Raw genomic sequence first — 57,491 nt, 5'->3', positions numbered from 1 at the left:
AGCAGCGTGTGGCCATTGCGCGCGCGCTGTCCATGGACCCTATCGTCATGCTGTTTGACGAACCCACTTCCGCGCTGGACCCCGAAATGGTGGGCGAAGTGCTGGACGTGATGATGGGCCTGGCCCACGAAGGCATGACCATGATGTGCGTGACCCATGAAATGGGTTTTGCGCGCAAGGTGGCCAGCCGCGTGATCTTCATGGACGTGGGCGGCAAGATTCTGGAAGACTGCTCCAAGGACGAGTTCTTCGGCAAGCCCGAAGAGCGTCAACCGCGGACCAAGGAATTTCTCAACAAGATTCTGCAGCACTGATTGCTGCGGCATCGCCAGGCAAAAGCGCTCCTTAGGGAGCGCTTTTTTTATGTGTATTCATCAAAAAGATGAGCGAATTGCGCTTGATTTCAAATAATTTCAAATGAATATCGAGATGAAGTTAAATCTCTTCAACCAGTAGCAGCTCTGTTTTTTGTAGCATCCAAAGCGTGGAGTCGGCAGGGTGCTTGCTGCTCAGGGCGGGGTGAGTGCATCTTCGCCGGGCCGCATCAGAATGCTTTGGCCGAACAGGCTTTGCACCAGATCCACCACCAGCTCGGCGGTCTGGTTGTGCAAGTCCAGGGCCGGGTTGAGTTCCACGATATCCAGCGATGCCAGCCGGCCCGTGTCGGCAATCATCTCCATGCACAGCTGGGCTTCGCGGTAGTTGGGGCCGCCGCGCACCGGCGTGCCCGTGCCGGGGGCGATATCGGGGTCGAGAAAGTCCACGTCAAAGCTCAGATGCAGATGAATGTCTGTGCCCTCGGGGTCGGCCAAGCCCGCCAGCGCGCGGCGCATGACTTCGCGCATGCCCAGCTCGTCGATGGCGCGCATGTCGTAAACCTCCAGGCCCAGTTCGCGGATCATGTGTTTTTCGCTGGGGTCCACGCTGCGCAGCCCGACCTGGCAGAAGGCCGATGCCGGCACGGCGGGTGTGCTGCCCGACAGCGCGGCCAGCGCGGCTGGCCCCAGGCCGCAGAGGCTGGCCACGGGCATGCCGTGCAGATTGCCGCTGGGTGAATTGGCTGGCGTGTTGCAGTCCGAATGCGCGTCCAGCCACAGCACGCGCAAGCGTTTGCCGCTGGCGCGGCAGTGCCTGGCCACGGCGCTGATGGAGCCTATGGCCAGCGTGTGGTCGCCGCCGAGCAGGATGGGCAGCTGCTTTTGCTGCAGTGCCTGCCACACCGCATCGTGGGCGATCCGGCTCCAGGCCAGGCCTTCGCTCAGATTGCGCATGCCCTGGGCATCGCGTTCGCCCCGTGGATTGGCGGGGCCCGCCAGATTGCCCAGGTCGTGCACGGCCACGCCCAGCTTTTGCAGCGCCGGGCCGAGCTGGGCCACACGCAAGGCATCAGGCCCCATGGCTGCACCCAGGCGAGAGGCGCCGATGTCGGTAGGCAGGCCGAGCAGCGTGACGGATGTCTGGCCGCTGGCGGGCGAGTAGGGGGCTATGGTTTGCATGCTCATGCCGTCTTTCGCTCCATGAGGTGTAGCCGAGCTTCATCCTGGGCCTGAAGCACGGCGGAGAACAAGTCCTTGGGGTCGCTCAGCGAGGGAACCAGCTCGATTTGCGACAGCAGTCCTGCGCGCCGCGCCAGCAGCTGCATGGTGCGCAGGGCCGAGTAATCTTCGAGCGCAAAGCCCACGGAGTCGAACAAGGTGATCTGCTGCGGCGAGCTGCGTCCCGGCGCCAGGCCCTGGACGACGCGCCAGAGCTCGGTGACGGCAAAGTCGGCAGGCATTTGCTGCAGCTCGCCTTCCATGCGTGTCTGCGGCTCGTATTCAACAAAGACCTGTGCGCGGTGCAGCAAAGCGGCATCGAACTCCGTCTTGCCGGGGCAGTCACCGCCCACGGCATTGATGTGCATGCCGGCCTGAACCAGATGATCGGGCACGATGGTGGCGCGGGTCTTGTCGGCGGTGGCCGTGGTCACGATGTCCGCACCTTGCACGGCCTCCTGCACGCTGGCGGCAATGTGCGCCGTGGCAGCAAACTGCGGCAAAAAAGCCTGCAGATTGCGCACCAGCTTGTGCGATGCCGCAGAGTCGATATCAAACAGGCGCAGCTCGCGCACGCCCAGCATGGCCATGAAGGCCAGCGCCTGGAATTCGCTTTGCGAGCCATTGCCTATCAGCGCCATGCAGCGGCTGTTCGGCCGTGCCAGCCTGCGCGCCGCCATGGCCGAGGTGGCGGCGGTGCGCAGCGCCGTGGTCAGTGTCAGCTCGCTGACGAAGCGCGGCATGCCGGTAGCCACATCGGCCAGCGCCCCGAAGGCCATTACCGTGGGCAGGCCGCAGCGGGGGTTGCCGGGGTGACCGTTGACGTATTTGAAGGCGTAGTCATGGGCGTCGGCCACGGGCATTAGCTCGATCACGCCGCTGGCCGAGTGCGCGGCCGTGCGCGCGGATTTGTCGAAATCATTCCAGCGCCCGTAATCGGCTTCCACGGCATCGGTCATCAGCTGCAGCACTTGCGTGATGCCCACATGGGCCACCAGACGGGCAGCATCGCTGGCGCTCAGAAAATCGGTTCGCAGCGGCGTACGGGACAGGCTTTGAGGGGCAGGCATGCTTAGTCCTCCTTGTACGCATTCTCCCGGGCTTTTGCCAAGCGTGGCTAGAGGAGGAAAGCGCCTGTGGCTGTGGTTTTGACTGCGCAGCACAATGGGATGCTGGGGATAGCGCCTGAGGCCGACGTGCAAGATGGGACAATAGCGGCATGACCCAGACCCTCACGATCACCCGTCCCGATGACTGGCATCTGCATGTACGCGATGGCGAAGCCATGCGCTCCGTAGTGCCCCATACGGCCGCCCAGTTTGCGCGCGCCATCATCATGCCCAACCTGAAGCCCCCGGTCACCACGGCTGAGCAGGCACTGGAATACAAGGAGCGCATTCTGGCTGCGGTGCCTCAGGGCATGTCGTTCGAGCCTTTGATGACGCTCTACCTCACCGACAATCTGCCGCCCGAAGAGATCGTGCGCGCCAAGGCTGCCGGCGTCGTGGCCTGCAAGCTCTACCCCGCCGGTGCCACCACCAACAGCGATCATGGCGTGACCGATCTGCGCAAAATCTACCCCACCTTGGCCGCCATGCAGCGCGAAGGCCTGCTGCTGCTGGTGCACGGTGAAGTGACCAGCAGCGATATCGACCTGTTCGACCGCGAAGCGGCTTTCATTGACCAGCACCTGATTCCTCTGCGCCGTGATTTCCCCGAGCTGAAGATCGTTTTCGAACACATCACCACCCGCGAAGCCGCGCAGTATGTGAGCGAGGCAGACCGCTTTGTGGCCGCCACCATCACGCCCCAGCATCTGCTGTTCAACCGCAACGCCATCTTCACCGGCGGCATTCGCCCTCACTTCTACTGCCTGCCGGTGTTGAAGCGCGAAACCCACCGCCTGGCGCTGGTGGAAGCGGCCGTCAGCGGCTCCAGCAAATTCTTCCTGGGCACGGACAGCGCTCCGCATGCCGCGCATCTGAAGGAGCACGCCACCGGCTGCGCCGGCTGCTACAGCGCCCACGCTGCCATCGAGATGTATACCGAGGCCTTTGACAAGGCCGGTGCCCTGGACAAGCTGGAAGCCTTTGCCAGCTTCAACGGCCCTGACTTCTACAGCCTGCCGCGCAACAGCGACAAGATCACCTTGCGTCGCGAGGACTGGACGCCGCCTGACAGCTTTGCCTTTGGCGAAGCCCAGCTCAAGCCCCTGCGCGCAGGCGAGGTGCTGCCCTGGAAGCTGGTGTAAGCTGAATTGAATCCGGTGCGGCCCGGCTCTTGCCCGGCTGCACCGTCTGTTCAATGTCAGCGAAGGAGAGTTCATGGCCCAAGCCCAGAGTCAGCCCCGGATTGCCCTGTTGATTGATGCCGACAATGCGCCGGCCGAAAAAATCGACGAAATCCTCACCGAACTCTCCACCTTTGGCGTCATTGACATCCGCCGCGCCTATGGCAACTGGACCAAGCATGGGCTGATAGGCTGGCAGAACAAGCTGCTGGAATATGCGCTGCGGCCCATGCAGCAGTTTGACTATTCCAAGCACAAGAACGCCACCGACATGGCGATGACGGTGGATGCCATGGAGCTGCTCTATACCGAGCAGCCCGATGCCTTCGGCATTGTTTCCTCCGATGCGGATTTCACGCCCCTGGTCATGCATTTGCGTTCCAAGGGCGCTGCCGTCTACGGCTTCGGTGCGGCGCAGACACCCAAGCCGTTTGTGAATGCCTGCTCGCGCTTTCTGTACCTGGAAGCGCTGGGCGAGGAAGCCGTGATTGCTCCCGGAGCCGATGCCGCAGGGGCAGAGACCGCCAAGGCGGAATCCGCCCAGGCCAAGCCGGTGGCGGCGGTGGAGCAGCCGGCCACCTTCACCGGTTCGGCGGCCAGCATGGCGGCCGACGGCTGCCTGCGCATACCGAGTTCGCAATTGCGACAGGACAGCAGCCTGATGAGCCTGCTGCGCTCCGCTGTCAACGCGGTGCAGGATGAGGACGGCTGGGCCAAGGTCGGTGCCGTGGGCACGCAAATCGGCAACAAGGCCTCGTTTGATGCGCGCAACTATGGCTATGCCACGCTGAGCAAGTTGCTGAGTGCGACCCAGGCTTTCGAGCTGCGCGATGAAGGCACTTCGCGGGTGGCGGTGCGTGATAAGCGTGCGGCCAAGCAGGGACGCTCCGGCAATTGAGATCAGGCGACTGAACGGTGAAATGAATGAGGCGGCGAGCGTGGATAGTTTGATTGACTGGAGTGCCCCCTGGCTGGCCACGCTGCGCCACTGGGGCCAGCAAGCCGACGTGTTGCTGCGCTCCGGCAGCAGCGTGCACCAGGCCTTGCAGCAGGTGGCCGAGGCCAAGGGCGTGCTCCAGGGCTGGCGGTTTGTGGCCCAGGATCAATTGCCTGCAGCCCAGGCCTATGAGGCCTTCATCCGCGAGCAGCGCTGCATTCCCACCCGCGACAATTTGCATGATTTTTTCAACGGCCTGATCTGGTTGCACTGGCCCCAGCTCAAACAGCATCTGAACGCCCTGCAGGCGGCAGCGATTGCCGCCCAGGGCGTGGGTCAGCACCGGGGGCCGCTGCGCGATGCCATCACCGTGCTCGACGAAAACGGTGCCCTGCTGCTGGCGCCGCCGCTGTTGTGCGAGGCCTTGCGCGAGCGGCGCTGGCAGGATTTGTTTGTGCGCCATCGCGCGTTGTGGCAACAGGCCAGGTTGCTGCCCATAGGCCATGCTTTGCTGGAGAAGCTGATCAGCCCGCGCAAGCCTATTACTGCCCATGTGATTTGCCTGCCCTCCGATGCTGTGGGGCCTGGGGCCGATCACGACGGCTGGCTGGCGAGCAGTGACTGGCTTGAGGCTTGCAATCTGAGCCGCAAACCCTATCTGCCATTACCGGTATTGGGAATCCCGGGCTGGTGCTCAGAAAACCAGAACTTTTCCTTCTATGATGACTCTTTAGTATTCCGAGCCCCGCGTACCGTACAAACAGCATAACAACCGGTACTGCCAGAACGAGACTTGGCTTGATCAGCATTCGCCGCGCACAGGCGGTGCATCAAAGGACTTGGTCATTTTGTCCCTTGTGTGGAGTACAACCTCGATGAAACGTATTGCCTTATTTCTTTTGACCAATATCGCCGTGGTGGCGGTGCTGGGCATTGTCGCCAGCTTGCTGGGCGTCAATCGCTTTCTGACTGCCAACGGCCTCAATCTGGGCGCCCTGCTGGGTTTTGCCTTCATCATGGGCTTTGGCGGTGCCATTATTTCGCTGCTGATCTCCAAGCCCATGGCCAAGTGGACCTCGGGCGTGCACGTCATCAACGAGCCACGCAGCGCCGATGAGGCCTGGATCGTCAACACCGTGCGCGGCTTTGCTGAAAAAGCCGGGATCGGCATGCCCGAAGTCGGCATCTACGAAGGCGAACCCAATGCCTTTGCTACCGGTGCTTTCAAGAACTCGGCCCTGGTGGCGGTATCTACCGGTTTGCTCGAAGGCATGACCCGCGAGGAAGTCGAGGCCGTGATCGGTCACGAAGTGGCCCACATCGCCAACGGCGACATGGTGACCATGACGCTGATCCAGGGCGTGATGAACACGTTTGTGGTGTTTCTGTCGCGTGTCATCGGCTATGCGGTGGACAGCTTTCTGCGCAAGAACGACGAAAACAGCTCCGGCCCCGGCATTGGCTACTACGTGACCACCATCGTGCTGGACATTCTGCTGGGCTTTGTGGCCGCCATGATCGTGGCCTGGTTCTCGCGTCAGCGTGAATTCCGTGCCGACGCCGGCGCTGCCCAGCTCATGGGCAACCGCCAGCCCATGATGAACGCGCTGGCCCGCCTGGGTGGCATGCATCCGGGTGAGCTGCCCAAGAGCGTGGCGGCCATGGGCATTGCCGGCGGTATCGGCAAGCTGTTTTCGACTCACCCTCCGATCGAAGAACGCATTGCAGCTCTGCAAAATGCCCGCTGAGCGTACTCAGATGTAAGCAAAGCCCAGTCGTCTTTACTGAAGCTTCACAAGCCCCTGTCAACAACTGGCAGGGGCTTTTTCGTTGTAGTGGTAAGACTTGTAGGAGTTGCCATGCAATCCGTTTTCCGAATCCGCCCACCCCGCCTGCTGCCTGCTGTGGCGCTGGCAGCAGCCTGTGCCGCATTGACCGGCTGCGTGGTGGCACCCGCCTATCCTGCCTATGGAGGCGACTATGTCAGCGGCGATGTCTATGCACCCATGGCTCCGCCTCCTTTGCGCGCCGAGGTGATCCCGATCGCGCCTTCGCCCGCCTATGTGTGGATTGGCGGCTCCTGGGGTTATGGTGGCGGCCGCTATAACTGGAATCCCGGTCGCTGGGCCATGCCGCCACGCCCCGGCTACGGCTGGCATGGCGGCGGCTGGACCCACGGTCCCCGTGGCTGGCAGGGCGGCGGCGGTCATTGGGGTCGCCGTTAACACTTGCTGAACCGGCCGGCCCGTCCGCTTGGTGACAAGAGGGCGGGCTGCTTCTCTATGCGGCAGGCTTGCCGGTGGTTAGAGTCCTGTGCAGGAGGCCTGTCGTGAATTCTGCACTTATCGCCCGCCGTGAAGGCGCGGTTCTCATTCTTTCCAACAACAATCCATCGGCGCGCAATGCGCTTTCGCGGGAGTTTTACCTGGCCGTGATGGAAGGGCTGAGCGAAGCGGCTCGCAACCCCGAGATTGCCGCCGTGGTGCTGACCGGCGAAGGCGGGCATTTTTGTGCCGGCGGCGATTTGCGCCAGCTGGCCAAGCGCCGCGAACTGCCGGTTCAGGAGCGCCGCGAGCGGCTGGAGGATCTCAACCACATGATCCGCGCCATACGCGATTGCCCCAGGCCCGTGATTGCGGCGGTCGAGGGGGCGGCCGCCGGTGCGGGCCTGTCGCTGGCCATGGCTTGCGACATGCTGGTGGCGGCGAACAATGCGGTGTTTTCCGTGGCCTATGTGAAAGTGGGCCTGACGCCCGATGGCGGTGCCACGGCTTTTCTTTCCGAGTTCGTCTCGCGCCAGGTGTTGACTGAGCTGTGTCTGACGGGCGAGCGCGTCAGCGGCGAGCGCATGCACCAGCTGGGCTGCGTGAACCGTCTGACCCAAGCCGGCGAGGCGCTGGCGGCGGCGATAGCGCTGGCCCAGACCTTGTCCGCCGGCCCGGCCCATGCCATGGCCAGAATCAAGAGCCTGTGCCACTCGGCCCAGCACCAGTCGCTGGCTGAGCAGCTGGAGCAGGAAGCCGAGTACATGGTCGAAGCCCAGGGCAGCGAGGAATCGCGCGAAGGCATAGGCGCTTTTCTGGAAAAGCGCCCGGCAGACTTTGCCAAACTGCGCCGCTAGCGGCTAATCGGCTTGCTGCAGTGCGGCTTTCAGGCAGCGCCGCCTGAGCCGCGTGCGCCTGAGGATGGCACGACCAGACCCAAGATGTCGCAGGCCACGGCCTCGCCAACCTTGATGCCGTCCACGCCGGCCGACAGAATGCCGCCCGCATAGCTGGCGCCTTCACCGGCGGGATAGAGGCCGCGCGTGTTGTCGCTCTGGAAGTCCGCACCCCGGCCGATCTTGACGGGCGAGGAGGTGCGTGTTTCCACGCCGGTCAGCACGGCGTCTGCCATGTCGTAGCCGCGAATCTTCTTGCCGAAGGCGGGCAAGGCTTCGCGCATGGCTTCAATGGCATAGCCGGGCAGAGCCTGGTGCAGATCGGTCAGATGGATGCCGGGCTTGTAAGACGGCTCCACACTGCCCAGCTGTGCCGACTCCTTGCCGGCCACAAAGTCGCCCACCAGCTGGCCCGGAGCGCTGTAATCGCGCCCGCCCAGCACATAGGCCTTGGATTCGAGCTGGCGCTGGAAAACAATACCCGACAGCGGGTGGAACTGGCCCTGGGGCAGGTCTTCCACGCCATAGGTCTTGCCGTCGAAGGCCCAGGCAAAGCTCTGGGCATCGTGAGGGAAATCTTCGGGGCTGATGGCGCAGACCATGCCGGCATTGGCATTGCGCTCGGCACGCGAATACTGGCTCATGCCGTTGGTGACCACGCGCTCGGGCTCGCTGGTGGCTGCTACCACCGTGCCGCCCGGGCACATGCAAAAGCTGTAGACGGCGCGGCCGTTCTTGGCATGGTGCACCAGCTTGTAATCGGCAGCGCCCAGCAGCGGATGGCCTGCATGGCGGCCCCAGCGGGCGCGGTCGATCACGCTTTGCGGATGCTCGATACGGAAGCCCACCGAGAAGGGCTTGGCTTCCATGGCCACGCCGCGCTCGTAGAACATGGCAAAGGTATCGCGCGAGCTATGGCCAAGCGCCATCACGGCATGGCGGGTGGGCAGGCGGTAGCTCTCGCCGTCGGCCTGGTTGAGCACTTGCAGCGCGACCAGCTGGCGCTCTGCGCCCGAGGCATCAATCTCCACATCGGTGACGCGCTGCTCGAAGCGGATTTCGCCGCCCAGGCGGATGATTTCCTCGCGGATGCCTTCCACCACCTTGACCAGCTTGAAGGTGCCGATGTGGGGATGGGCGGCATAGAGAATCTCGGTGGGCGCGCCATGGGCCACGAACTCCGTCATGACCTTGCGGCCCAGATGGCGCGGGTCCTTTATCTGGCTGTAGAGCTTGCCGTCGGAGAAGGTGCCGGCACCGCCTTCGCCAAACTGTACGTTGGATTCGGGCGAGAGCTCGCGCTTGCGCCACAGATTCCAGGTGTCCTTGGTGCGCTGGCGCACTTCCTTGCCCCGCTCCAGCACGATGGGCTTGAAGCCCATTTGTGCCAGCACCAGCGCTGCAAAAATCCCGCAGGGGCCAAAGCCCACCACCACCGGGCGCTGCTCCATCTCGGCAGGGGCCTGGCCCACAGGCTTCCATGCCATATCGGGCGTGGGGTTGACATGGGGATGCTCGGCAAACTGCTCCAGCACAGCTGCTTCCTGGGCCGCGTCCGCCAGCGTGATGTCGACGATATAGACCGCCAGCAGCTCGCTCTTGCGGGCATCGAAGCTGCGCTTGTGCACATGGACGGCGGCGATGGCGCTCTCGGCCACGCCCAGCTGTCTGGCGGCCAGCGCCGTCAGCTTGTCCAGGGGCTGGAATTCGGTGAAGTTCTCGGGGTGGTATTCCACTGCCGAGAGAGGGAGTTTGAGTTCTGCGATGCGGATCATGGCTTGTACCTATCAAGCAAGGGCATGGATGGTAAGCCAAAGCCCGCAGCGCCGGGCAGCCGGCGTGACGTGGCCTTGATTCAGACTCGGAAAACCGGGCAATCGACTCCTGAGTTGATAGCTATATGTGCAATGCAGGTGAGCGCTTGATGCCGATTTTCTATAAATCAGCCTCAAGCGCCGGCCCCATCTCAGAGCACCAGTCGCGAGTAGCCAACGCCCGCGCATTTCTCCACCCGGATCTGGGCGGCAATGCGTTCCTTGAGCGCTTCCACATGGCTGATGATGCCAATCATCTTGCCGCTAGCGTTGAGCGCATCCAGTGCCGTGAGCGCCACTTCCAGCGCGTCGCCGTCCAGCGTGCCAAAGCCCTCGTCCAGGAACAGCGAGTCGATGGAGGTCTTGTTGCTCACCAGATCGGACAAGGCCAGGGCCAGGGCCAGACTGACCAGAAAGGCCTCGCCGCCCGAGAGCGTGCGCGTGTCGCGCGTCACATCGCCCTGCCAGCCGTCCACAATGTCCAGCTCCAGCTCGCCCGTGGGTTTGCGGCGCAGCAGATAGCGACCATGCAGGCGGTTGAGGTGGCGGTTGGCCAGATGCAGCAGATGATCCAGCGTCAGCCCCTGGGCAAATTTGCGGTATTTGTCGCCCTTGGCCGAACCGATCAGACCGTCCAGGCGCTGCCATAGATCGCTGTCTTTTTCCTGCTCGGCAATCTGGGCCAGCAGTGCCTGCTGGCCGGCGCGGCGCTGCGCGTCGTCGCTGAGGCGGGCGCGGTGCGCACCCAGTTGCTCGGCCTGCTGGGCGCGTTCGACTTCCAGCTGGGCGATCTGCCCGCTGATGGCCTCGGGCGCTTCATCGCTCAAGGCCTGGGCCTGCAGCTCGGCCAGCCGTTGGGTGGTATCGGCCAGCAAGGTGCTGGCGCGCTGCGCGGCGATCTGCAGCTGATCGCTGAGCGCCTGCAAGCGGCTGTGCTCGGCATCGGGCAGCAGGGCCATCAGGTATTGCGCCTCATCGGCAAACGGGCTGGACTGCAGCCCCTGCTGCCATGCCGCCAAGGCCTGATCCGCCGATTGCTGCCGCTGTGCCAGCGTGGTCTGGGCCTGGCTGATCTGGCCTTGCAGCGAGGCCAGCGTTTGCGCGCTGTGATCCAGCTGAGCGATGCAGTCTGTCAGCGTGGCGGCCGGGGCTGCCGCATAGGGTGGGGCATCGGCCGGCAGGGCGGGCAAAGCCTGGCTGCGCTGCTGCCAATGCTCGGCCTCCTGCGCAGCCTGTTCGCATATGCGTTGCTGCGCTTGCCTCTGCTGTGACAGCTCTTGGAGCAAGGCTTGCTGGCGCTGCCATTGCTGCCATTCCTGCTGGCGGGCGGCAAGCCAGTCGGCGCTGTCCGGCACGGCGGGCAGTGCATGACCAGCGGCTTGCATGGCGGTTTGCAGCTTGGCTTGCAGCTCGCTGGATTGCTGCAGCAAGGTTTGCAGCGACTCGCCGGCGCGCTGCTGCTGAGCGGTATTGCTTTGCAGCTCTTGTTGGGTGCTGGCCTGTGCATGGTCGGCGCGCTGCTGGTGTTGCAGCGCGGCCTGGTAGGCATCTTTGGCGGCTTGCCACAGGCGCTCGCCGGCATCGGCAGCGGCCAGGGTTTGCTCCAGCGCAGCAATCTGCTGGCTGGCCTTGTCGCAGGCTGCGCTCAAACTGTCTGGCTGCTGCCATGCCGTGTCAGCCACCGGCTCTGCCGCTTGCTCGCACAAGGTGCTCCAGCGTTCTTGCCACTGCGCAATCTGCGTGGCGATGGCATCGCGCTGATCTTGCTGATGCTGGTGCTGGCTTTGGCTGGTGGCCAGCCCGGCGTTCAGCAACTCGCCTTGCTGCTGTAGAGCCTCGCGCTCTTGTTGCGCCTGTTTCAGTGCCGCCTCGGTAGCGGAAATATCCAGGGCCGCGTATTCGCTGATCGCCGGGTGCTCCTGCGATCCGCACAGCGGGCAGGCCTCGCCCGGCTGCAGCGCCGCGCGGTGTGCCTGCAGGCTTTGAATGCGTTGCTCCTGCGCCAGCAGGGCCTGCTTGTCGCTGACTTTTTCCGTCAGCGCCTTGTATTGTTCGCGCAAGAGCTGGCGCTGGCCTAGCTGCTGCTGAATACGGGCTTCGCTGGCAGTCAACGCCTGTGCATTGGCTTGCTGCTGCTGCGCCAGCGGCTGGCGCAATAGGGCTTGGGCTTGCAGTTGCTGCCCGTGGTGCCACTGCTGCTGTGCGGCTTGCCAGTGGCTGCGCAACTGGGGCAGGCTGGCGTCATGGGCGGCCAGTCGTTGTAGCTGGGCTTGCTCTGCGGTCTGTTGCTGCTGCAGCGCCTGGGAAACTTGCTCTGCCGCCTGGGCGCTGTGCTGGGCTTGCTGGTCGGCTTGCAGCAGCAGCAGCGCTGCCGTTTTTTGCAGCTGCGCCTGCTGGTTTTCGATCTGCGCGGCTTGCTGTTGCAGTTGCTGGCGCTGCTGCAATTGCTCGCGCCAGCCGCTGAGATTTTCGCCCAGCAGGACGTGGCTGGCATGGCTTTGGTGCCATGCCGTCAATTCGGTCTGTTGCGCAATCGAGGCTTGCAGTTGCTGCTTTGATTTTTGTAGTGCGCTGGCGCTCAGTGCCTGGGCTTGCTGGTGCTGCTGCCATTGCGCTACCTGTGCTTGCAGCTGTTCTGCATGCAGGCGCTGCAATTGCTGCTGTTCTGCAGCCAGCTGGTCTTGGGACTGGCTCTTTTGCAGGTGCAGGGGGCGAAGCGTCCATGCGGGCGCGTGGGCCTGCAGGCGCTGCAAGTCAGGGGCGGCATCCGCCAGCGCTTGCCGGGCTGTGGCTTGCACGCTGCGTGCCTGCGCCACCTCAGCGCTGGTGCGCGCGCTCAGCGTTTGCCATTGCTGCACGCTTTGCAGCCGGGCTTGGCGCGCTTGCAAATCGGCCAATGTGGTTTGCCGCTGTGCGGCCTGTGCTTGCAGCTCGCTGCGCGTGGCCTCGTCCAGCAACTGCATGCCCTGGGCTTGCGCCTGTTGCTTCTCCAACGCCTGTCTGGCATCGCGGGCCTGCTCGAATACGGTTTGTGAAATCCGGCCGTAGATTTCGGTGCCGGTCAGCTCTTCCAGTAGTTCGGCGCGTTCATTGGCGCTGGCTTGCAAGAAGGCGGCAAAGCCGCCCTGGGCCAGCAGCATGGACTTGGTAAAGCGCTCGAAATCCAGCCCGGTGATGCGGGCCATGGCCTTGAGCTTGTCGTTGCTTTGGCTGCTCAGAATCTGGCCGTCGCCGACCAGGGCAAGCTCCACGCGCGGGGCTTGCAGCGCGCCGCTGGCCTTGTCGCGGGCGCGGCGCTGGCTCCAGAAGGCACGGTAGACCACGCCTTTGACCTCGAACTCCACCTCGGCCAGGCAGTCCGCCGTGTGGCGGGTCATCAAATCGTTGTTGCTGGCGCTGATGGTGGAGAGCCTTGGCGTCTGGTGATACAGAGCCAGGCAGATGGCATCGAGCAGCGTGGATTTGCCCGCCCCCGTGGGGCCGGTGATGGCGAACAAGCTGTTGTCGGCAAACTTGTCGCTGCTGAAATCGATGGACCATTCGCCCTTGAGCGAGTTGAGGTTTTTCAGACGCAGCTTGAGAATTTTCATGGCTGCTCTCCTGTCTGGCCGTTGAGCCGGCCCAGCACGCTGAGATAGCGCTCTTGCAGGGCGGTCTGCAGCGCGGGCTCCAGGTTCTCCTGCGCCAGCCGGCGCTCAAAGACATCGGCCGGCGTCAGATCGTCCAGCGATTCCCTGGCTTCGCTCATCAGCTGCGCCGCCGCCCCCAGGCGCTTGCGCTTGATGCGCAGCACCTGCAGCGGCAGGCCTTCGGCCAGGGCCTGAACACGGCCGGCCAGATCGGCCAGGTAATCGTCTTCTTCAATGGTTACTTCCACCCAGGCCGGGCAGGCTGCGCTTGCGCTGCTAGCTATCTCTTTGAAAGCGTTGGGCAGCTGCGCCAGGCTGCAGCTCACGGCGGCCATGGGCTGAAATACCGGCACAGCCAGCGGCGTGATGCGCTGCAGCCCGGCTTCGTTCAGCTCCACCAGCAGCATCTGCTTGGTTTGACGGGCTTCGTCAAAACCCAGAGCCAGCGGCGAGCCGCTGTAGCGTATGTGCTCCTGCCCGCCCACGGTCTGGGGCTTGTGGATATGGCCTAGCGCAATGTAGTCGGCGGGCGGAAAAGCATTGGACGGAAAGGCCTCCAGCGAGCCCACATAGATCTCGCGCACGGATTCGTTGCTGCTGGCGCCCACCGTGGTCAGATGGCCGGTGGCGATGATGGGCAGCTTGCGGCCCAGGGTTGAAGCCAGCTCGGCCTGGCGTGCCAGCGCTGCCGCATACACCTGTTGATAAGTATTCTGGATGGCGCTTTGCAGTGCCTGCTGCTTGTCTTGCGCGCTTTGCCCGGCCTGGCTTTGCAGCACATCGCGGGCGCGGATAAAGGGCAGGGCGCAGACGATGCAGCCGGGCTGGCGCTCGGTCTGCTCGTAGTCCTGACGCAGCGGCAAGGTGATCACATGCCGGGCCGCATCTGCGGTGGCGGCAATCACGCAGGTATTCAGATAGGCCAGCAAGGCCTGGCTTTCCTCCAGCACGCTGACGGAGTCATGGTTGCCGCCCAGCAGCAGCAAGGCCACGCCGGCGCTGTGCAGCCTGGCAATGAGCTGGTTGTACAGTTCGCGCGCATAGCTGGGCGGTGCGCCGGTGTCGAAGATATCGCCGGCAATCAGCACGGCATCGACCGCATGCGTGTTCACCTCGTTCAGCAGCCAGTCCAGCAGGGCCTGATGTTCGGGCTGGCGGCTCTGGCCCATGAAATGCTGGCCCAGATGCCAGTCGGAGGTATGAAGTATGCGCATGGGGCGATGTTACGGTGCTGCACTGCAGTAAAAAAGCCTGACCGGCAGCACCGGTCAGGCTTGGATGGGATGAATGGCCGCGCCAGATGCGCCGCAGCTTCAGCGCCGCGCCGGGCGCTTGGCCGTCCAGTAGGTGAACTCTTCCTTGCCCACCTCATAGTCCAGCTCCTGCAGACGGGCCTGCAGATTTTCCTGCACATCGGCCACGGCCTGGTTGTAGATGCTGGGCCCGATCTCGGCGAGAAAGAAATTGAGCAGGGCACCCGACTGCATATTGCCTATGGGCTCATCCATGTTCTCGCGGAAGTAGCGCTCTATCGAGGTGATGGCCTGTTGTTGCAGATGTTTGTTGAGTTCAATAGTCATAGCAGCTGACGCTTGTCCCTAGATCGGTTGATCGTGATTTCTTATATGGTGTTGCCGTTTTCAGCCAGAAAACCGCCGCTTTGGTGGGCCCAGAGCTTGGCGTAGATGCCGGCTTTTTGCAGCAGTTGCTGGTGCGTGCCTTCTTCCACGATATGACCCTGGTCCATGACGATGAGTCTGTCCATGGCGGCAATGGTCGAAAGGCGGTGGGCAATGGCGATCACGGTCTTGCCATGCATCAAACCGTCCAGGCTTTGCTGAATGGCGGCTTCGACTTCGCTGTCCAGCGCGCTGGTGGCTTCGTCCAGCAGCAGAATGGGCGCGTCCTTGAGCATCACGCGGGCAATCGCCACGCGCTGGCGCTGGCCGCCCGAGAGCTTGACGCCGCGCTCGCCCACCTGGGCGTCATAACCGCTGCGGCCCTTGAGGTCGGTCAGCGTTTCTATGAAGTCCGAAGCCTCGGCCTTGTGGGCGGCGGCGCGCATCTGCTCTTCGCTGGCATCCGGGCGACCGTAGAGAATGTTGTCGCGCATGGAGCGGTGCAGCAGCGAGGTGTCTTGCGTCACCATGCCGATGGCGCCGCGCAAGCTGTCCTGCGTGATGTGGCGCAGATCCTGGCCGTCAATGGTGATGCGCCCCTCCTGCACTTCGTGAAAGCGCAGCAGCAGATTGACCAGGGTGGACTTGCCGGCCCCCGAGCGGCCGATCAGACCTATGCGCTCGCCGGGACGGATGTGGAGGTTCAGGTGATCGATCACCTTCTTGCCGCCGTCCTTGTAGGCAAAGCTCACGTCCTCGAACCTGATCTCGCCTTGCGTGACCTGCAGCGGCTTGGCATCGGGTGCATCGACGATGGTGCGCGGCTTGGTCAGCGTCAGAATGCCGTCCTGAATCGTGCCCACGTTCTCGAACAGCCCCGTCATCTGCCACATCACCCAGTGGGAGTAGCCCATCAGGCGCAGCGCCATGGCCAGCACGGCGGCGACCACACCGGCCGTGGCCTGGCCTTGCGTCCACAGATACAGCGCCGTGCCGCCGCTGCCCAGCAGCAGCACGGAAATCATCAGGTGGTTGGTGATCTCGAACTGGCTCACCAGACGCATCTGCGCATAGCCCGTGCTTTTGAAAGCCTCCATGGCATTGCGCGCGTATTCGGCTTCGCGGCGGGTGTGGGCAAACAGCTTGACGGTGGCGATATTGGTATAGGCGTCCGTCACGCGGCCCGTCATCAGCGAGCGGGCATCGGCCTGATCCTTGCCTATCTTGCCCAAACGCGGCACAAAGTAAAAGCAGGCGCCGGTATACAGCGCAAACCACAGCGCAAACGGAATCATCAGCCGCCACTCGAAGCTGGCGGCCAGGATCAGAATGCCGATCATGTAAACGCCCACGCCGACCAGCACGTCCACCACCATGAACACCACTTCGCGCACCGACAGTGCGGTCTGCATGATCTTGGTGGTGATGCGGCCCGCGAACTCGTCCGCGTAAAACGACATGCTCTGGCCCAGCATCAACTTGTGAAACACCCAGCGCAGCCGCATGGGGAAGTTGATGGCCAGCACCTGGTGCATGACGGTGGTGTGCAGTGCCAGTAGCACCACGCTGCCCAGCAAGATGGCGGCAATACCGGCCAGCATGCCGCGTTGCTCGGCCCAGAAATCGGCGGGCGAGACTACGGCCAGCCAGTCCACCACGCGGCCCATGATGGCAAACAGCACGGCTTCATACACGGCCAGCAAGGCGGAGGTGCAGGTCATCAACCCGATCCAGCCGCGCATGCCCTGGGTGCAGGACCAGACAAAGGCAAAAAAGCCCTTGGGCGGCACGGACGGCTCCTGGGCTGGATAGGGTGGAACCTGTTTTTCAAAAAATCGGAACAAGATGGCAATACTCCCTTTGCGTGCTTGTGGCACTTCTGGGGACGATGGTAGGGGAGGTGGAAAACGGGATGCAAGCCCGGGCGGATGACCGCTTGCTCCATGGGCCATTCGGCAGCTATCGAGCGCAAATCCGAAATACGCCTATGCCGGTTCCTGCATCATCCCGCTCCCATGCAAGCCGCGCATGCTGCAAATGGAGGTGGTGTGTGGCGGTTTTTGCCCCCGATGTGTGAACATGCGCTTACGCCGTTTGGCGGCGCGGCTTCTTAAACTGGGCAATCCGTGCAGAAAGCGAGGCGTTTGTGAAGCAATCCATGCAGACAGGCAAGACCTTGCTGGCCATTACCCTGTGCGCAGCCGCTGCGGCGGCATACGCTCAAACGGCTGAAGAGACGCAAGCTGGAGCATCTGCGCTGCCTTTTGGCGAGCTCAAAGTGCTGCAATCGATTGAGCCCGGCCTGTGGCAGCTCAAGACCCGCTTCGAGCCGGTGCGCAAGCCACCAGCGCCTGAATCGGGTTGCATCACGCCGCAAGGCATTGCCGAGGATTTGCAGTCGTTTCTGAGTCAGGGCGATGACGGCATGAGCTGCACCGGCCGTGTGCAGGTCAATACCGAGGAGCTGGCGCAGCTGCAGGTCAGCTGCCCCATGCCGCCGCCCCAGCAACGCAAGGCGGGCAAAAGCGAGGCCAAGCAGGCCGAGATGTTCAAGGCACTGCCGTCCTTGATCGAGGTGCGGCGCTGGTCGCCTACGCATTTCACCGTGCTCACTAAGGCCAGGGCATTGAAGAGTCAGCCGGCCTTCACGCTGATTCAGGATTACGAGCGTCAGGAGGATTGTCCGCTGTGAACTGGGCAGCTTCCTGAATTGATAGCTGCTTGCGCTTTTATTTGTTGGGTCTTGGCCGGTTTTGAATCAAAAACACCGCATTTGGGTGCGGCGTTTTCTTGGGCTGACCGGATTGATCAGGCGTTGGGCAAAAAGCCTTCCACCGACAGATAGCGCTCGCCGGTGTCATAGGCAAAGCCCAGCACCTTGGCGCCTGCGGGTAGGTCGGGCAGCTTCTGGGCAATGGCTGCCAGCGTGGCGCCCGAGGAAATGCCCACCAGCAGACCTTCTTCACGCGCCATGCGGCGCGCGTATTCGCGGGCGGGTTCGGCTTCGACCTGGATCACGCCGTCCAGCAAGCTGGTATCGAGGTTCTTGGGCACAAAACCGGCGCCAATGCCCTGGATGGGGTGGGGTGCAGGCTGGCCGCCGGAGATCACGGGCGACGCGCTGGGCTCCACGGCAAACACTTTCAGATTCGGAAATTTGGCCTTGAGCACCTTGGCCACGCCCGTCAGGTGGCCGCCGGTGCCCACGCCGGTGATCAGCACATCCAGACCGTCGGGGAAATCGGCCAGCACTTCTTGCGCCGTGGTGGCTTCATGCACGGCCACGTTGGCGGGGTTCTCGAACTGCTGGGGAATCCAGGAGCCCGGCGTTTGCGCTGCCAGCTCCTGAGCGCGGGCGATGGCGCCCTTCATGCCTTTTTCCTTGGGCGTCAGGTCGAACGAAGCGCCATAGGCCAGCATCAGGCGGCGGCGCTCGACGGACATGCTGTCGGGCATGACCAGAACCAGCTTGTAGCCCTTGACGGCGGCCACCAGGGCCAGGCCCACGCCGGTGTTGCCGCTGGTCGGCTCGATGATGGTGCCGCCGGGCTGCAGCGCTCCCGATTTTTCTGCATCTTCCACCATGGACAGCGCAATGCGGTCCTTGATGGAGCCGCCGGGGTTGCCGCGTTCGGACTTGATCCACACATGGGGGGTGGCGCCGAACAGGCGGTTGATGCGGATGATGGGCGTGTTGCCAATGGTTTGCAGAACGTTGTCGAATTTCATGAAGCCTCCAGCAGGTGGGTGGATATCGGGAGAAATCGCAAACGCCCATTGTGGCGCAGTTGTTCTAGCTGGCAGGAATATCAATATGCCTGCGCGCTGCGGTGCCGGGTCGCGAGGCTTGATGAAAATCAAGGCTGCCGGCGCGGGGCGCCGTGACAATGAAAGCCGAAAACGGGACATCACTCAACAGAAAAGGGAGTGTCAGAATGAGCTTCATTCAAACCATGCTGGTGCTGGGCGTTTGCTGCGTCGCCCTGACGGTTGGCTATTCATGGAATGAAAAGCGCTGGGGCCCCTGGCTGATGCTGGCGGCGGTGATAGGTCTGCTGGCCCTGATGCTGCAGGGCATCATGAGCCTGATGGGCGCATAGCCACCCACACGTTCTCAGGGCGGCTCAGCGGCAGCAACAAAAGGCGAGCTGGCCTGGGTACGGGGCTGTATCGACAGGGGCTGGAAAGTTAATATCGCCCCATGAATCTACGTTTCCTGGAAACCTTTGTGCTGTTGGCCGAGCTGCGCAATTTCCGCATGACGGCCGAGCGCCTGTACACCACGCAGGCTGCTGTCTCCAGTCGTATCGCCACGCTGGAGCAGGAATTTGGCGTGCGCCTGTTCGACCGGGGCGTGCGCGAGGTCTCGTTGACGGCTGACGGCGCCAAAGCCTTGGTTCATGCAGAACGCATATTGCGCCTCATGCGCGAGATGCGCGAGGACATGCTGGACAAACAGGCCTATGCGGGCGTGATCCGCATCGGTGCCATCGAATCCATCGTGCACAGCTGGTTTCCCGATTTTCTGGCGCTGCTGCAGCAACGCTATCCGCGACTGCAGGTAGAGATCGCTTGCGACACCACGCTGCACATGTCCGAGCAGCTGATCAAAGGGCAGCTGGACCTGTCGCTGCAGGCCAAGCCTTTGAGCTCGGGCGCGGTCAGTTCTCTGTCCTTGGGCGAATTTCCCATGGCCTGGGTAGGCAGCCCCAAATTGGGCATAGGCGATGAGACGCTGAGCCTGGCCGAACTGGCGGCTTTTCCCATCATGTGTTTTGCGCGCGGCTCCGAGCCTTTTTCGGTGATTGAGCAGCTGTTCTCCACCGAGAGCAGCGCCTCGGTGCACCTCAATTGCATAGCTTCTGTGGCGACCATGATCCGTGTGGTCTGCGATGGCTTGGGCGTGGCCGCCGTGCCGCCGGCCATCATCCAGCGCGAGCTCGCAGATCAGCGTCTGCGCCTGCTGCGCGTGGACCGCGAGTTCCCGTCTCTGCCCCTGGTGGCCTGCTACCGCAATGACCACCAGAATCCCTTGACCGAAGTCGTGGCGCGCGCGGCCGAAGAGGCTGCGGCCGCCTTCGCGCTGAACCACGGCCAGGCCGTGGCGCGCCTGCCCCCGGTCGCCTGAATCAGGCCTCGGCCAACAGCTGTTCCACGGCCAGGGCCACGGACAGCAGGCGGCGGTCCTGGCCGCCTGTGCCGGCCAGGCTCAGGCCCACCGGTGCTTCGCCCGCGCGATGGCAGGGCAGGGAGATGGCGCAGCCGTCCAGGAAGTTGATCAGCGTGGGGTTGCGCAGGATCAGGCCGTTGGCGCGGAAGTAGGCCTCGTCGCTCTGGGACAAGTCGGCAATCTTGGGTGCGACCACGGGCACGGTGGGCAGGATGAGCAGGTCATGGTCGGCCATTTGTGCCTCGACCTGGGCGATCCATTGCTTGCGGCGTGCCAGCAGGTCAATGTAGTCGGCCGCGCTGATGTCCTTGCCGCGCAGAATGCGCGTGCCCACGCGGGGGTCGTACTCGTTCAGACGCGAGGCCAGATATTCCCGGTGCCAGGCCCAGGCCTCGGCCGCCGTGAAACCGCCCTTGGCATTGATCTCGGCCAGTTCGTTGAAAGGCGCAACCACGGCATGGCTGATGCGCACGCCGGCCTGGGACAGCAGAGACAGTGCGCGTTCCCAGGCAGCGGCCACGGTGGCATCCATGCCGTCCAGCACCACATTGCTGGGCGCCAGCAGGCGGAGACCCTGTAGCGGTGTGGCCTGCAAATCCCACTGAGGCTCATCCGAGAGAATGGCATCCAGCGTGGCGCAGCAGCGCACGCTGGGCGCCAGCGGGCCGATGGAGTCCAGATTGGCGGACAGTGGCAGCACGCCTTGCATGGACACGCGCCGCGCCGTGGGCTTGAAGCCCGTCAGGCCGCAAAAGGCGGAAGGAATGCGCACCGATCCGCCCGTGTCCGAGCCAATGCCGGCCATGGCCATGCCATCAGTGACGGAGATGGCAGCGCCCGAGGACGAGCCACCGGGAATGCGGCCGCCGTCTTCATCGCGCAGCCAGGGGTTGCGCGGCGTGCCGTAGTGCGGATTCAGACCCAGGCCCGAGTAGGCAAACTCGGTCATATTGGTCGTGCCCACGATGACGGCTCCAGCCCGGCGCAGGCGCTGCACCACCTCAGCCGTGCGCGTGGCCGCCGGCGCATCGGCCAGCAGGCGCGAGCCGCCCAGCGTGGGCAGGCCGGCGATATCGAACAAGTCCTTGACCGAGATCGGCAAGCCCTCGATGGGCGAGCGTGCCAGACCTGCGGCACGCAGGCCGTCGCTGGCCCGCGCTTCGGCCAGAGCCGATTCCTGAAAGACGCGTGCGAACACCTTGGTACCTTCTCCCTGCTGGGTGCGGGCCAGAGCCTGCTCGGTCAGTTGAACGGCTGTGGTGTCGCCCTGGTCCAGGCGTTGGGATGCCTGATCCAGGCGGGGGAGAGGGAAGGCTGGTGTCATCTGGGAGTCCTGTCTGTCTGAAAACGGCCGCAAGCGGGGCAAAGTGGCTCAGGCCACGATGTCGAGCAGCTCGCTGCGGTAGCGGTGACGGATGGTGCGCTGGCTGCGGGGATCGTACAGCTCCATGGCGAACAGCGTAGCGGGACGGATGCCGCCGATTGCGCCTACGGTGCCGCAGGTCATGCCGCAGCCCTCGGGCAGCAGGTCCTTGCCGCCGGTGTAGCCCTCGATCAGGTCCTGGGGCGTGCGCAGGCTGGCCAATGTGCCTTCCTGGTACAGCACCTCACGGCCCTCTTCTTCGATCCATGAGCGCACGATCAGTTCGTCCCAGTGGCCGGCCACATCGGCAAAGCGCCAGGTCTGGGTGGCCACGGGCTTGACGCAGGCCTGCTTGGAAAAAGCCACGCTATAGGCTTCGAGCTTGCGGTCCGTGTGGTCTGAGGCCAGGCTTACGAACATTTCGCCGTCGTGGGTGAACACAAACACCTCGACCTCGCCCGAGGAGTCCGGGCCCAGCACCTGCAGTGCGCTGCTTTGGCTCAGCTGGTTGCTGGAGATGCGGTAGTACAGGGGCACGGCGCTGGGGCGCGGGATGCCGATGGCGGCCAGCTCCTCGATATGGTGCTCGATGGCTTCGCGGTCGCGGCCAGCCCAGCCGGCGACGATGAGGGTGTGGAAATCGGGGGCGAGGGTCTGGCCCTCGGGGGTGGTGAACTGCAAATGCATGGCAGGGATTCCGAAGGAAAGGCGGGGCGTTCGGCCCCTGGGGAAAGGGGGGAAGGGCGTGCGCTGCCTGGGGAGGCAGGCGCGCCGGGCCGTCACTGCTTCTTGACGAAGACCACGACCAGGAAGGCGGCAGCGAATTCGAGTGCGGCCACGAAATACAGCCCGGAGGACAGCGATCCCGTGCGGGTCTTGAGCGCGCCAATCATGTAAGGCGCCACAAAGCCGGCCAGGTTGCCTATGGAGTTGATCAGGGCAATGCCGCCGGCAGCCGCCGTGCCGGCCAGGAAGGCGGAAGGGATGGACCAGAACACCGGGAAGGCGGCCAGGATGCCGATGGAAGCCAGCGTCAGCGCACACAGGGCGAGCACTGCGCTGTGCAGGAACAGGCCAGTCAGGATCAGGCCGGCCGCGGCGATCAGGGCGGCGATGGCGCAGTGCATGCGGCGCTCGCCGGTCTTGTCCGAATGCAGGCCGTTCCAGACCATGGCCAGCGTGCCGGCGAGAAAGGGAATGGCCGAGATCAGGCCGATCTGCAGAGTGTTCTGGATGCCGATTTCCTTGATGATGGATGGCGACCAGAAGGCGATGGTGGCGTTGCCGCTGACGATACAAAAGTACACGGCAGCGCACAGCCAGACGCGGTAGTCACGGCAGGCGGACAGCAGCGATACATGCTTGTGGCCTTGCTGGTTCTCGGCGGCCACGGCATGGCTCACGGCCTGTTGCTCGGCCTTTGTCAGCCAGCGGGCGTTCTCGGGTTTTTCGGGCAGGAACTTGAGTACAAAGAAGCCGGCGATCACCGAAGGGATGCCTTCGAGGATGAACAGCCACTGCCAGTTGGCCAGATGGCCCACGCCTTGCATGCCGTTCATGATGGCGCCCGCGATAGGGCCGCCCACGGCACCGGCGATGGCGAACGAGGTCATGAACAGACCGTTGACGCGTGCCCGGTGATGGGCCGGGAACCAGTAGGTCAGATACAGCACCACGCCGGGGAAGAAGCCAGCCTCGACTACGCCCAGAATGAAGCGCAGCACGTAGAACATGGTGGGTGTGGTCACATAGGCCATGGCCATGGACGCACCGCCCCACAGAATGGTGATGCGCGCCAACGTCTTGCGCGCGCCTATCTTCTCCAGCAGCAGGTTGCTGGGCACCTCGAACAGGAAGTAGCCGATGAAGAAGATGCCGGCGCCCAGACCGTAGATGGCCTCACTGAACTGCAGGTCCTGCAGCATCTGCAGCTTGGCGAAGCCGACGTTGACGCGGTCTATCCAGGCCAGGATGAACAGAAAGACCAGAAAGGGGATCAGGCGCCAGGCGATCTTGCGATAGGTGGCGTCCATATCGGGGTGCGCGGCACTGCCGGCATCGTGGGCGGGGGGGTGGGTGGCAGAAGCCGGGCTGCTCATATTTGTCTCCAGTTTCCGAAATTGCAGCGGGCACACGGGCTGTAGCCTGTGTGTCAGCGGAAAACCGGGTGCGGGAGACGGGGCAGAGGACTGCGCGGGTCACCGGCGCACCTCGGTGTTCCAGTGACGGCAGTATCGAAATCTGCGACTGGCCTGTCCAACAAGAAATTATGAGCATTGGCGAATGCAAATTCTTATGGGCAGCCTTGGTGCGGGGGCTGCACCGGCATGCAGCGTCTATGCACCACGAGGGGGAGGGCCTCTATGCCTGAGCGATGCTCGTGCGCGGTGCGCGCAGCGGTTGCTTCCACAGCTCGGCCAGCAGCAGGCCGCCCACCGTCATGACGCCGCCGATGGCGTGGTAGCCGGCCAGCGGTTCCTGGAGCACGCCATAGGCCATGATGGCCGTGAAGATGGGGATGAGGTTGAAGAACATGCTGGAGCGGCCCGGGCCTATGCTTTGCACGGCCTTCATCCACAGCAGCGGCGCGGCAATCGAGGCCATGATGCCGGCAAAGCCCACCAGCGGCAGATTGCTGGCGTTCAGCCCCGTCTTGGGCGAGATCAGATACAGCGGCAGCTGCACGGCCACGGCCACCAGTATTTGCAGATACAGCAGTTGCAGCGTTGACAGGCGCGGCATGGGCCAGCGCTTGAGCAAGATGTTGTAGACCGCGTAGGACAACATGGCCAGAAACATCATGGCATCGCCCAGATTCAGTCCTTCGGACAGCAGCTGCGCGGGCTTGCCGGAAGACACCACCAGGGCCACGCCGGCAATGGCTAGCAGCGAGCCCCAGATGGCGCCGCGGGTCAGTTGCTGACCCAGCATCACCGTGGCCAGAGCCAGCACCAGCATGGGTGTCAGTGAGCCGATGATGCCCATGTGCGTGGCCGTGGTGTAGTGGGCCGCGTAATAGGCCATGGTCTGGTAGATCACCATGCCCAGCACGCCCAGGGCGATGATTTTGGGCAGTTGCGGTTTGATATCGGCGCGCTGGCGCCAGATGGACGGCAGCAGAAACGGTGTGAACAACACTGCGGCCACCAGCCAGCGGAAAAAGCCGATCTCGGCGGCGCTGATGCTGTCGGCAGCCAGCTTGCTGACCACGGTGTTGATCGACCAGATCAGCACCGCGCCCAGCGGTAATGCATATGCACCCATGATGAAGACTCCTTGTGGAGGCTTATCATGCGCTTGACGGTTTTAAAGTGCATAACGCATTTGAGACAAACCATAACGCAAGCCGGACGAATGCCATGACTTCAGCGACTCATGCCGTGCAACGCCATACGGTGGCGATTCTGGATACGGAGAAGGTGGAAGGCAGCTACTACTTTCGCTACGACGAGTTCGGCGCCCATAGCGAAGCGCCGCCGCACAGCCATCGCTGGGGGCATCTGAACTACGCCTCCCATGGCAGCCTGAGCATGGAAGTGCCTTCGGGCCTGATTCTGTGCCCGCCGCAGCATGGGGTGTGGATTCCGCCCGGTGTGGTGCACAGCTGCTATCTGCAGCATGCCGTGCAGTACCGCTCGGTCTATCTGGCGCCCCAGCTGTGCGAGAGCCTGCCCAGCGCGGCGGGCTGCATGCGCATAGGGCCCATAGTCAAGGCCGTTCTGGCCGACTTCGGCCTGCGTGATGTGCAGATTCCAGTGGCCGAGGCCGATCTGCGGCTGGCCCAGGTGGTGCACGACCAACTGAAAGCCACGCCGCTGGAGCTGAGCTTTTTGCCCGTGGCCCGTCACCCGGCCCTGGTGCAGGTGCTCGATGCCATGCAGGCGCAGCCCGACGATCACCGCAGTCTGGCCGCCTGGGCGGCCACCGTGCACATGACGGAGCGCACGCTGGCGCGCCATTGCCAGAGCGAGCTGGGCATGAGTCTGGGGGAGTGGCGCCAGCGTATGCGCTATCTGCGCGCCATCGATGCGCTGGAGGCCGGCCACACGGTGCAAAGCATTGCTTATGACCTGGGTTACAGCACGCCTTCGGCCTTTATTGCCATGTTTCAGCGCGAGTCAGGCCTGCCGCCTGAGCAGTTTAGACGTGAGTTCTGTGCAGGCTCTTTGTGAACGGGAGATAATGCTCGCCGTGAAGTGCGCCAGACCGTCGCTGGTACAAGCCGTAAGGCCAACGCTTGCGTTGGGTCGAAAGACCGTACTGGAGGAACGTCCGGACTGCACAGGGCAGCGTAGCAGCTAACAGCTGTCCACCGTGAGGTGAGGATCAGAGCAACAGAGACGAGTCCCGGGGGAGTGCCGCAAGGTAGACCACCGGGGGTGAAACGGGCAATCTCTACGCGCAGCAATACCAAGTAGGCACACGTTGACGGGGCCCCCGGAGTGTGCGGGTAGGTAGCACCGAGCCGTCAGGCGACTGACGGCCCAGATTAATGGCGGTCACGCAGCGGGCAACCGCTGTGCACAGAATCCGGCTTATCGGCGCACTTCACACTTTGACAAGTTAAAAGAGCTGCTGGTGCTTATCTATCAAGCGCCAGCAGCTCTTTTTTTTATGAGTGAAAAGTTTAGAACTTTTCCCAGGGCATGAGGTAGCGCCACTGGCCCTCGGGCACCTTGGCCAGCGAGACCCGGCCTATGCGCAAGCGGCGCAGGCTGGTGACGGTCAGGCCCACGGCTGCACACATGGTTTCGATTTCCTCGGGCGCAATGCCTTTGAGGGCAAAGCGCAGATGGCTTTCGTTTTGCCAGCTGACATGGCAGGGTGGCATGCGGCGCTGGCCATTGCCGCCAGGAATGGGCAGACCTTGCTGCAGAAGCTCCAGGCCGCCTTCATCGATCTGGCCCTCAACGCCCACAATCAGTTCCTGCTCCAGCCAGGCACCTTCTTCCTTGAGCTTGCGCGCTATCCGCTTGTCCTGGGTGTAGACGATCAAGCCGCTGGCGGGCAGGGGAATGGTGAGAAAGGATTCCAGGTTCTTGAAGTGCTGGGGCAGCACCAGCAAGGGCATGGGCGTATCAATGGCGGCCAGCGTGGCTTCGCTGATCAGCGAATGCGCGCTGCGCACGCGGCCGTAGGCCATGCCCTGGGTGTAGCCCGCAGGCTTGTTCATCAGGATGGTGACCGGAGGAATTGCCTCGGGCTTGGCGCCGTGGCGCAGGGTGACCACCTGGTCGGCGTGCACGCGGGTCTCGGGCACCAGCACCAGTTTGCCGTCTACCTGGACGTTGCCCGCTTCAATATGGAGCTCGGCCTCGCGGCGTGAGCATTGTTCTTGCTCCGCCAGGCGCTTGGCCAGGCGGATGCTTTCTTTTTCAGGCAGGTTTTCAGACATGGCGAGAGCTTAATGCGCCAGCCATGTCCTAGTTGTCCACAGGTCTAGCTGGCCTAGCGACCCAGGCACATTTTCTGGATGCGCTCCACATGGGCCAGCAGCGAGCGCTCGGCCACCGGCCACAAGGCCTGGGGCGTATCGGCATAGGCCAGGGCCACCCAGTCGGCAATGCTGCCGTCGGGCTTGGCGCGCATGGCAGCGTGGACCTTGGCTTCGCGTGCCAGGCGGTGGGCCTTGAGCTTGGCAATCTGCTGGCGTGCAAAACCCAGCACATGGCCGTGGGCCGGCAGTATGTAGCGCACCGCGTGCTCGGCGCAGATCTCGTCGAGTTTGTCCAGCGAATCCAGATAGTCGATCATGTTGCCGTCCGGCGGGCCGATCACCGTGGTGCTGCCGTTGAGGATGTGATCGCCGCTGAAGAGCAAAGCGTCTTCGACCAGCAGAAAACACAGGTGGTTGGCCGCGTGGCCGGGCGTGAAGATGGCTTGCAGCGTATGGGTGATTTCGCCTTCAGGCCCATTGCCGGTGAGCGTGACCTGCTCTCCATCCTGTAGCGTGACCTCGGGCTTGAAGCGGCTGTAGGAGCGGGCTGTGGGCGCCGAGGGCAGGCCCATGATGGGCGGCCTGGCCCGGCCGGCTTGCTCCACCATGGCCTGCAGCGGTGCCGCACCCGGTGAGTGGTCGGGGTGGGAATGGGTGCAGACGATGAAGCGGATATCGCCGCCCGTGGTCTGCACCAGGCGCTGCAGATGGACGGTCTCATTCGGGCCGGGGTCGATGACGATATAGCCGGTGGCGGCATCGCCCACCAGATAGGTATTGGTGCCCGGGCCGGTCATGACGCCGGGGTTGGGTGCTGTCAGGCGCAGCAGGTTTTTGCGCAGCGGTACGGCAGTCTCGGATTGCCAGTCCAGATGGTGGCCGGCCTGGCCGTCGGGATGGACCATCTCCAGCTCGCCAAAAGCCATGTCGGTTTCCATGTGCCGCGTGTCCTGGCCCTGGATGAAACCCGTGCGCGGGCAGGATTTCCACAGCAGCTTCTCGCCTTGGAGCGCATCCAGCACGGCCTGGGTGCTGGCAAACGTCGCCAAGCGCTGCAGCGTGCGCTCGGTGGGAAAGACGATGAACAGGCTTTTTTCCGCAAAACGCTGCAGTGCTTCCTGCGGGCGAATCCAGGTGGGCTCGAACTGCTCGGTTTCGTCGGCCTCGGGTGTCTGGCCCTCGGGCATGCGGGCCACGAAAAACGGCACGTCAAAGCGTTTGGGCAGATCGCGGGCCGCCGTCCAGTGGGCCAGATACCAGAGCTGGTCCACCGCCAGCGTCCAGCCGTGCTCGCGACACTGGGCATAAAGCGAGGCGTGGCGATCAAGCTGTGCCACTTGCGCGGCCGAAACCGGCAGGCCTTGCGCGTCATAGGCCAGCAAGATGCCCAGCTCTTCAAAGGTTTCGCGTATGCCGGCCAGGGCCTGGGTGATGCGGGCCTCGCCGCTGGCCTCGACCATGGTGCTGCGCACGCGGGCCAGGTCATGGTTGGCGGGATCGCCGTCCTGCGCTTCTAAGCCGCCGCCCGGAAACACATAGGCGTTGGCGAAATTGCCCTGGTCGGCGCGTCTTGTCATCAGCACTTCATAGCCTTGGCCGTCGGCGCAGTCGCGCAGCAGCAAAACGGTGGAGGCATCACGGGTGGCGACGGGCATGCGCTGGGCATGCAAAAGCTGGCTGGGGCGAGTCATGCCTGCATTATGCGAAGCCGGCCGGCCGAAGGTTGTCAAACCGGGCTCTCATGGGGTCGGGACTGGGGAAATCACTAGGATTGGATTGGGGCAAATCTCATTGCATTTAATTATTTAATATAACAATAATGGTGAAAAGGAATGGTTATGTCTCATAAAGAAATTGCAGTCGATTTCGCTGGCGACGACCAGCAGGTGGCCATCATTCGCTTGCAGCGCGCAGCCAAGCGCAATGCTTTGTCGGATGGTCTGATTCTGGGTTTGCGCGATGTTTTTCAGAATTTGCCCGCCAGCGTGCGCGCGGCCGTGGTCGATGGCGACGGCCCGCATTTCTGCGCCGGGTTGGATCTGAGCGAGCTGAGCGAACGCGATGCCTCGCAAGGCGTGCTGCATTCGCGCATGTGGCATGACGCGCTGCAGCAGGTGCAGTTTGGCGCCGTGCCCGTGGTGGCGGCTCTGCATGGTGCCGTGGTGGGCGGCGGCCTGGAGCTGGCCAGTGCCTGCCATATCCGTGTGGCCGACAGCAGCACCTTCTTTGCCTTGCCCGAAGGCTCGCGCGGCATTTTCGTGGGCGGCGGCGGCTCGGTGCGCATTCCGCGCCTGATCGGCGCCTCGCGCATGGCCGACATGATGTTCACCGGTCGCGTCTACAACGCCGAAGACGGTGAGCGCATCGGTCTGGCCCAGTATGTGGTGCCCGAAGGCCAGGCCCTGGCCAAGGCCGTGGAGCTGGCGCTGCGCATTGCCGAGAACGCGCCCATGACCAATTACGCCCTCATGCATGCGCTGCCGCGCATTGCGGAGCAGCCTGCCGACCAAGGCTTGATGACCGAGGCGCTGATGGCCGCCGTGGCCCAGAGCGCGCCCGAGGCCAAGCATCGCCTGCAGGATTTCCTGGCCGGGCGGGCCGCCAAGGTCAGCAAGGGCTGAAGCCGCCATACACAAACATAAAAAAATGGAGACAACCGCTATGCAGCAGGCAGAGATCATTGCGCCGCCGCGCTACCGCCCCCTGGAGTTTGGCGTGCAAAGCATTCTGGTACAGGCGCAGCCCGATGGCAGCAGCCATGTGCGCGCCGAGCAGGATCTGGCGCCCTATGCCAGCCGCATGACGGACCGGCTGCTGCATTGGGCGAAGCACACGCCGGATCAGCCCTTCATCGCCCAGCGCGAGCGCCTGGCGGACGGCAGCACCGGCAACTGGCGTTCCATCAGCTTTGCGCAGACGCTGGAGCATGCGCGCCGCATAGGCCAGGCGCTGGTGGATCGCCGGCTCTCGGCCGAAAAGCCCGTCATCATCCTCAGCGAAAACGATCTGGACCACGCCATGCTGGCCATGGCCTGTCTGTATGCCGGCGTGCCGTATTGCTCGGTGTCCACACCGTATTCCCTGGTCAGCACCGACTACGCCAAGCTGCGCCATGTGGTCGAGACGCTGACCCCCGGCCTGATCTTTGCCAGCGATGCCGCGCGCTACGACAAGGCAGTGCGCGCCGTGGTGCCGGCAGATTGCGAGGTGGTGTACCGCACGGCTTCTGACGGTGCCGCGCCGCATACGCGGTTTGCCGAGCTGCTGACCACCGAGGCCACGGCGGCGGTGGATGCCGCCATGCAGGCCACGGGGCCGGACACCATCACCAAGTTCTTGTTTACCTCGGGTTCGACCAAGCTGCCCAAGGCGGTGATCAACACCCACCGCATGTGGTGCGCCAACCAGCAGCAGATTGCCCAGACCATGCCCGATATGGTCAAAGGCCCGCCGGTGCTGGTGGACTGGCTGCCGTGGAACCACACCTTTGGCGGCAACAAGAACATAGGCCTGGCGCTCTACCACGGCGGCACGGTCTATATCGACGAAGGCAAGCCCACGCCGGCCGGCATTGCTGAGACGCTGCGCAATCTGCGCGAGATCTCGCCCACCGTGTACTTCAACGTGCCCACGGGCTTTGAATACATTGCCCGTGCCATGGAAAGCGATGGCCTGCTGCGCGCCAGCCTGCTCAAGCGGGTGAAGATGTTTTTCTATGCCGGTGCCTCGCTGGCCCAGCCGGTGTGGGACAGCCTGCACCGGGTGCAGGAGCAGGAGTTTGGCGAGCGCATTGTGATGAGCACCGGTCTGGGCATGACGGAGTCCTCGCCTTCGGCCCTGTTCATCAACCGGCCCGATGTGCGCTCCGGCGATCTGGGTGTGCCCGTGCCGGGGCTGGAACTCAAGTTGGCGCCTGTGGACGGCAAGCTGGAAGTGCGTTACCGCGGCCCCAATGTCACGCCCGGCTACTGGCGTGCACCCGAAGCCACGGCCGAGGCTTTCGACGATCAAGGCTTTTTTCGCACCGGCGATGCCGTGCAGTGGCGCGATCTGCAGGACCCCAACCAGGGTCTGCGTTTTGACGGCCGCATTGCTGAAGACTTCAAGCTGGCCACCGGCACTTTCGTCAATGTGGGGCCGCTGCGCGCTCGCATCATTCACGCGGGCGCACCTTTTATCCAGGATGTGGTGCTCACCGGGCTGGATCGCAAGGAGGTCGGCGCCATCGTCTTTGGCTCGCCGGCCTGCCTGGCCCTGAGCGGGCTGGAAGCGGGCGCCACGCTGGAACAGATCATGCACAGCACCGGCGTGCAGCAGCATCTGCAAGCCGTGCTGAACCAGCTGGCGCAGACGGCCACCGGCAGCGCCACCCGCATTGCACGGGCCGTGGCTTCCACCCGTGCGCCTTCGCTGGATCTGGGCGAGGTGACGGACAAAGGCTCCATCAACCAGCGTGCCGTGCTGACCCATAGGGCAGACGTGGTGCTGGGTTTGTATGAAGAGACGCTGGCTCATATCTTGAAGCCAAACCAGGCTTGAGCCTAATACCAATAAGCGCAAGCAGCTTCTAAAAGGATAGTGAAATGCAGATTCAGGATCAAATTGCCATCGTGACCGGCGGCGCCTCAGGCCTGGGCGAAGCGACGGCGCGGGCCTTGGCCGCGGCCGGTGCCCGCGTGGCCGTGCTGGACCGCCAGCTGGACAAGGCCAAAGCCGTGGCGGCCGATATCGGCGGGCTGGCATTGGCCTGCGATATCACGGACACGGCCAGCGTGACGGCGGCGCTGGACCAGATCCAGGCGCAGTGGGGTGAGGCCCGTATTCTCATGAACGTGGCCGGCATAGGCACGGCCAAGCGCGTGATCGGCCGCGACGGCCAGCCTGCGCCGCTGGACGATTTCGAGCGAGTGGTGCGCGTCAACCTGATCGGCAGCTACAACATGACGCGGCTGTTTGCGGCACGCTGCGCCCAGCTGAGCGCGCTGGAAGATGGGGCGCGTGGCGTCATCGTCTACACCGCTTCGGTGGCGGCTTTTGACGGGCAGGTGGGCCAGCAGGCCTATAGCGCCTCCAAGGGCGGGCTGGTGGGCATGACGCTGCCCATGGCGCGCGATCTGGCCCAGCATGGCATCCGTGTCTGTACCATCGCTCCCGGCCTGTTTGCCACGCCGTTGATGCAGGAGCTGCCCGAGCCCGTGCAGCAATCGCTGGCCGCCTCGATTCCCTTTCCCTCACGTCTGGGCAAGCCTTCGGAGTTTGCCGATCTGGCCTGCCATATCGTGAGCAACGGCCACCTGAACGGTGAAGTGATTCGCCTCGACGGGGCTTTGCGCATGGCGCCGCGCTGATTTTTTGATCCCCCTGAGGCGCTGAGCGCCTTCCCCAAAGGGGACGACACCCTCGCGGCGAGGCGGTGCGGCCGGCCTAGGCCCTTGCCCGGTGTCTCTGGCTTGGAGAGTGCTAGAGCCAGCGCAGAGCCAAAGATTGAGACAGATATTGATTTCACAGGACCGCAGAGTCCGTTTATTACTAGCAGGAGACAAACCATGCAAGATCGACGCAATTTCGTCAAAAGCCTGAGCGCCACGGCCGCGCTGGCGGCGCTGGGCCCTATGGCGGCCCGTGCCCAGGGCAGTGGGCCTATCGAGCAAGTCCGTATTCTTTACGGCTTTCCGGCCGGCAGCGCGGGTGACTCCGTGGCCCGCCGCGTGGGCGAGAAGATGGGGGGCAGCAGCTACACCAAGAATATGGGTGTGGTGGAAAACAAGCCCGGTGCCGGCGGCCGCATTGCGCTGGAGAGTCTGCGCAATGCCGTGGGCGATGGCTCGGTGATCGCCCTGTCCCAGGTCTCGGCTTTCTCGATTTACCCGCATATCTATAGCAAGCTAAGCTATCAGGCCAAGGACTTCGAGCCAATTTCCATTGGTGCCATCATGCACCACGGCCTGGCCATAGGTCCTGCCGTACCGGCCGAGGTCAAGACGCTCAAGGACTTTCTGGCCTGGTGCAAGAACAACCCCGACAAAGCCAGTTTCGGCAGCCCCGGTGCCGGCACGCAGCCGCATCTGATCGGTTCGCTGCTCAGCCTGCGCTCGGGCATCAAGATCAGCCATGTGCCTTATCGCGGCACGGCGCCCGCCGTGTCCGATCTGGCTGGCGGGCAGATTGCGGCGGTCATGGGCCCCAGCGGCGACTTCCTCAGCTATTACAAGGCCGGCAAGCTGCGCGTGCTGGCTACCAGCGGCCCGCAGCGCAATCCCTATCTGCCCAATGTGCCCACGTTTGCCGAGCAGGGCTTTGGCGATCTGACGGCCGAGGAATGGTTTGGCTTCTACGCCAATGCCAAGACCCCGGCCGATGTGCGCGCCCGCGCCCATGCGGCCATCATCGCAGCGCTCAAGAGCGATTCGCTCAAGGAAAGCCTGGGCGTGGTCGGCCTGATCGCCACCAGCTCCACGCCCGAAGAAATGGCCCGCTCCCAGCAGGCCGAGTTCGAGCGCTGGGGCCCGCTGGTCAAGCAGATTGGGTTTACGGCTGATACCTGATCGCACCCCCTGAGCCGCTTTGCGGCTTCCCCCTCTCTCGCTTTGCTTCGCAATGCGGGAGGGGGGCGATGCCCTCGCTGCGGGGCGGCGCGGCCAGCCTGGCCCTTGCTTGGCATCCCTGGCTTGGGCCGTGCTTTGGCGTGAATGGGCTGTTGTTTTGAGATTCCCATTTGCTGCTTGGCAGCTGCTTTCTTATGTCCTATTTGCCCGTCAGCGCCGATAACGCGTTTCTTCTTTTCGATGTGCTCAAGGCCGACGAGCAGTTGCAGCGCCTGCCGGCCCATGCGGCCACGGACCGGGCACTGATGCAGCAGGTGCTGGAGGAGGCGGGAAAGTGGGTGGGCGAGGTGGTGGCGCCGCTTTCGCGTGAGGGCGATGAGCTGGGCTGCCGTTTTGAGGTGGGCACTGTGACTACGCCGCCGGGTTTTGCCCAGGCTTATCAGGACTTCTGGCAGGCCGGCTGGCCCGCACTGGCTTGCGATCCCGAGGATGGCGGTCAGGGCCTACCCTGGGTGCTGGAGGGCGTGCTCTACGAGTGGCTGAGCGCCGCCAACCATGGCTGGACCATGGCGCCCGGTCTGTTGCACGGCGCTTATGAATGCCTCAAGCACCATGGCAGCGAGGCCCTCAAGGCGCAGTATCTGGGCAAGATCGCCAGCGGTGAATGGCTGGCCACCATGTGCTTGACGGAAGCCCACGCAGGCAGCGATCTGGGCCTGGTGCGCACGCAGGCCCAGCCGATTGGCGATACGGCTTTGGGAGCGAGCTATGCTATCAGCGGCACCAAGATTTTCATCTCCGGCGGCGAGCATGATCTGACGGACAACATCGTGCACCTGGTACTGGCCCGTCTGCCTGGTGCACCCGCCGGGCCCCGGGGCTTGTCCCTGTTTCTGGTGCCCAAGATCCAGCCTGAGGGCCAGCGCAATGCCGTGGTCTGCGAACGCATCGAAGAAAAAATGGGCCTGCACGGCAGCCCCACCTGCGTGATGCGCTTTGAAGCCGCCACTGGCTGGCTGATAGGCCGCGAAGGCGCGGGTCTGAACGCCATGTTTGTGATGATGAATGCCGCCCGTTTGCATGTGGCCTTGCAAGGCGTGGGCTTGCTGGATGCGGCCTGGCAAAAAGCCCGGGCCTATGCGCTGGAGCGCCGCCAGATGCGCGCTCCTGGCTCCGTTCCCGCGTCGCGCGGGTCTGGCGATGCAGCAGATCTCATCATTGAGCACCCGGCCATTGCCCGCACGCTCGATGTGCAGCGGGCCTGGGTGGATGGCGGCCGTGTGCTGGCCTACCAAACCGGTATCTATCTCGATCAGGCCCGCCATGCCGAGGCAGCCAAGGAGCGCGAACAGGCTCAGCAATGGTGCAGCCTGGTCACGCCCGTGCTCAAGGCGGCCTGGACGCAGCAGGCCTTTGACGGTGCCAGCGCCTGCTTGCAAGTCTTTGGCGGCCATGGCTATATGCGCGAATGGGGCGTGGAGCAAATCGTGCGAGATGCCCGCGTGGCCATGATTTACGAGGGTACCAACGAAATCCAGGCCATAGACCTGCTGGTGCGCAAGCTGCTGCCCGATGAGGGCCAGGCTTTCGGCCAATGGCTGCTGTTTTTGCGCAAAAGCCTGGATGCCTCGCGCGCGCTGGATGCCGAGGTGCTGCGCCGTCTGGCCGAACTGCGCTACTTCAGCACCTTGCTGGTACAGGGCTGCAAGGAAGATGAGACCCTGGCCAGGCGCGTGGCCGATGATTTTCTGCGCTGTGTGGCCGTGCTGCTCATGGGCTGGGCCTGGGCCCGCATTGCGGTCACGCCGGGCACCGAAGGCCAGCGCTGGCAAGGCCCGCTACAGGCCGTGACCCAGCGCGTGCTGCCCGAGATGGATTGGCGGCTGCAACTGATGAAAGCCCAGTGGCGCCAGACCTCGATGGTGCATGGGGTGCAGGCTGCAGCGCAGAGTGCCTAGAACGGCTTGGCCTGCACGGCGCTCCGGGCATCCCGCTGCAATTCGCAGCGGTCATGCCGCAAAACAGGCAAAATTTGGCGCATTGCGTCCGCCGCCCCCCGCTGATCTGCCAGAGACTGACTGACACCATGCCTGTAACCAAAACCGCCAACGCCACTTCCCGTTCGACCCGTGCGGGCCACGGCCAGCCGTCTGCCGCGCGTGGCAAGAAAAATGCGCTGCCGCTGGCGGCTGCAGCGCAGGTGGATGCCGTCGAGTCAGTGGCGGTGGACAGGGTGGATGCCGGTTTTCTGGAGTCCTTGGTCGGCTATAACGTGCGCCGCGCCTCGCTGTCGTTGGTGGGCGTGTTCATGGAATGCATGGTGCGCTTCGATCTCAAGATCGTGGAGTTTTCCGTGCTCTCGCTGGTGGGCGGCAATCCCGGCATCACCTCGCGCCAGCTATGTCAGCAGCTGGACATGCTACCGCCCAATATGGTGGGCATGATCGATGCGCTGTCCGCACGCGGTCTGCTGGAGCGCCGCCCGCATCCGCGTGATGGCCGTGCCACTGGCCTGTATCTCACGGTGCAGGGGCGCGAGCTGCTGGATGCGGCCGAGCCCGAACTCAAGTCCAGCGAGCAAAGCGCAGTCTCCCACCTGAGTGCGGCCGAGCAGATTCAGCTGCTGCAGCTGCTGCAAAAGCTTTACCGCTGAGGGCCTGTTGTTCGCGTAGGCGCAACGCTTGTCTCCTGTGCTGGCTGCAAACCGGCGCCCGGTAGGATAATGGGCGGCATCATGCAGATTCGCTTTACCAAGATGCAGGGTGCGGGCAACGATTTTGTCGTGCTCGACGAAACCCGGGGCCGCCTGGGCCTGACGCCGGCTCACTACCGCTATCTGGGCAACCGCCACTTTGGCGTGGGTGCCGACCAGATTCTCACCGTGCGCCCCTCGCCCGCCGAAGGCGTGGATTTCGAGTACGTCATCCATAACGCTGACGGCAGCGAAGTCGAGCAGTGCGGCAACGGTGCGCGCTGCTTTGCCCGCTATGTGCACGACAAGGGCTTGACGAACAAGCGCGTGATTAGCGTGCAGACGCTCTCTGGCGTGATCGCCCCCGAGCTGCATGCCGACGGCCGCGTGACCGTGGACATGGGCGCCCCTCAGCTGGACCCGGTCAAGGTGCCGTTCGACGGCGACGGTTTGCAGGTTCAAAAGTTGGGTTCTGCACAAAAATGGCCTCTATCCCTTGATGTATCTGCGAAAAATGCTACGGTTTGGATAGCACCAGTCTCCATGGGCAATCCGCATGCGGTGCAGCTGGTGGCCGATGTGGATGCGGCGCCCGTCGAAGTCCACGGCCCGCTGATCGAAAACCACAAACGCTTTCCGCAGCGGGTGAATGCCGGTTTCATGCAGATCGTCGACCGCAGCGCAGTGAAGCTGCGCGTGTACGAGCGCGGAGCGGGCGAGACCCTGGCCTGCGGCACCGGAGCCTGCGCGGCCGTGGTGGCCGGCATTGGCTGGGGCTTGCTGGACAGCCGGGTGGACGTGCATACCCGCGGTGGCCTGCTGACCATTGAATGGGCCGGTGGCGCCGAGGACCGCGTGCGCATGACCGGCCCCGCAGAGTTTGTGTTTGAAGGACAGATCGACATTCCCGAGACGCTATGAACAGCATGACCGACAACGCCGTGACCGAAGAAGCCATTGCCGACTATCTCCAGCAAACCCCGGAGTTCTTCGAGCGCCATGCCGAAATGCTGACCGGCGTGCAATTGATCAGCGGCCATGGCCCGCGTGCCGTGAGCCTGCAGGAGCGCCAGGCGCAGATGCTGCGCGAGAAGATCAAGGGGCTGGAGCACCGCATCATGGACATGGTGCGCCACGGCAGCGAGAACACCTCGATTGCCAACAAGATCCACCAGTGGACTTGCGCCATGTCCAAGGTGCAGGATTTGCGCGAGCTGCCCCATGTGGTGACCGCCAGCCTGCAGCACATCTTCGAGGTGCCTCAGGTGGCGCTGCGCCTGTGGAACGTGTCGGGTGCGCACAGCGGCAGCATCTACACCATGGGCGTGAGCGAGGATGCCAAGGCCTTTGCCGCCTCGCTGACCATGCCGTTCTGCGGTCCCAATATGGGGTTTGAGCCCGCCCACTGGTTGGCCCAGCCCGATGCCATTCAATCCATGGCCTTGCTGCCGCTGCACGATGGCGCCATGGAGAGTACTGCCAACGTCTTTGGCATGCTGGTGCTGGGCTCGCCCGATGCCGCGCGCTTTGATGCCACCATGGGGACGGAATTCCTGTCGCGCATCGCCCAGCTGGCCAGTGCTTCGCTATCGCGCATGCGTTTGTCGCCGTTGAGTCTGGCACGCGGCTGATTGCAGTCAAATAGGCAGAATGCCCAATAAAGATGTGCGCGAGATGCTCTCATTGGAGGAGCAAATTGCGCAGCTGCCGACCGTCGTTGTGGCTTATCTGGAGCATGTGCGGGTGCAAAAGCGCCTGGCCGAGCGCACCCATACGCTGTACAGCCTGGATTTGCTCAAGCTGCAGGATTTCGCCAGCGAGGCCGGCGTGTCGCTGTTGGCTTTGCAGCCGACCCATATCCGCCGCTTTGCTGCCCAAATGCATAGCGCCGGCCGCAGCGCGCGCGGTATTGCGCTGATTCTCTCGGGTTGGCGTAGTTTTTTCCGCTGGGCTGCCCGGCAGGAACTGGTGCCCTTCAATCCCGTGGAAGGCGTGCGCGGCCCCAAGGCGCCCAAGCCCTTGCCCAAAGCCCTGGGCGTGGATGACGCCGTGCAGCTGGCCAGCTTTCAAAACACCGAGGCCGATCCCTGGATAGAGGCGCGCGATGCCGCCATGACCGAGCTGCTTTACAGCTGCGGCCTGCGCGTGGGCGAACTGGTGGGGCTGGATGTCAAAGCCGATCAGCGCACCCAGGCCGAGGGTCGGGGCTGGATCGACCTGCAAGCGGGTGATGCCCATGTGCAGGGCAAAGGCAGCAAGCGTCGCATCGTGCCCGTGGGGGCCATGGCCACCAAGGCCTTGCAAGCCTGGTTGGCGCAGCGCACGGCGGGTCTGGCCGGTGCGGCACAGGCCAGAGCCCGGGATGAGGTGGCGCTCTTCATAGGCCGCCGGGGCGAGCGGCTGACGGGCCAATCCGTCTGGGCGCGTCTCAAGCAGCGCGGCCAGCAGGCCGGGTTGGCGGCCGGCGTGCATCCCCATGTGCTGCGCCATTCGTTTGCCAGCCATCTGCTGCAGTCCAGCGGTGATTTACGCGCCGTGCAGGAGCTGCTGGGGCATTCCAGTATTGCCACCACGCAAATCTATACGCGGCTGGATTTTCAGCATCTGGCCCAGGCCTATGAAAACGCCCATCCGCGTGCCAGACGCCAGGACGGGGCGGAGGGTAGGGTGGATCAGCCGCCGTCTGCTCGCAAGTCAGACCTGGAGTCTGATGATTGATCCATCCTGAATTGATAGCTTGTAGCTCTTGATGGATAAGCGCTTGCGTTCGATTTTTTCCTGATTTGGTGGCAGCCCTTGCGCCCGTGTGCGCTTGAAAGCACCGCTACACTCCCCAGCTGTTTACTCCCAAGGGCGGCTCTGTCAGAGCGGTCCTGCGTGTTTTTTGGCTGGCCGCGCAAGGTGGCTGGCTGCAGCAAGAGGTTCCAACGCATGTCTCTCATTCCTGTCACCATCCTCACGGGCTTTCTGGGTTCGGGCAAAACCACGCTGCTCAAGCGCGTGCTGCACGAGTCGCACGGCATGAAGATTGCCGTGATCGAGAACGAATTCGGTGAGGAAAACATCGACACCGACATTCTCAAGACCGAGTCCAAGGAGCAGATCCTGCAGATGAGCAATGGCTGCATCTGCTGCACCATTCGCGAAGACCTGCGCGAGGCCTTGCAGCTACTGGCCGCCAAGCGCCGCAAAGGCCTGGTGGACTTTGACCGCATCGTCATCGAGACCACCGGCTTGGCCGATCCCGGCCCCGTGGCCCAGACCTTCTTCATGGATGACGAGATCGCCGAGACCTATCTGATCGACTCCATCATCACCCTGGTCGATGCCAAGCATGCCAACCAGCAGCTGGACGACCGCCAGGAAGCGCGCCGCCAGGTGGGCTTTGCCGATCAGATCTTCCTGTCCAAGACCGATCTGGTGAGCGAGGCCGACAAGGATGAGCTGACCCACCGCCTCAAGCACATGAACCCGCGCGCGCCCATCACGGCCGTGCATTTTGGCGAGGTGTCCCTCAAGGACGTGTTCGATCTGCGTGGCTTCAATCTCAATGCCAAGCTGGACATCGATCCCGACTTCCTCAAGGAAGACGATCACGACCATGGACATGACCACGATCACGGCCAGTGTGAGCATGAGCACGGCCATGTGCATGACGAGCACTGCGGCCACGACCACCATGATCACGAGCATGGTGAGCACTGCAATCACCCCCACCATCATCACCACGATGACGATGTGAAGAGCTTTGTCTTTCGTGCCGAGCGGGCGTTCGATCCTGCCAAGCTGGAAGACTTCCTGGGCGCCATCGTGAACATCTACGGCCCCAAGATGCTGCGCTACAAAGGCGTGCTGAACATGAACGGTACCGAGCGCAAGGTCATCTTCCAGGGCGTGCACCAGCTCATGGGCAGCGATCTGGGGCCGGAATGGGCGGCGGACGAAAAGCGCGAAAGCCGCATGGTCTTCATCGGCATTGATCTGCCGCAAGATATCTTCCGCCAGGGCCTGGATCAGTGTCTGGTATAAACCCTAGGTCTTATCTGGTGTAGGGTGTTTTCTGACACACTCTGACGGCCTGCCTTGCAGGCCGTTTTGTTTGGTGCACACTGCTGCGTCTTTTGAGCGCGTGTTTACGCTCTCCCATACCGCAGGTTTTGTGGGGATAGTGCAACGGATGGCTGACGAGGCGGCATGCGTCGATACAATGCCGCCCCTAAAGAGAGGGCTGGAGTGATCCGGCCCCGATGGATCAACGTGCTGTGAGGAGACAGGACGTGAACGCAGAAAAACGAAGTCTGTACAAGGCCTTCGCCGGCAAGGCGATGTCTGAGAGTCCAGTTCGCTTCAAGCCCGCAGTTTCGACGGGTTGGCGAGTCCTTGCGTCTGTCATGGTCGCCGCTGCATCACGGAACTCCTGGGTCCCTATTTTCCCCAACGCCCTGCCACGCCTTTGGCGCAGCAGCCCAGATTGACAGTACCATCCATGGCACCGGCGCTAATCGTCGGGCCAGACACCATGAGCGATACGAATACCATGCCCATCACAAAGCAAGCTGCGACAAAAAAAGATCCCAAGCTGGCCAATGCCTGGAAGACCAAATCGGTGGAAGAATTGACCGATGCCGACGTGTTGGCCATGAACGACGACGACTATATGAACGATGCCCAGATGGCATTTTTCCGTCGCAAGCTGGTGACTCTCAAGACCGACATGCATAACAACGCCGGTGAAACGGCTGAGAACCTGCGTGAAGACACGGCGGTCGTGCCCGATCCCGCAGACCGTGCCACCATCGAAGAAGAGCATGCGCTGGAGTTGCGCACTCGCGATCGCGAGCGCAAACTGCTCAAGAAGATCGATCAGTCCATTGCGCGCATCGACGCAGGCGATTACGGCTATTGCGACGAAACCGGTGAACCCATTGGTGTGGGCCGCCTGCTGGCCCGTCCCACGGCCACTTTGTCGCTGGAAGCCCAGCAGCGCCGTGAACTCAAGCAAAAAATGTACGGTGATTGATCCGGGTCAAATTCGACTCGGCTCTTGCGTACCAAAGTACGAATCATGGCTATAGATGAGACCAAGTTGAACGGATTGCTATCCAAGGTGGCGCGCTTTGTGCGCCACCCCACGGTCAATTGGTCCGATCTGGACAATCTGAACCAGGAAGAGCCGGAAAGCCAGTACAGCAAGCAGGCGCTCAAGGAAATGATTGAGCGCAAGCGCCAGAACGATTTTGTGCGCAAGCGTGAGTTCGAGCAGCTGCGCAAATTGCGGGCATCTCAACTGGCTCAGCAGGCCCAGGGCAACCAGCCAAAGCTGATGCCCTCGCTGGGCTCCACCATGCCTGGAGCACCCAGTTCGGTCTTGCAGACATTGAATAGCAATATGGGTGAGCGGGCGGTGACGCTCAAGAAGATCGACGAGATCGAGGCTCAGATGTCCCAGCAGTGGTGGCGCGGCAAACAAGCCTCGGATGCCACCACCATGCCCATGCCTTTGCCTGCAGGGGGCAATCCCACACCCGCCTCGTTCAGAGCGCCGCCGCCAGGGGCTACCGTGCCCTTGCTCAACAATGTGGTGCCCGGTGAGTTGCCTTTACCCGGTCAGGCCGGTAGCGGATTCGAGCCCACAAGACCCATGGATCTGGCAGCCTCTGCGCCGGCTTCCATTCTGGGTCGTGGTGCTTTGCTTGGCGAAACCGAATTCGCAGCGGGCTTTGCCCCGACCGAGGTCTCGGGCCCTGCACCGGATAATATGATTCCGCCTTCGTTTGTGCGCTTCGAGCACGACTGGGAGCTGGAAGAAGCTGCCATTGTCTTTGCCAATGGCGACGCGAAAATGGCCCAGGCCTTGTTGCAGGCCTTGCTGGACAGCCGCAGCGCCGATCTGCCCAGGCAGTTGCCGGTCTGGCTGGCGCTGCTGGATCTGTACCGTGCGGCAGGCTGGCAGGCCGAGTTTGACGAGAGCGCCGTGGATTTCGCCTCGCGCTTTGGTCGTTCGGCTCCGCAATGGTTTGCCATGCCGCAGGAGCATGGCGGTCTGAGCGCCGTGGCAGAGCTTGAGGGCGATGCGAATCCGGCAGCATCCGGCTTGAACTGGACGGCGCCTGCGCAACTGACGCTCTCCGGTCTGCAGGCCTTGCACGTGGCCAAATCCCGCAGTCCGGCCCCCTGGGCGCTGGACTGGAGTGCGCTGCAATCCCTGGATGCCGGTGTGATGCGGCCCATGCACGCCCTGGTGATGCAATGGGCCGATGAGGGCGGCGCGCTGGCGTTTACCGGCGTAGAACAGTTGCAGGCGGTGCTGCGGGCGCTGACGCCTTCCGGCGCGCGCGAGGTGGACACCGGCTGGTGGCATTTGCGTCTGGCCTTGTTGCGCCTCATGCACATGCAGGACGACTTCGAGCTGACCGCACTGGACTATTGCGTGACCTATGAAGTCTCGCCGCCGCCCTGGGTGGACCCGGTATGTGCTTTCTCGCATGACGGCGCGGTGCAGGATGTGTTCGCGCTGGACAGCCGCATGCTGATACCCGATACCTTGGTACCGCCGATGTTGGGGCGCGATCTGCCGCATCGATTTGCGCTGCAAGGCGTGATCGAGGGCGATGCCCTGCCGTGGCTGACTTCAATCCAGGAGCAGGCCCATCTGGGCGAGACCATTTCCATCAATTGCGCCCGTCTGGTGCGCATGGATTTTGCGGCCGCCGGTTCGGTGCTCAACTGGACCTCGTCCATGCAGGCGCTGGGCCATGTGCTGCAGTTCAGCCAGTTGCACCAGCTGGTGGCGGTGTTCTTCAACGTGGTCGGCATACAGGAGCACGCTCAGGTGCAGCCTCGCCACGACTGAAAAGAATTTTCCGGCAGCCTCTTGAGGCTCGCTACAGGCGCCCCCACTTGCTCTCACTATGGAACAGTTTCACGGCACCACCATTTTGAGCGTGCGCCGCCAGACCCCCGAAGGCGTGCAAGTCGCCATCGGTGGCGATGGTCAGGTCACATTGGGCAACATCGTCGTCAAGGGCACAGCGCGCAAGGTGCGCAAGCTCTACCACGGCAAGGTGCTGGCCGGCTTTGCCGGCGCCACCGCCGATGCCTTCACCCTGTTTGAGCGCTTTGAAGCCAAGCTGGAAAAGCACCAGGGCCATCTGACCCGCGCCGCCATCGAACTCACCAAGGACTGGCGTACCGACCGTGTGCTGCGCCGCCTCGAGGCCATGCTGGCCGTGGCCGATGCCACCACGTCTCTCATCATTACCGGCAATGGCGATGTGCTGGAGCCCGAGCAAGGCATTGTGTCCATAGGCTCCGGTGGTGCTTATGCGCACTCGGCCGCCAAGGCGCTGCTCAACAACACCGAGCTGTCGGCCGAGGACGTGGTGCGCAAATCGCTGGGCATTGCCGGCGAACTGTGCATCTACACCAATATGAATCACACCATAGAAACGCTGTAAGCGGACTTCTATTCCTGAATTGATAGCTGGTGGCGCTTTTCACATATGCGCTAGCGGCTTGTTTGACTGAGAATCCTCCATGTCTTCTGCCATGACTCCTCAGGAGATCGTCTCCGAGCTGGACAACCATATCGTGGGCCAGTCCGGCGCCAAGCGCGCCGTGGCGATTGCGTTGCGCAACCGCTGGCGTCGCCAGCAGGTCGCGGACGGCCTGCGCCAGGAAATCACGCCCAAGAACATTTTGATGATTGGCCCCACCGGCGTGGGCAAGACCGAGATTGCGCGCCGCCTGGCCAAGTTGGCCGATGCGCCTTTCATCAAGGTCGAAGCCACCAAGTTCACCGAGGTGGGCTATGTGGGCAAGGATGTGGACGCCATCATCCGTGATCTGGCCGAAATCGCCGTCAAGCAGACCCGCGAAGCGGACATGAAGAAAATGCGTGCCCGTGCCGAAGATGCGGCCGAGGATCGCATTCTCGATGTGCTGGTGCCCCAGGCGCGTACCGGCGAAGCGGCGGCAGACAATACGGCGCGTCAGGTGTTCCGCAAAAAGCTGCGCGAAGGCCAGCTGAGCGATAAGGAAATCGAGATCGACATTGCCGAGGCGCTGCCCCAGGTGCAGATCATGGGTCCGCAAGGCATGGACGAGATGGCCGAGCAGCTGCGCGGCATGTTCAGTCAGATGGGCCAGGAAAAGCGCAAGACGCGCAAGCTCAAGATTGCCGAGGCCCTGAAGCTTCTGACCGACGAAGAAGCAGCCAAGATGGTCAACGAGGAAGACGTCAAGACCCGTGCCATTGCGAACGCCGAGCAAAACGGCATTGTCTTCATCGACGAGATCGACAAGGTCGCCACCCGCCAGGAAAGCAGCGGCTCCGATGTTTCCCGCCAGGGCGTGCAGCGCGATCTGCTGCCGCTGGTGGAAGGCACCAGCGTCTCCACCAAGTACGGTGTAGTCAAGACCGATCACATCCTCTTCATCGCCTCGGGCGCGTTCCACCTGTCCAAGCCCAGCGATCTGATCCCCGAGCTGCAGGGCCGCTTTCCCATTCGCGTGGAATTGGATTCGCTGTCGGTCCAGGACTTCGAGGCCATCCTCATGCAAACTCACGCCTCCCTGGTCAAGCAGTACCAGGCGCTGCTGGCGACCGAAGGCGTGACGCTGGAGTTCAAGCCTGAGGCCATCACCCGCCTGGCGACGATTGCTTTCGACGTCAACGAGCGCACCGAGAACATCGGCGCGCGCCGTCTGGCCACCGTGATGGAGCGTCTGCTTGACGAAGTCAGCTTCGATGCCGTCAAGCTTTCCGGTCAGTCCGTGGTGATCGATGCGGCCTATGTGAATCAGCGCCTGCAAGTGCTGAGCCAGGACGAGGATTTGTCGCGTTTCATTTTGTAAGCCGTTTATCCAACTCAGAGCCATCTGCCCGCTTAGTCGGGCAGTTTGCATTTGTAGGAAGGAATCTCAACTCCACGCCTGTCGCGCGGAAGTGAATGGTTGCAATTGAGAGTTTCTATTGAGAGTCAACATGCACAGATTTTGCTAAGTGCTTGTAGTTGAATAACTTTTTGAAAAATCTCGGATACGTTTTATTTCTAAGTTATTGATTTCATTGAAAATAATTCTGTATGGCTGGTTGGTCTCACATCAAATAACTGCTACAGTGGAAAAAAGTGCAATTAAGTGGTGAAAACTGCCTTCATCGCCCTATTTGGCGGATATGAATGGCTAGACCAACCGAGGTAGCTCACCGTGTTTCAAGGGGCGTCTTCTCTGCATCTCGATGGAAAGGGGCGGCTTTCAGTGCCGACCCGGCATCGTGACGCCCTGATGTCCATGGCCGAAGGTCAGGTGACCTTCACCAAGCACCCCCACGGTTGCCTGATGTTGTTCCCCCGCCCTGAGTGGCTGGAGTTTCGCGAACGTATTGCCCAGATGCCCATGAACGCCCAGTGGTGGAAACGCATTTTTCTGGGCAATGCCATGGACGCTGAAATGGATGGAACCGGCCGTTTGCTGGTTTCGCCCGAATTGCGCCAGGCCGCAGGCCTGACCAAGGAAGTCGTGCTGCTGGGAATGGGCAACCATTTCGAGCTGTGGGACAAGGCCACTTATGAGGCACGTGAAGCGCAAGCCATGCAGGAAGAAATGCCTGCGGCTTTCCAGGATTTTGTTTTTTAGGAAGAGACGTGCTTGTGAATCAGCCGTTGCAACACATCACCGTTTTGCTCAATGAGGCCGTGGACGCAATGCTGGGTGGCGTGTCCGCGCAACCCGCAGGTCAGTGGGTGGATGCAACGTTCGGGCGCGGAGGCCATTCCCGCCTGCTCCTGCAGAGGTTGGGGCCGGACGCAAGACTGATTGCGTTCGACAAGGATTTGGACGCAATCGCTGAAGCGGCGCGCATCACCGATGCGCGTTTTTCGATTCGGCACGAAGGGTTCAAGCACCTGGGCGAGTTGCCAGAGGCCAGCGTGCAAGGCGTGCTGATGGACCTGGGGGTGAGCTCGCCCCAGATCGACAACCCGGACCGAGGCTTCAGCTTCCGTTTTGACGGACCACTGGATATGCGCATGGACACCACGCGTGGTCAGAGCGTGGCCGAGTGGCTCGAAGATGCGGAAGTGCAGCAGATTGCGGAGGTGATACGTGACTACGGTGAAGAACGGTTTGCTGGCCCCATTGCAAAGGCGATTGTTGCGAGGCGCGAGAGCCAGGGGGCACTTCGCACCACCGCCGAGCTTGCCCAGCTCGTGGCTGGCGCAGTCAAGACCCGCGAGGCTGGGCAAAATCCGGCAACACGCACCTTCCAGGCTCTTCGGATTTTCATCAATGCCGAGCTTCAGGAGCTCGAACAGGCACTAGAGGCCAGCCTGCGTGTGCTGGCTCCGGGCGGTCGACTGGTGGTCATCAGCTTTCACTCGCTGGAAGACCGCATCGTCAAGCAGTTCATCGCCAAGCATTCCAAAGAGGTGTACGACCGCCGCGCGCCCTTTGCCTTGCCTACGCCCATGCGCCTGAAGGCGCTGGACCGCATCAAGCCCAGCGTGGCTGAAGTCGACGGCAATCCGCGTTCACGCTCTGCCGTGATGCGCGTTGCCGAGCGCACAGAGGTGCCTGCATGACATATCAGTGGGCCCCCAAGCTCACACCACAGGAAGGGCTGCCATGCTGCGCCTGAACCTGTTGCTGCTCGTGACCGTGATGGCCAGCGCCATCTTTCTGGTGCAAACCCAGTATGAGTCGCGCAAGCTGTTCACCGAGCTGGACCGTGCCGAAGCCGAGGCGCGCCGCCTGGCCACGGACCAGCTGCGCCTGCAGGTGGAAAAGCGTGCCCAGGCCACGCCTCAGCGTATAGAGACGCTGGCGCGCGAGAAGCTGCAGATGAAGCCCGCTTCGCCGGGCATCTCGCAATACGTGAAGGATGGTCTGGCCAGTGCGGGAGCGGTGCGATGACACGCAGCGTGCTCTACACCACCAGCCCTTTGCTGGCGTCCAAGACGCCGCTTTGGCGCAGCAAGATGATTGTGGCCATGCTTGCCCTGGGCTTTGTGGGCCTGGGCGCTCGCGCGGCCTATGTGCAGGTGTTTGGCAATGACTTCTTCAAGCGCCAGGGCCTGGTGCGCTTTGCGCGCACGCTGGAGCTGCCCGCCAATCGCGGCCGCCTGCTGGATCGCAACGGACTGATTCTGGCCTCCAGCGTTCCCGCCGCCAGCATCTGGGCGATTCCCGAAGACGTGGATTTGAACGACCCCGAGATCAAGCAAAAGCTGCAGCAAGCGGCCAAGCTGATGGACGTGCCGCTGGCCACGCTGATAGACAAGCTGGATGACGAGGACAAGACTTTTGTCTGGATCAAGCGTCAGCTGGACTGGGAAGTGGGTCAGAAGATTGTGGCGCTCAACATCAAGGGCATCTACAACCGCAAGGAATACAAGCGCCAGTACCCCGAAGGCGAGTCTGCCGCCCACATCGTGGGCTTTACCAATGTGGAAGACCACGGCCAGGAAGGCATGGAGCTGGGCTTCGACAAGGAGCTGGCCGGCAAGCCCGGTTCGCGCCGCGTGATCAAGGACCGTTTGGGCCGCGTGGTGGAAGGCGTGGGCGAGGAAGTGCCGCCGCAGGACGGGCAGGACATCCAGCTGTCTGTGGACAGCAAGATCCAGTACTACGCCTACCAGAAGCTCAAGCAGCAGGTCGAGACCTTCAAGGCCAAGGCCGGCAGCGTGGTGGTCATGGATGCGCATACCGGCGAATTGCTGGCCCTGGCCAACTATCCCAGTTACGACCCCGGTCATCGCAAGAATCTGACCGGCGAGCAGCTGCGCAACCGCGCGCTGACCGACACGTTCGAGCCGGGCTCGACCATGAAGCCTTTGACCATCGCCACGGCGCTGGAGCTCAAGCGCGTCAAGCCCTCGACCATCATCGATACCGCACCCGGCCGCTATACCGTGACTGGCTCCACCATTACCGACACGCACAACTACGGCGCGCTGTCGGTCGAAGGCGTGATCCAGAAGTCCAGCAACGTGGGTGCGACCAAGGTGGCGCAAAAGCTGTCGCCTCAGGAAATGTGGGAATTCTTCAGCGCCGTGGGTTTCGGCCAGAAGCCGCAGATCCAGTTCCCCGGTGCAGTTTCCGGGCGTTTGCGTGCCTGGAAGACCTGGAAGCCTATCGAGCAAGCCACCATGTCCTACGGCTACGGCCTGTCGGCGTCGCTGTTCCAGATGGCGCGCTCCTATACCGTGTTCTCCAATGACGGCAACATCATTCCAGGCACCATCCTGAAGGTCAACGAACCTCCGGTGGGCGTGCGCGTGTTCTCGGCCGAGAACGCCGCCGAGGTGCGCCACATGCTGTGGCTGGCTGCCGGCCCCGGTGGTACCGGGCAAAAGGCGCAGGCAGAGGGCTACACCATTGGTGGCAAGTCGGGTACGGCCCGTAAACAGGTGGGCAAGAACTATGCCGCCGGCAAATACCGCGCCTGGTTCACCGGCATGGCTCCCATAGACAAGCCGCGCATCATCGTCGCCGTCATGGTGGATGAACCCACGGTGGGGTCCTACTACGGCGGTACCGTTGCCGGTCCCGTCTTTGCCGATGTGGTGCAGCAGTCGCTGCGATTAATGGGCGTTCAGCCCGACAAGGAAGTCAAGCCTCAGATTGTGGCCGCCCCGGCTGAGGAGCCTGTGCTATGAGTACTTCCCAACATTTCCCCATTCAACATCTGAACACGGCTGCTGACGCCGTGGCCTGGCTGCGCGCACGCGTACCGGGTGATCTGCAGACCGACAGCCGCAAGGTCAAGACTGGCGATGCCTTCATTGCCTGGCCCGGCGCGGCCACCGATGGTCGGGCCTTTGTGGCTCGCGCGCTGGAGCAGGGTGCGGCTGCCGTGCTGGTCGAGGCGCAAGGTCTGGAAGCTTTTGCGCTGCAAGGCGACAGGATTGCCGCTTTGCCGGGACTCAAGGCCGCCACCGGCCCGATTGCCGACCAGTGGTTTGTCCATCCCAGCGGCGAGCTGGATGTGCTGGCCGTGACCGGCACCAACGGCAAGACGACGACCGCCTGGTGGCTGGCTTACGCACTATCCAAAGTGAAGCTGAAAGCGCGCATGGGTTGTGCGCTGGTAGGCACTTTGGGTGTGGGTGTTCCGCCGGATCTGGAATATACGGGGCTGACCACGCCCGATCCCGTGCGCCTGCAGCGGGCCTTCCGTGAGTATGCCGATGCCGGGCTGGCAGCCTGTGCCATCGAAGCCTCGTCCATAGGTATCGTCGAGCACCGCATGGACGGCACGAAGATCCGCGTGGCCTTGTTCACCAATTTCACGCAAGACCATCTGGACTACCACGGCAGCATGGATGCCTATTGGCAAGCCAAGGCCCAGCTGTTTTCCTGGCCCGGCTTGCAGGCGGCAGTGATCAATATCGATGACGCGCATGGCGCCAGGCTCTGGGCCAAGCTGCAGGCAGGGGCGCTGGATGTCTGGAGTGTTTCCATTCAAGGCCCGGCCCGCCTGCAGGCCAAGGACATCCGCCTGGGCGAGCAAGGTCTGTGCTTTACGGTGCTGGAAGCCGGCCACAGCCTGCGCATGAATACGCGCCTGGTCGGCCAGTACAACGTTTCCAATCTGCTGGGCGTGCTGGCAGCCTTGCGCAGCCTGGGTCTGAGTCTGGATGAGGCCGTGGCTGCCTGTGCCGATCTGGAGCCCGTGCCCGGTCGCATGCAGCAAATCGTGCAGGCCGATCAGCCGCTGGTGGCTGTGGATTATGCCCATACGCCCGATGCGCTGGAAAAAGCCCTGCGCGCCTTGCAACCTGCGGCTCAGCAACGCGGCGGCAAGCTGTGGTGCGTGTTTGGCTGTGGCGGCGACCGCGACAACACCAAGCGTCCGCTCATGGGACAGGCTGCCCAAACCTATGCCGACTGCGTGCTCGTCACCAGTGACAACCCGCGCAGCGAAGTGCCTGACCGCATCATCGACCAGATTCTGGCCGGCATGCAGCCGGGTGAAAACCTGCATGTCCAGGCCGACCGCGCGGCGGCCATTGCCCAGGCGCTTGCCCATGCCGATGCACGCGATGTGGTGCTGATTGCTGGCAAGGGACATGAGGATTATCAGGAGACGAATGGCGTGCGCCAGCCGTTCTCCGACATGGCTCAGGCGCAGCTGGCGCTTGCAGCCCGCGAAGGAAAGAAACGGTCATGATGACCTTGGCAAAAGCGCTGGAGCTGATCCAGACGCATATCCCCGCAGCCCGTTTGATCGGTGACGGTCAGACCGTGCTTGCGCGGGTGCACACCGATACCCGTACGCTGCAGCCCGGCGACCTGTTTGTGGCCTTGAAGGGCGAGCGTTTTGACGCCCACAGCTTTCTGCCTCAGGCGCAAGCGGCTGGCGCTGCCGCCGCCATTGCCAGCCATGGGCTGAGCGAAGCAGGCATCAGCGGCATCGAAGTGCCGGACACCTTGCTGGCCCTGGGCGCACTGGCCCGTGCCTGGCGCGCCCAGTTCGATCTGCCTTTGATTGCCGTGACCGGCAGCAATGGCAAGACCACGGTGACGCAGATGGTTGCTTCCATACTGCGCACCCATGCTGGTGAGGCCGCTCTGGCCACCCGCGGCAACTTCAACAACTCCATTGGCATGCCGCTGAACCTGCTGCGCATGAGCGGCGAGCACCGCATTGCCGTGCTGGAGATGGGCATGAACCACCCCGGCGAAATTGCCGAGCTGGCCGCTATCGGCCAGCCCACGGTGGCCTTGGTGAACAACGCCCAGCGCGAGCACCAGGAGTTCATGCACACGGTGGAAGCCGTGGCGCGTGAGAACGGTTCGGTGCTGAGCTTTCTGCCCCAGAACGGCACGGCCATCTTTCCTGCCGGTGATACCTACACCGCGCTATGGACCGAGCTGGCGGCAGGCCGCCCCAGCCTGATGTTTGGGCAAGCCGAAGACGGTGCCCAGGTGTTTGCCAGCGATGTGGTCTGGAGCAACGGTGCCTGGGCTTTCGAGCTGCATACGCCGCAAGGCAAGGCTGGCGTGCAGCTGCATATCGCCGGTCGCCACAACGTGCGCAATGCCCTGGCCGCAGCGGCCTGTGCCCATGCGGCCGGTGTGCCGCTGGCGGCCATTGCACAGGGGCTGACGGCGTTCGAGCCGGTGACGGGTCGCTCGCGTGCGCTGTCGGTAACGGTTGGCGGCAAGAGCGTGACCGTGGTGGACGACAGCTATAACGCCAACCCCGATTCCGTGGCTGCCGCCATCGAGGTGCTCAGCGAGCTGCCGGCGCCGCAATTGCTGGTGCTGGGCGATATGGGCGAGGTGGGCGACAACGGCCCGCAGTTCCATGCCGAAGCCGGTGCGCTGGCGCAGCAACAAGGCATTCACCAGTTCTTTGCTCTGGGTGAGCAAAGCGCTTTCGCCGTGGCCGCCTTTGGCGCCGGGGCTACTCATTTCGATAGCATGCAGGCGCTTCAAGAGGCTGTGTGCAAGGTATTGCCCCAGGTGGGCAGCGTGTTGGTCAAAGGTTCGCGGTTCATGAAGATGGAGCAAGTGGTGCAGGCGATCGAAGCCTGCGCAAGCAAGGTGCAGGGCAACTCCAAGGAGGCCGCATGCTGCTGATGCTTGCCCAATGGCTGCAAGGCCTGTCGCCCGAATTCGGCTTTCTGCGCGTCTTCCAGTACCTGACGCTGCGTGCCGTGATGGCCGCCGTCACCGCCTTGCTGCTGGGCCTGTTCATAGGCCCCAAGGCCATACGCATGCTGACCGCGCTCAAGATCGGTCAGCCCGTGCGCGGCTACGCCATGGAAACCCATCTGGCCAAGAACGGCACGCCCACCATGGGCGGGGTGCTGATTCTGTTTTCCATCGCCGTCTCCACCTTGCTGTGGTTCGACCTGTCCAACCGCTTTGTCTGGATCGTGCTGCTGGTCACCCTGGGCTTTGGTGCCATTGGCTGGGTAGATGACTGGCGCAAAGTGGTCAACAAAGACCCCGAAGGCATGCGCTCGGGCGAGAAGTACTTCTGGCAGTCGGTGATCGGCCTGCTGGCGGCGCTGTATCTGGTGTTCTGCATTTCCGAGAACAGCAATGCCCAGGTGTTCGAGCTGTTCATCTCCTGGATTCAGTCGGGCTTTTCCATGGATCTGCCGCCCAAGGCCGGTCTGATTGTTCCCTTCTTCAAGGAAGTCAACTATCCGCTGGGCGTGCTGGGCTTTGTGATCATGACCTACCTCGTGATCGTGGGCGCCAGCAACGCTGTCAATCTGACCGACGGGCTGGACGGCCTGGCCATCATGCCCGTCATCATGGTGGGCACGGCACTGGGCATTTTTGCCTATGTGACCGGCAACACCACTTACGCCAAATACCTGCTGTTCCCCAGCATTCCCGGCTCCGGCGAGTTGATGGTGTTCTGCGGTGCCATGGCCGGTGCCGGTCTGGCCTTCCTCTGGTTCAATGCCCACCCGGCGCAGGTGTTCATGGGCGACGTGGGCGCGCTGGCTCTGGGCGCGGCCCTGGGCACGATTGCCGTGATCGTGCGCCAGGAAATCGTGCTGGCCGTGATGGGCGGCATCTTTGTGGCCGAGGCCGTGTCCGTGATGCTGCAGGTGACTTACTTCAAGTACACCAAGAAGCGCTATGGCGAAGGCCGCCGCCTCTTGAAGATGGCACCGCTGCACCACCACTTTGAAAAGAGCGGCTGGAAGGAAACCCAGGTGGTGACCCGCTTCTGGATCATCACCATGCTGCTGTGCCTGCTGGGCCTGTCCACCCTGAAGCTGAGGTAGTCGCCATGCAAGACGAAGACTTCAAGACCCAGGATCAGGCGCTGCAGGACACGCCAGTGGATGCTATGCAATTGCAAGCATCAACCGCTGATGATGTGGCGGTTGCAGAGCAAGAAATTCCTGAAATTCAGGTGATTGATGCGCAAGCTGCTTCTGAAAGCGTAGCGCCTGCCGCAACCACTCCTGAAACCATTCCCGATATCTCCACGCTGACGGCCGCCCGGGATGCCGAGGCTTTTGTGGCCCAGATCTTTGCCGATCCCAGCGTCTCCGACGCGGCCGATGTCGAGGTGACCACGGCGGTGGAAGAAGCGGCCGAGCCCGTGGTGGAGTTGCCACCAGTGCCCCAGCTCTGGCCGCAGGCTGCCCAGCAACATCTGCAGGGCCAGCGCGTGCTGATTCTGGGCCTGGGCATTTCCGGCATCGCCATGGCACGCTGGTGCGTGCGTGCCGGTGCCGAGGTGACCGTGGCCGACACCCGTGAAGCGCCGCCGCATCTGACGACCTTGCAGGCCGAGTTGCCGGGCGTGCGCTTTGTGGCCGGCAACTTTGGCGCCGATCTGGTCGACGGCCAGAGCCTGAGCGCTGTCTACCGCTCGCCGGGCCTGAGCCCTGCCAGCGTGGCCGCCGTGTTCAATGCCGCGCGCAGCATCGGTCTGCCCGTGGGCGGCGAGCTGGATTTGTTCGCCATGGCGCTCAAGGGCTTGAAAGAGGCCCATGGCTACGCGCCCAAGGTGCTGGGCATTACCGGCACCAATGGCAAGACCACGGTGACTTCGCTGACCGGTCAGCTGCTCGAGCATGCCGGCATCAGCGTGGGCGTGGCGGGGAATATCGGCCCGACGCTGCTCGATACGCTGGCCTCGCGCATTGATGGCGAGAGCCTGCCCCAAGCCTGGGTGCTGGAGCTGTCCAGCTTTCAGCTCGACGACTGCCATGGTTTCGAACCCACGGCCGGTGCCGTGCTCAATATCTCGCAAGACCATCTGGACTGGCATGGCAGCCTGCAGGCTTATGCCGATGCCAAGGCCCGCATCTTTGGCGAGCAGGGCCTGATGGTGCTGAATCGCGAAGACGCCATGGTGATGGCCATGCTGGCTGCGCCGGTGGCGATTCCCGGCAAGCGCGGCAAGACTTTCCAGCGCGCCCATGTCACCTTTGGTGGCGACATGCCGCGCCGCCCCGGCGACTTTGGCCTGGAAGTGGTCAACGGCATGACCTGGCTGGTGCGCGCCCACGAGGCCGACGAGACCTCCAAGGGCAAGCATGTGGACGATCTGCACATTCAGCGCCTGATGCCTGCGGATGCGCTGCGCATTCGCGGTCGTCACAACGCCATCAACGCGCTGTCGGCCCTGGCTCTGGCCACGGCCACCGGCTGCACGCTGGCTCCGCTGCTGTTCGGCCTGCGTGAATACCGGGGCGAGCCCCACCGCGTCCAGCCTCTGGGCCGGGTCAGCGATGTGGAGTATTTCGACGACAGCAAGGGCACGAATGTGGGAGCCACGGTCGCGGCTCTCATGGGCCTGGGGCCGGACCACCGCATCGTGGTGATTCTTGGCGGCCTGGGCAAGGGCCAGGATTTTGCGCCGCTGGCTGCACCGGTATCGCGCTATGTGCGTGCCGCCGTGCTGATAGGCCAGGATGCGCCGCTGATCCGCGAAGCGCTGGCCGATTGCGGCGTCACGCTGCAGGACGCCACCACCATGGCCGATGCGGTGCAAAAGTGCGCCCAGCTGGCTCATGCCAATGACGCCGTGCTGCTCTCGCCCGCCTGCGCCAGCATGGACATGTTCAAGGACTATGCCGATCGCGCCCACCAGTTTGTGGATGCGGTGCGCAATCTGGCACTGGATGCCGGCCAGCAACTGGAGGAGGGCGCATGACAGCCGCAGCCCTGACCAGCATCACCAGCCGCGTGCGCTCATGGTTTACGAGCGCCGTGGACAAGCCCATTGACGTGCTGCCCGTGCGCGTGGGCGGGCCGCAATACGACCGTCCCACTCAAACCCCGGCCAGTGTGCTGGGTCTGGATCTGGCTTTGATCTGGGTGGTGATCGGCCTGCTGGCCTGGAGTCTGGTCATGGTGTATTCGGCATCGATTGCGATGCCGGACAACCCGCGCTTCGGCAAGATCGAGCCCTATCACTTCCTGCTGCGCCATACGATGTCCATAGGCATGGCGTTCGTGGCGGCCTTGCTGGCCTTTCAGGTGCCGATTGCCATCTGGGAGAAAGTGGCGCGCAAGCTGTTTCTGTTATCCATTTTCCTGCTGGTGCTGGTGCTGATACCGCATGTGGGAACGGTGGTCAACGGCGCGCGACGCTGGCTGTCGCTGGGCATCATGAACTTCCAGCCCTCGGAGCTGGCCAAGTTCGCGACGCTGATCTATGCCGCCGACTACATGGTGCGCAAGATGGAGGTCAAGGAGCGCTTCTTCCGTGCCGTGCTGCCCATGGGGCTGGCGGTGCTGGTGGTGGGTGTGCTGCTACTGGCCGAGCCCGACATGGGCGCCTTCATGGTGATCGTGGTGATCTCCATGGGCATTCTGTTTCTGGGCGGCGTGAACGCCCGCATGTTCTTCATCATCGCCTTGCTGGTGGTGCTGGCCTTTGTGATGATCATCGCCACCTCCGAGTGGCGCCGCGAACGCATTTTTGCCTATCTCGATCCCTGGGACGAAAAGCATGCGCTGGGCAAGGGCTACCAGCTCTCGCACGCGCTGATTGCCATTGGGCGGGGCGAGATCTTTGGCGTGGGTCTGGGCCGCAGCGTGGAAAAGCTGCACTGGCTGCCCGAAGCGCATACCGACTTCTTGCTGGCCGTGATCGGTGAAGAGTTCGGCCTGGTAGGCGTGCTCCTGATTGCCGTGACTTTTCTGTGGCTGACCCGCCGCATCATGCTCATCGGCCGCCGCGCGATTGCACTTGACCGGGTGTTTGCCGGTCTGGTGGCCGAGGGCATTGCCATCTGGATGGGCTTTCAGGCCTTTATCAACATGGGCGTTAATTTGGGCGCCTTGCCAACCAAAGGCCTGACTCTGCCGTTAATGAGTTTTGGCGGTTCCGCCATTTTGATGAATTTGATAGCGATAGCCGTGGTGCTCAGAGTCGATTACGAAAACAAGCTGCTGATGAAGGGAGGTCACGCATGAGCCTCCCCATCTCGAAAAACAAGCAACGCACCGCCCTGGTAATGGCGGGCGGAACGGGCGGCCATATCTTCCCCGGTCTGGCCGTGGCGCAGGAGCTGCGCGCGCGCGGCTGGAATGTGCACTGGCTGGGTGCGCCGGGCTCCATGGAGTCGCGCATCGTGCCGCCCCACGGCTTTGTGCTGGAAACCATTGAGTTCGGCGGTGTGCGCGGCAAGGGTGCCAAGACGCTGGTGCAACTGCCGTTCAAGCTGCTCAAGGCTTTCTCGCAAGCCCGTGGCGTGATGCGCCGCGTGCAGCCCGATGTGGTCATTGGCCTGGGCGGTTACCTCACGGTGCCCGGCGGGCTGATGGCGGCCATGGCCGGCAAGCCCGTGGTCTTGCACGAACAAAACTCCGTGGCCGGCATGGCCAACAAGGTGGTGGCTGCCGTGGCCAAGCGCGTGTTCACGGCCTTCCCTCAGGTATTTGCCAAGGGCGAATGGGTGGGCAATCCGCTGCGCAAGGCTTTTATCGCTCAGCCGACGCCGGCAGAGCGCTTTGCCGGTCGCTCCGGTCCGCTCAAGCTGTTGGTGGTGGGCGGCAGCCTGGGCGCCAGGGCCTTGAACGACATCGTGCCGCAGGCGCTGGCCCTGATTCCTGCGGGTCTTCGCCCTACGGTGACCCATCAAAGCGGCGCCGCCCAGATTGATGCGCTGCGCGCCAACTACGCCGCTGCCGGCGTGGCCGCCGAGCTGACGCCTTTTATCGAGGAAACGGCCCAGGCCTTTGCCGATGCAGACATTATCGTCTGCCGTGCCGGGGCCAGCACCGTGACCGAGATCGCTGCCGTGGGTGCGGCGGCGATTTATGTTCCCTTCCCGGCCGCGGTGGATGACCACCAGACGACCAATGCGCGCTTTCTTGTCGACCAAGGTGCTGGCTGGCTGATGCCGCAAAGCACGCTGACTGCACAAGGGATGGCTGAAATGCTACAAAATATGCAGCGTGCGACGCTGCTGGAGCGCGCAGAACAAGCTAAAAAAATGCAAAAAATCCATGCCACTGAACAAGTGGTCGCCGCTTGTGAGGAGTTGGCCGCATGAAACACGCCATTCATCACATTCACTTCGTCGGTATTGGCGGCGCCGGAATGAGCGGCATTGCCGAAGTCTTGCACAACCTGGGCTACGTGATTTCGGGCTCGGATCTGTCCGATAGCGCCACGCTGCGCCGCCTGGCCAGCCTGGGCATCAAGACCTTTGTGGGCCACGCTGCCGAGAATGTGGCCGGCGTCGAAGCCGTGGTCACGTCCACGGCCGTGCAGGCCGACAACCCCGAGGTCATCGCCGCCCGCGAGAAAAAGATTCCCGTCGTGCCCCGCGCGCTGATGCTGGCCGAGCTGATGCGCTT

The 57,491-nt window shown here is 63.0% G+C and carries 50 protein-coding genes and 1 other RNA gene (2 of these 51 running past the window's edge); 37 read left to right on the top strand and 14 right to left on the bottom strand.

The window, feature by feature from the left end; genetic code table 11:
* Positions 1-314 carry the 3' portion of an amino acid ABC transporter ATP-binding protein gene (locus EAO39_RS20590; RefSeq protein WP_120971550.1) on the top strand. It extends 424 nt beyond the left edge of the window, so the window shows 314 of its 738 coding nt (coding positions 425-738); the start codon falls outside the window, past its left edge; the stop codon is at positions 312-314.
* A 195-nt stretch (positions 315-509) separates the two neighbouring features.
* On the opposite strand, the gene rocF is transcribed toward EAO39_RS20590, so the two are convergent.
* Positions 510-1,502, bottom strand: coding sequence for an arginase (gene rocF, locus EAO39_RS20585; RefSeq protein WP_240467144.1), 993 nt, complete (start codon positions 1,500-1,502; stop codon positions 510-512).
* A complete protein-coding gene (locus EAO39_RS20580; RefSeq protein ID WP_120971549.1) occupies positions 1,499-2,605 on the bottom strand; it encodes an ornithine cyclodeaminase in 1,107 nt (368 codons plus the stop codon). The genes rocF and EAO39_RS20580 overlap by 4 nt, the downstream gene beginning before the upstream one ends.
* 149 nt (positions 2,606-2,754) lie before the next feature.
* On the opposite strand from EAO39_RS20580, the gene pyrC reads away from it, so the two are divergent.
* The 6 genes from pyrC (at position 2,755) to EAO39_RS20550 (ending at position 7,883) form a co-directional block, all read left to right on the top strand.
* On the top strand, positions 2,755-3,786 hold the full coding sequence (gene pyrC, locus EAO39_RS20575) for a dihydroorotase (protein ID WP_120971548.1): 1,032 nt from the start codon (positions 2,755-2,757) through the stop codon (positions 3,784-3,786).
* Positions 3,787-3,859: 73 nt separating this feature from the next.
* A complete protein-coding gene (locus EAO39_RS20570) occupies positions 3,860-4,723 on the top strand; it encodes an NYN domain-containing protein (RefSeq protein ID WP_120971547.1) in 864 nt (287 codons plus the stop codon).
* A gap of 40 nt (positions 4,724-4,763) precedes the next feature.
* Entirely contained in the window at positions 4,764-5,531 is a 768-nt protein-coding gene (locus EAO39_RS20565) for a DUF3025 domain-containing protein (protein ID WP_120971901.1), read from the top strand.
* 106 nt (positions 5,532-5,637) lie between these two features.
* Positions 5,638-6,510 carry a protease HtpX gene (htpX, locus tag EAO39_RS20560; RefSeq protein WP_120971546.1) on the top strand — a complete coding sequence of 291 codons (873 nt, stop codon included), beginning with the start codon at positions 5,638-5,640 and terminating at the stop codon, positions 6,508-6,510.
* Between the two features lie 111 nt (positions 6,511-6,621).
* Complete coding sequence (locus EAO39_RS20555) at positions 6,622-6,987, top strand: YXWGXW repeat-containing protein (RefSeq protein WP_120971545.1); 366 nt, start codon at positions 6,622-6,624, stop codon at positions 6,985-6,987.
* 104 nt (positions 6,988-7,091) lie between these two features.
* Positions 7,092-7,883, top strand: a complete 792-nt coding sequence (locus EAO39_RS20550; protein ID WP_120971544.1) for an enoyl-CoA hydratase — start codon at positions 7,092-7,094, stop codon at positions 7,881-7,883.
* 29 nt (positions 7,884-7,912) lie between these two features.
* On the opposite strand, the gene EAO39_RS20545 is transcribed toward EAO39_RS20550, so the two are convergent.
* The 5 genes from EAO39_RS20545 to EAO39_RS20525 all read right to left on the bottom strand — a co-directional run bounded on the left by EAO39_RS20545 (position 7,913) and on the right by EAO39_RS20525 (position 16,828).
* Positions 7,913-9,697, bottom strand: coding sequence for an FAD-dependent protein (locus EAO39_RS20545; protein ID WP_120971543.1), 1,785 nt, complete (start codon positions 9,695-9,697; stop codon positions 7,913-7,915).
* Positions 9,698-9,888: 191 nt separating this feature from the next.
* Entirely contained in the window at positions 9,889-13,326 is a 3,438-nt protein-coding gene (locus EAO39_RS20540) for an AAA family ATPase (RefSeq protein ID WP_120971542.1), read from the bottom strand.
* A complete protein-coding gene (sbcD, locus tag EAO39_RS20535) occupies positions 13,323-14,579 on the bottom strand; it encodes an exonuclease subunit SbcD (RefSeq protein WP_120971541.1) in 1,257 nt (418 codons plus the stop codon). The genes EAO39_RS20540 and sbcD overlap by 4 nt, the downstream gene beginning before the upstream one ends.
* A 99-nt stretch (positions 14,580-14,678) precedes the next feature.
* A complete protein-coding gene (locus EAO39_RS20530) occupies positions 14,679-14,945 on the bottom strand; it encodes a DUF2164 domain-containing protein (RefSeq protein WP_120971540.1) in 267 nt (88 codons plus the stop codon).
* 41 nt (positions 14,946-14,986) lie between these two features.
* Complete coding sequence (locus EAO39_RS20525) at positions 14,987-16,828, bottom strand: ABC transporter ATP-binding protein (RefSeq protein WP_120971539.1); 1,842 nt, start codon at positions 16,826-16,828, stop codon at positions 14,987-14,989.
* Between the two features lie 302 nt (positions 16,829-17,130).
* On the opposite strand from EAO39_RS20525, the gene EAO39_RS20520 reads away from it, so the two are divergent.
* Complete coding sequence (locus EAO39_RS20520) at positions 17,131-17,676, top strand: DUF3617 family protein (protein ID WP_162989667.1); 546 nt, start codon at positions 17,131-17,133, stop codon at positions 17,674-17,676.
* A gap of 116 nt (positions 17,677-17,792) precedes the next feature.
* On the opposite strand, the gene cysK is transcribed toward EAO39_RS20520, so the two are convergent.
* Complete coding sequence (gene cysK / locus EAO39_RS20515) at positions 17,793-18,713, bottom strand: cysteine synthase A (RefSeq protein ID WP_120971537.1); 921 nt, start codon at positions 18,711-18,713, stop codon at positions 17,793-17,795.
* 206 nt (positions 18,714-18,919) lie between these two features.
* Here cysK and EAO39_RS22790 point away from each other — a divergent pair, with 206 nt between their 5' ends.
* Entirely contained in the window at positions 18,920-19,084 is a 165-nt protein-coding gene (locus tag EAO39_RS22790) for a hypothetical protein (RefSeq protein WP_162989666.1), read from the top strand.
* 101 nt (positions 19,085-19,185) lie between these two features.
* Positions 19,186-20,112 carry a LysR family transcriptional regulator gene (locus tag EAO39_RS20510; protein ID WP_120971536.1) on the top strand — a complete coding sequence of 309 codons (927 nt, stop codon included), beginning with the start codon at positions 19,186-19,188 and terminating at the stop codon, positions 20,110-20,112.
* A gap of 1 nt (position 20,113) precedes the next feature.
* On the opposite strand, the gene EAO39_RS20505 is transcribed toward EAO39_RS20510, so the two are convergent.
* The 4 genes from EAO39_RS20505 to EAO39_RS20490 all read right to left on the bottom strand — a co-directional run bounded on the left by EAO39_RS20505 (position 20,114) and on the right by EAO39_RS20490 (position 24,781).
* Positions 20,114-21,478, bottom strand: coding sequence for an amidase (locus EAO39_RS20505; RefSeq protein ID WP_120971535.1), 1,365 nt, complete (start codon positions 21,476-21,478; stop codon positions 20,114-20,116).
* 48 nt (positions 21,479-21,526) lie between these two features.
* Entirely contained in the window at positions 21,527-22,204 is a 678-nt protein-coding gene (locus tag EAO39_RS20500; RefSeq protein ID WP_120971534.1) for a DUF2848 domain-containing protein, read from the bottom strand.
* Between the two features lie 92 nt (positions 22,205-22,296).
* Positions 22,297-23,616, bottom strand: coding sequence for an MFS transporter (locus EAO39_RS20495; protein WP_120971533.1), 1,320 nt, complete (start codon positions 23,614-23,616; stop codon positions 22,297-22,299).
* Positions 23,617-23,878: 262 nt separating this feature from the next.
* Positions 23,879-24,781: a DMT family transporter gene (locus EAO39_RS20490; RefSeq protein WP_120971532.1), complete on the bottom strand. Its 903-nt coding sequence runs from the start codon at positions 24,779-24,781 to the stop codon at positions 23,879-23,881.
* A 95-nt stretch (positions 24,782-24,876) separates the two neighbouring features.
* Between EAO39_RS20490 and EAO39_RS20485 the strand changes: the two genes are divergently transcribed.
* The gene (locus EAO39_RS20485) at positions 24,877-25,689 is read left to right on the top strand and encodes a helix-turn-helix transcriptional regulator (RefSeq protein WP_120971531.1); all 813 of its coding nucleotides are present in this window, start codon (positions 24,877-24,879) and stop codon (positions 25,687-25,689) included.
* A gap of 21 nt (positions 25,690-25,710) precedes the next feature.
* Positions 25,711-26,071: RNase P RNA component class A (gene rnpB, locus EAO39_RS20480), an RNA gene on the top strand.
* A gap of 73 nt (positions 26,072-26,144) precedes the next feature.
* On the opposite strand, the gene EAO39_RS20475 is transcribed toward rnpB, so the two are convergent.
* Both EAO39_RS20475 and EAO39_RS20470 read right to left on the bottom strand, forming a co-directional pair.
* Positions 26,145-26,912, bottom strand: a complete 768-nt coding sequence (locus EAO39_RS20475) for a S4 domain-containing protein (RefSeq protein WP_120971530.1) — start codon at positions 26,910-26,912, stop codon at positions 26,145-26,147.
* Between the two features lie 53 nt (positions 26,913-26,965).
* Positions 26,966-28,645 carry an MBL fold metallo-hydrolase gene (locus EAO39_RS20470; protein WP_120971529.1) on the bottom strand — a complete coding sequence of 560 codons (1,680 nt, stop codon included), beginning with the start codon at positions 28,643-28,645 and terminating at the stop codon, positions 26,966-26,968.
* 147 nt (positions 28,646-28,792) lie between these two features.
* Between EAO39_RS20470 and EAO39_RS20465 the strand changes: the two genes are divergently transcribed.
* The 25 genes from EAO39_RS20465 to murC form a co-directional block, all read left to right on the top strand.
* Positions 28,793-29,575, top strand: coding sequence for a crotonase/enoyl-CoA hydratase family protein (locus EAO39_RS20465; protein WP_120971528.1), 783 nt, complete (start codon positions 28,793-28,795; stop codon positions 29,573-29,575).
* A gap of 25 nt (positions 29,576-29,600) precedes the next feature.
* A complete protein-coding gene (locus tag EAO39_RS20460; protein ID WP_120971527.1) occupies positions 29,601-31,493 on the top strand; it encodes a feruloyl-CoA synthase in 1,893 nt (630 codons plus the stop codon).
* Positions 31,494-31,537: 44 nt separating this feature from the next.
* Positions 31,538-32,302, top strand: a complete 765-nt coding sequence (locus EAO39_RS20455) for an SDR family NAD(P)-dependent oxidoreductase (protein WP_120971526.1) — start codon at positions 31,538-31,540, stop codon at positions 32,300-32,302.
* 198 nt (positions 32,303-32,500) lie between these two features.
* On the top strand, positions 32,501-33,499 hold the full coding sequence (locus EAO39_RS20450; RefSeq protein WP_120971525.1) for a Bug family tripartite tricarboxylate transporter substrate binding protein: 999 nt from the start codon (positions 32,501-32,503) through the stop codon (positions 33,497-33,499).
* Between the two features lie 194 nt (positions 33,500-33,693).
* On the top strand, positions 33,694-35,457 hold the full coding sequence (locus tag EAO39_RS20445; RefSeq protein WP_120971524.1) for an acyl-CoA dehydrogenase family protein: 1,764 nt from the start codon (positions 33,694-33,696) through the stop codon (positions 35,455-35,457).
* A 128-nt stretch (positions 35,458-35,585) separates the two neighbouring features.
* Positions 35,586-36,152, top strand: a complete 567-nt coding sequence (locus tag EAO39_RS20440; RefSeq protein ID WP_120971900.1) for a MarR family winged helix-turn-helix transcriptional regulator — start codon at positions 35,586-35,588, stop codon at positions 36,150-36,152.
* Positions 36,153-36,233: 81 nt separating this feature from the next.
* A complete protein-coding gene (gene dapF, locus EAO39_RS20435) occupies positions 36,234-37,112 on the top strand; it encodes a diaminopimelate epimerase (RefSeq protein ID WP_120971899.1) in 879 nt (292 codons plus the stop codon).
* Positions 37,109-37,822 carry a DUF484 family protein gene (locus EAO39_RS20430; RefSeq protein WP_120971523.1) on the top strand — a complete coding sequence of 238 codons (714 nt, stop codon included), beginning with the start codon at positions 37,109-37,111 and terminating at the stop codon, positions 37,820-37,822. The genes dapF and EAO39_RS20430 overlap by 4 nt, the downstream gene beginning before the upstream one ends.
* A 19-nt stretch (positions 37,823-37,841) precedes the next feature.
* Entirely contained in the window at positions 37,842-38,909 is a 1,068-nt protein-coding gene (locus EAO39_RS20425) for a tyrosine recombinase XerC (RefSeq protein WP_120971522.1), read from the top strand.
* 213 nt (positions 38,910-39,122) lie between these two features.
* Positions 39,123-40,220 carry a GTP-binding protein gene (locus EAO39_RS20420; protein WP_120971521.1) on the top strand — a complete coding sequence of 366 codons (1,098 nt, stop codon included), beginning with the start codon at positions 39,123-39,125 and terminating at the stop codon, positions 40,218-40,220.
* Positions 40,221-40,608: 388 nt separating this feature from the next.
* Positions 40,609-41,211 (top strand): RNA polymerase-binding protein DksA, encoded by a 603-nt coding sequence (gene dksA / locus EAO39_RS20415; RefSeq protein ID WP_240467174.1) that lies wholly within the window; start codon positions 40,609-40,611, stop codon positions 41,209-41,211.
* Positions 41,212-41,256: 45 nt separating this feature from the next.
* Entirely contained in the window at positions 41,257-43,044 is a 1,788-nt protein-coding gene (locus tag EAO39_RS20410; protein ID WP_120971520.1) for an STAS domain-containing protein, read from the top strand.
* Between the two features lie 58 nt (positions 43,045-43,102).
* A complete protein-coding gene (hslV, locus tag EAO39_RS20405) occupies positions 43,103-43,648 on the top strand; it encodes an ATP-dependent protease subunit HslV (protein ID WP_120971519.1) in 546 nt (181 codons plus the stop codon).
* A gap of 79 nt (positions 43,649-43,727) precedes the next feature.
* A complete protein-coding gene (hslU, locus tag EAO39_RS20400) occupies positions 43,728-45,047 on the top strand; it encodes an ATP-dependent protease ATPase subunit HslU (RefSeq protein ID WP_205589452.1) in 1,320 nt (439 codons plus the stop codon).
* 354 nt (positions 45,048-45,401) lie between these two features.
* Positions 45,402-45,830: a division/cell wall cluster transcriptional repressor MraZ gene (gene mraZ / locus EAO39_RS20395; protein WP_120971518.1), complete on the top strand. Its 429-nt coding sequence runs from the start codon at positions 45,402-45,404 to the stop codon at positions 45,828-45,830.
* Between the two features lie 14 nt (positions 45,831-45,844).
* The gene (gene rsmH / locus EAO39_RS20390; protein ID WP_120971517.1) at positions 45,845-46,774 is read left to right on the top strand and encodes a 16S rRNA (cytosine(1402)-N(4))-methyltransferase RsmH; all 930 of its coding nucleotides are present in this window, start codon (positions 45,845-45,847) and stop codon (positions 46,772-46,774) included.
* 43 nt (positions 46,775-46,817) lie between these two features.
* Positions 46,818-47,105 carry a cell division protein FtsL gene (gene ftsL, locus EAO39_RS20385; RefSeq protein WP_120971516.1) on the top strand — a complete coding sequence of 96 codons (288 nt, stop codon included), beginning with the start codon at positions 46,818-46,820 and terminating at the stop codon, positions 47,103-47,105.
* A complete protein-coding gene (locus EAO39_RS20380; protein WP_120971515.1) occupies positions 47,102-48,850 on the top strand; it encodes a penicillin-binding protein 2 in 1,749 nt (582 codons plus the stop codon). The genes ftsL and EAO39_RS20380 overlap by 4 nt, the downstream gene beginning before the upstream one ends.
* Complete coding sequence (locus EAO39_RS20375; protein ID WP_120971514.1) at positions 48,847-50,364, top strand: UDP-N-acetylmuramoyl-L-alanyl-D-glutamate--2,6-diaminopimelate ligase; 1,518 nt, start codon at positions 48,847-48,849, stop codon at positions 50,362-50,364. Before EAO39_RS20380 ends, EAO39_RS20375 begins: the two co-directional genes overlap by 4 nt.
* Positions 50,361-51,779, top strand: coding sequence for a UDP-N-acetylmuramoyl-tripeptide--D-alanyl-D-alanine ligase (murF, locus tag EAO39_RS20370; protein WP_120971513.1), 1,419 nt, complete (start codon positions 50,361-50,363; stop codon positions 51,777-51,779). Before EAO39_RS20375 ends, murF begins: the two co-directional genes overlap by 4 nt.
* A complete protein-coding gene (gene mraY / locus EAO39_RS20365) occupies positions 51,770-52,948 on the top strand; it encodes a phospho-N-acetylmuramoyl-pentapeptide-transferase (protein WP_120971512.1) in 1,179 nt (392 codons plus the stop codon). The genes murF and mraY overlap by 10 nt, the downstream gene beginning before the upstream one ends.
* Before the next feature lie 5 nt (positions 52,949-52,953).
* Positions 52,954-54,834, top strand: a complete 1,881-nt coding sequence (murD, locus tag EAO39_RS20360) for a UDP-N-acetylmuramoyl-L-alanine--D-glutamate ligase (RefSeq protein WP_120971511.1) — start codon at positions 52,954-52,956, stop codon at positions 54,832-54,834.
* The gene (gene ftsW, locus EAO39_RS20355; protein ID WP_120971510.1) at positions 54,831-56,102 is read left to right on the top strand and encodes a putative lipid II flippase FtsW; all 1,272 of its coding nucleotides are present in this window, start codon (positions 54,831-54,833) and stop codon (positions 56,100-56,102) included. Before murD ends, ftsW begins: the two co-directional genes overlap by 4 nt.
* Positions 56,099-57,184 (top strand): undecaprenyldiphospho-muramoylpentapeptide beta-N-acetylglucosaminyltransferase, encoded by a 1,086-nt coding sequence (gene murG / locus EAO39_RS20350; RefSeq protein ID WP_120971509.1) that lies wholly within the window; start codon positions 56,099-56,101, stop codon positions 57,182-57,184. Before ftsW ends, murG begins: the two co-directional genes overlap by 4 nt.
* A protein-coding gene (gene murC / locus EAO39_RS20345) for a UDP-N-acetylmuramate--L-alanine ligase (RefSeq protein WP_120971508.1) crosses the window boundary here: on the top strand, positions 57,181-57,491 show its 5' end (the start). Its footprint extends 1,123 nt past the window's final position; the window shows 311 of its 1,434 coding nt (coding positions 1-311); its start codon is at positions 57,181-57,183; its stop codon lies beyond the right edge, outside the window. The genes murG and murC overlap by 4 nt, the downstream gene beginning before the upstream one ends.

The sequence above is a fragment of the Comamonas sp. lk genome, from assembly GCF_900564145.1.
Lineage (GTDB): Bacteria > Pseudomonadota > Gammaproteobacteria > Burkholderiales > Burkholderiaceae_C > Comamonas.
The sequence above is the reverse complement of the archived record's forward strand: the minus strand, read 5'-3'. Positions and strand labels throughout refer to the sequence as shown.

Bases quoted from the DNA above. Each gene is read 5' to 3' on its own strand.
- cysK (WP_120971537.1), bottom strand. From the start codon at position 18,713: ATGAAATTCGACAACGTTCTGCAAACCATTGGCAACACGCCCATCATC.
- murD (WP_120971511.1), top strand. From the start codon at position 52,954: ATGCAAGACGAAGACTTCAAGACCCAGGATCAGGCGCTGCAGGACACG.
- EAO39_RS20430 (WP_120971523.1), top strand. From the start codon at position 37,109: ATGAACAGCATGACCGACAACGCCGTGACCGAAGAAGCCATTGCCGAC.
- ftsL (WP_120971516.1), top strand. From the start codon at position 46,818: ATGCTGCGCCTGAACCTGTTGCTGCTCGTGACCGTGATGGCCAGCGCC.
- hslU (WP_205589452.1), top strand. From the start codon at position 43,728: ATGTCTTCTGCCATGACTCCTCAGGAGATCGTCTCCGAGCTGGACAAC.
- EAO39_RS20445 (WP_120971524.1), top strand. From the start codon at position 33,694: ATGTCCTATTTGCCCGTCAGCGCCGATAACGCGTTTCTTCTTTTCGAT.
- EAO39_RS20440 (WP_120971900.1), top strand. From the start codon at position 35,586: ATGCCTGTAACCAAAACCGCCAACGCCACTTCCCGTTCGACCCGTGCG.
- EAO39_RS20410 (WP_120971520.1), top strand. From the start codon at position 41,257: ATGGCTATAGATGAGACCAAGTTGAACGGATTGCTATCCAAGGTGGCG.
- EAO39_RS20495 (WP_120971533.1), bottom strand. From the start codon at position 23,616: ATGAGCAGCCCGGCTTCTGCCACCCACCCCCCCGCCCACGATGCCGGC.
- EAO39_RS20500 (WP_120971534.1), bottom strand. From the start codon at position 22,204: ATGCATTTGCAGTTCACCACCCCCGAGGGCCAGACCCTCGCCCCCGAT.
- EAO39_RS20380 (WP_120971515.1), top strand. From the start codon at position 47,102: ATGACACGCAGCGTGCTCTACACCACCAGCCCTTTGCTGGCGTCCAAG.
- EAO39_RS20555 (WP_120971545.1), top strand. From the start codon at position 6,622: ATGCAATCCGTTTTCCGAATCCGCCCACCCCGCCTGCTGCCTGCTGTG.
- rocF (WP_240467144.1), bottom strand. From the start codon at position 1,502: ATGAGCATGCAAACCATAGCCCCCTACTCGCCCGCCAGCGGCCAGACA.
- EAO39_RS20375 (WP_120971514.1), top strand. From the start codon at position 48,847: ATGAGTACTTCCCAACATTTCCCCATTCAACATCTGAACACGGCTGCT.
- sbcD (WP_120971541.1), bottom strand. From the start codon at position 14,579: ATGCGCATACTTCATACCTCCGACTGGCATCTGGGCCAGCATTTCATG.
- EAO39_RS20570 (WP_120971547.1), top strand. From the start codon at position 3,860: ATGGCCCAAGCCCAGAGTCAGCCCCGGATTGCCCTGTTGATTGATGCC.
- EAO39_RS22790 (WP_162989666.1), top strand. From the start codon at position 18,920: ATGAGCTTCATTCAAACCATGCTGGTGCTGGGCGTTTGCTGCGTCGCC.
- EAO39_RS20455 (WP_120971526.1), top strand. From the start codon at position 31,538: ATGCAGATTCAGGATCAAATTGCCATCGTGACCGGCGGCGCCTCAGGC.
- EAO39_RS20475 (WP_120971530.1), bottom strand. From the start codon at position 26,912: ATGTCTGAAAACCTGCCTGAAAAAGAAAGCATCCGCCTGGCCAAGCGC.
- EAO39_RS20505 (WP_120971535.1), bottom strand. From the start codon at position 21,478: ATGACACCAGCCTTCCCTCTCCCCCGCCTGGATCAGGCATCCCAACGC.
- EAO39_RS20545 (WP_120971543.1), bottom strand. From the start codon at position 9,697: ATGATCCGCATCGCAGAACTCAAACTCCCTCTCTCGGCAGTGGAATAC.
- dapF (WP_120971899.1), top strand. From the start codon at position 36,234: ATGCAGATTCGCTTTACCAAGATGCAGGGTGCGGGCAACGATTTTGTC.
- EAO39_RS20450 (WP_120971525.1), top strand. From the start codon at position 32,501: ATGCAAGATCGACGCAATTTCGTCAAAAGCCTGAGCGCCACGGCCGCG.
- EAO39_RS20425 (WP_120971522.1), top strand. From the start codon at position 37,842: ATGCCCAATAAAGATGTGCGCGAGATGCTCTCATTGGAGGAGCAAATT.
- mraY (WP_120971512.1), top strand. From the start codon at position 51,770: ATGCTGCTGATGCTTGCCCAATGGCTGCAAGGCCTGTCGCCCGAATTC.
- EAO39_RS20540 (WP_120971542.1), bottom strand. From the start codon at position 13,326: ATGAAAATTCTCAAGCTGCGTCTGAAAAACCTCAACTCGCTCAAGGGC.
- EAO39_RS20580 (WP_120971549.1), bottom strand. From the start codon at position 2,605: ATGCCTGCCCCTCAAAGCCTGTCCCGTACGCCGCTGCGAACCGATTTT.
- hslV (WP_120971519.1), top strand. From the start codon at position 43,103: ATGGAACAGTTTCACGGCACCACCATTTTGAGCGTGCGCCGCCAGACC.
- EAO39_RS20470 (WP_120971529.1), bottom strand. From the start codon at position 28,645: ATGACTCGCCCCAGCCAGCTTTTGCATGCCCAGCGCATGCCCGTCGCC.
- EAO39_RS20485 (WP_120971531.1), top strand. From the start codon at position 24,877: ATGACTTCAGCGACTCATGCCGTGCAACGCCATACGGTGGCGATTCTG.
- ftsW (WP_120971510.1), top strand. From the start codon at position 54,831: ATGACAGCCGCAGCCCTGACCAGCATCACCAGCCGCGTGCGCTCATGG.
- EAO39_RS20530 (WP_120971540.1), bottom strand. From the start codon at position 14,945: ATGACTATTGAACTCAACAAACATCTGCAACAACAGGCCATCACCTCG.
- EAO39_RS20460 (WP_120971527.1), top strand. From the start codon at position 29,601: ATGGAGACAACCGCTATGCAGCAGGCAGAGATCATTGCGCCGCCGCGC.
- murG (WP_120971509.1), top strand. From the start codon at position 56,099: ATGAGCCTCCCCATCTCGAAAAACAAGCAACGCACCGCCCTGGTAATG.
- EAO39_RS20510 (WP_120971536.1), top strand. From the start codon at position 19,186: ATGAATCTACGTTTCCTGGAAACCTTTGTGCTGTTGGCCGAGCTGCGC.
- EAO39_RS20420 (WP_120971521.1), top strand. From the start codon at position 39,123: ATGTCTCTCATTCCTGTCACCATCCTCACGGGCTTTCTGGGTTCGGGC.
- htpX (WP_120971546.1), top strand. From the start codon at position 5,638: ATGAAACGTATTGCCTTATTTCTTTTGACCAATATCGCCGTGGTGGCG.
- pyrC (WP_120971548.1), top strand. From the start codon at position 2,755: ATGACCCAGACCCTCACGATCACCCGTCCCGATGACTGGCATCTGCAT.
- murF (WP_120971513.1), top strand. From the start codon at position 50,361: ATGATGACCTTGGCAAAAGCGCTGGAGCTGATCCAGACGCATATCCCC.
- EAO39_RS20490 (WP_120971532.1), bottom strand. From the start codon at position 24,781: ATGGGTGCATATGCATTACCGCTGGGCGCGGTGCTGATCTGGTCGATC.
- EAO39_RS20465 (WP_120971528.1), top strand. From the start codon at position 28,793: ATGTCTCATAAAGAAATTGCAGTCGATTTCGCTGGCGACGACCAGCAG.